The following is a 57,460-nucleotide window of genomic DNA, read 5'->3' on the forward strand; positions in this document are numbered from 1 at the left end:
ACCGTGACGTCAGTCGTCGTCACCGGCGTCGGCGGCGGTGTCGTCGGCGGCGTGATCGTCCGGCCGGTCCGCGGTGACCTTGCCGCTCTTCAGGCCGACGGTCCACTCCTGCTCGGCCTGGGTGGAGCTCTGCGTCTCCACGTCCCAGGCCTTGGCCGTGCCGTCCTCGTCCAGCTCCACCGACGTCACCGTGCCCTTGCCGGCCGCGGCCTTCGCGGCCTCGGCCGCCGTCACGGACGAGCCCTTCAGCGCGGCCCGCACCCGGCCGGTGTCGTCCTCGCGCTCGCCGTGGGAGCCGAGGACCGTGCCGTCGGCGGGGTCGATCCGCACGCTGTGCCAGGTGTTGTCGGCGGCGAGCACGTCGACCTCCCACGCGGCCGGCCCCTGGTCGTCACCGTCCTGGTCGTCCAGCTCCGCGGAGACGGCGGTGCCCGGGGACTGACGCAGCGCGGAGGCGATGGCGTCGGCGGCGGTCACCTTCGCGGAGGCGGCGCGCGCGGAGTCGTCGTCCGTCCCGGTGGCGTCGTCGTCCCGAGCGTCATCGTCCCGCGCGTCGTCGCCCGACACCCTCACGTCCGCCGCCGCCTGCCGCGCCGTGCCGTCGCTGTCGCCGTCGCCGCTCACCGCGAGGGCCGTGGCGGTGCCGCCTCCGACCAGGGCGGCGGCCGTGACGGCGGCGATCACGATGTTGCGCTTCATGAGGCTTCCTCCAGTTTCTTACGGCTTCACGCCGATTGCGTGCGCTTTCGACGTTCACAACCATCGCCGACCGACGCTGAGAGGAACCTGAACCCCCTGAAGAGATCTTCAGCTTCGCTTTGCGAACCTTTACGCATGCGCCCACCCGACGCCCCGCACCTCGATCGAGACGCCTCGCGCGCCCCCTTCCGGCTCCTGATCGTGGAGGACGAGAAACGGCTGGCCCTGTCGCTCGCCAGGGGACTGACCGCCGAGGGGTACGCCGTGGACGTCGTCCACGACGGCCGGGAAGGCCTGCACCGGGCCACCGAAAGGGCGTACGACCTGCTGATCCTCGACATCATGCTGCCGGGCCTCAACGGGTACCGCGTCTGCGCCGCCCTGCGCGCCGCCGGCCACGAGGTGCCGATCCTGATGCTCACCGCCAAGGACGGCGAGTACGACGAGGCGGAGGGCCTGGACACGGGCGCCGACGACTACCTGACCAAACCGTTCTCGTACGTCGTCCTGGTCGCCCGGATCAAGGCGTTGCTGCGGCGACGCGGACAGGGCGCCGGCGGCTCGCCCGTGCACGTCCACGGCGACCTCACGGTGGACGCCGCCGCCCACCGCGTCTTCCTCGGCGAGGACGAGATCACCCTGACGGCGAAGGAGTTCTCCGTCCTGGAGCAACTGGTGCTGCGGGCCGGGGAGGTGGTGTCCAAGACGCAGATGCTGGAGCACGTCTGGGACTTCGCGTACGACGGCGACCCGAACATCGTCGAGGTCTACGTCAGCACCCTGCGGCGCAAGCTGCGCCCCGAGCTCATCCGCACCGTCCGCGGCGCCGGGTACCGGCTGGAGGCGGGCCGGCGATGAGCCGCCTGTTCGGCTCCGTCCGGTCCCGGGCGACCCTCGCCGCCACGCTCGTGGTGGCCGTGGCGCTGGTCGCCGCCGGGGCCGCCGTCCTGCTGTCGCTGCGCTCCAACCTGATGGGCCAGGCCGGCACCCAGGCGGAGCACACCGCGCGGTCGGTGGCCACCGACCTGTCCGTGGGGAAGGCCCCGGGGCAACTGGACCTGGACGAGGGCGAGGAGCCGGTCCAGGTCGTCGACGAGGACGGGACGCTGCTGGCGGTCACCCAGGACCTGGAACGGATCAGCGGCACCGCCACCGACGCCGTGCGGCGGCAGACCACGAAGCCCGCCGCGACCGGCGACCGGAGCGACGAGGACGAGGACGACCACTCCGACGCCGCCGATCTCCTCGAACCGGGCGACATCGACGACAAGACCACCTTCACCAGCGGTTCGGTGACCGTGGACCACGAGAGCGCCGACTACCGCTTCGCCGCCGTCCAGGTGGAGACCGAGAAGGCGGGCACGCTCACCGTCTACGCCGGCGCGCCCCTGTCCGCCGAACAGGGCGCCGTGCGCACCGCGCTGACCGTGATGCTGGTCGGCTTCCCGCTGCTGCTCGCCGTCGCCGCGGCGGTGACCTGGCTGGTCACCCGGCGCGCCCTGCGCCCGGTGGAGGGCATCCGCGGCGAGATGGCCGCGATCACCGCCTCCGAGGACCTCGCGCGCCGCGTACCGGTGCCGGACACGCACGACGAGGTGGCCCGCCTGGCCCGCACCACCAACGAGACGCTCGCCGCCCTGGAGAGCTCCGTGGAGCGCCAGCGCCGGTTCGTCGCCGACGCCTCGCACGAGCTGCGCAGCCCGATCGCGTCCCTGCGCACCCAGCTCGAAGTGGGCGCCGCGCACCCCGAGCTGCTGGACGTGGCGGGAGCGGTCGAGGACACCGTACGGCTGCAACGCCTCGCCGCCGACCTGTTGCTGCTGGCCCGGCTGGACGCCGGGGAGCGGCCCACGGCCGACGCGCGGCTCGACCTCGCCGCGCTGGCACGGGAGGAGGCCGACGGGCGCACGGGCGTGACGGTCGAGGCGCCTGAGGGCGTGACGGTGGTGGGGTCCCGGGGGCAGGTGGGGCGGCTGCTCACCAACCTGCTGGACAACGCGGGGCGGCACGCCCGTTCGGCCGTCCGGGTGACCGTGCGGCGCGCGGGGGACTGGGCGGTGGTCGAGGTCGCCGACGACGGCGACGGGGTGCCCGAGGGCGACCGGGAGCGGATCTTCGAGCGGTTCGTACGGCTGGACGCGGCCCGCAGCCGCGACGACGGCGGTGCGGGGCTCGGCCTCGCCATCGCCCGGGACGTCGCCGTCCGGCACGGCGGCACCCTCACCGTCGGTGACGCACCGGCAGGCGGAGCCCAGTTCGAACTCCGCCTGCCGGCGATCGCCTAGGACACGTCCTGCGTCAGGGGCGTCCCCGCTGCCCGCGGAGGTGTTCCGCGATGGGCTTCAGGCCCTTGTCGAGTTCCGTCAGGGCCTCGGGGGACAGCAGATCGATGAAGTGCCTGCGCACGGACGCCACATGATGGGGCGCGACCTTCTTCATGGTCTCCATGCCCGTCTCGGTGAGCACCGCGTACAGACCCCGGCGGTCCGACTCGCAGTTCTCGCGCCGCACCAGATCCGCGTTCTCCATGCGGGTGATCTGGTGGGAGAGGCGGCTCTTGGACTGCAGGGTGGCGGAGGCGAGGTCACTCATCCGCATCCGTACGCCCTCCGACTCGGAGAGATTGACGAGGATCTCGTAGTCGTTCATTGTCAGGCCGAACGGCTGCAGGTCCTTTTCGAGCTGGTACGTCAACAGTCTGTTGACCTCCAGGTGGGTGCGCCAGGCGCACTGCTCCGCATCCGTCAGCCAGCGTGTGGCCGTCTCGGTCTCCATGAATGAAGTCTACCTAAAAGGTTGAAAGGCGAACTAGTGAGGGTGGCGGTGACGTCGGCGCGCACACGTTCGACGTCACCCTCCGCAGACTACCGCTCACAGCCCGAAGCGACGCTGGAGGTCCCCCAGCTGTCCGGGAAGGCGCGGTGCGCCCGCCTGCTGTCCGTGGCCCATCGGCCCCCCGCCCCCACCGGGTACTCCGTCCTGCTGCGGAACCGCCCCCGTGGCCTGCTCGGCCATGAGCGCCTCGGACGACTGGAGGAGGACCGTACCGGCCCCGACGAACTCGAACTGATGCTCCTCCCCGGAGGCCCCGCCGAGGCCCGTCATCGCACGTAGACCGCCCATCAGGCCGGTCATGTAACCGTGGTCGTAGTGGTGGCACGGAGAGGGGCAGTCCGCCCAGCCGACGAGCGCCTGCGGGTCCACCCGGATCGGGGGTTCCATGAACACCACGGGACCGTTGGAGGCCGCCACGAACTTTCCGGTTCCGATGAGTGTCAGAAAACCCGGCACGATCGACTGTTTGAGCGCGAGACTTGGCTGAAAAGCGAGCAAGTTGCCTGAGCGAATGGTCAGATTGCCGTTGTCCAGGTCGTAGGAGTTCACGTCGAAGGCCCGGTCGGCGAGGAGCATCTTGCCCGAGCCCTCCGCCACCACCCAGTCGCTGGCGTGCAGAGGCGAATGGAAGGACGTACGGACGAGGCGGTCGAGCCGGCCATGCCCGATGCCGTTGAAGTCCATCGAGCCGTAGTAGGCGATCATCTTCCCCTTCTGCAGGAACCACTGGCTCCCCTTGAGCTCCACGCAGAAGGTGTAGTTGTTCACGTTGTCGTCGGACGGCAGCGTCATCGGGTCGTAGACCGTCGGGCCGCCACCCGGGGCCCCGTACATGCTCACAGTTTCTCCTCCGAGGCCTGGACGTACACCGCGCCGTTGCCGCTCAGCTCCAGTTGGAACGCCTCGCCGGAGCCGCGTCCCACCATGTCCCGCCAGCCCAGCGCGGTGGACAGCTTGTTGCGTACGTCGCCGTGGTGGGCGACGTACGCCTGCGGGTCGACATGGACCGGACGCTGCGGGGTGATGGGGACCTCGATGACACCGCCGTGCGCCATCACCGCCACCGCGCCGTGTCCGCGCAGCGTGGTGGTGAACAGTCCCTGGCCGGTGACCTGGCCGCGGACCATGCCCATGACGCCGCCCTGGGAGCCCATGAACATCGTGCCCTGCTCCAGCGTGCCCTCGAAGGCGAGCAGCCGGTCCGCCTCCACGTAGAGGGTGTCGCCGGTCATGTTGATCACCTGGACGTGGTGGCCGCCGTGCCCGAACAGCACGGTGCCGCTGCCCTCGACGGACATCAGCGGAGTCGCCTCGTTCGCCACCCGGCGGCCGATCATCGACATCACCCCGCCCTGGCCGCCCTGGATGTTCGGGGTGAAGGACACCTCGCCCCGGTAGGCGAGCATCGCCCCGCGCTGACTGAACAGCCGCTGCCCGGGCAGCACGGTCGCCTCGACCATCTTGGAGTTGATCTCACGCAGGGCCATGTCACACATCCCCCGCGATCGTGTTCCGCTCACTCGGCTGGACGTACACCAGGCCGTCCCCCTCGAAGCGGATCTGGAAGGCCTCGCCGCCGCCCTCGCCCATGAACGTACGGAACGTCACCCCGGACTGGAACGACTGCCGCAGGTTCCCCTGGTGCGCGACGTACGCCCCCGGGTCGACGGTCAGCGGATACTGCCCGCTCACCCGGAGCACGACCGCCGGCCCGTCCGACATGATCGCCGCCTGGCCGTGTCCCTCGATCGTCGTCGTGAACAGCCCGTTGCCCTGGGTGGCCCCGCGCATCCCCGTGAACGACGTGCCGGTCCTCAGGCCCGAGTCGGTCGCGAGCAGATTGCTCGACTCCACGTACAGCTTGTCGCCCTGGAGGGCGACGAGGTTGATCTCCGAGGCCCGGTCGGCGAACCAGCACGTCCCGTGCCCCTTCACCTCCATCAGTGTCATCTGCTCGCCGGTGATCCGCCGGGTCACCATCCCCCGCAGGCCCTCACCGCCGCCGCTGAGTTTCTTGAAGTCCATCTGCCCGTCGTACGCGACCATCGAGCCGTTCTTCGCCTTCACGGCGTCCCCGGTCATGTCGACGGCGAGCACCTTGCTGCCTTGAAGTCGGAACATCGCCACGCAGCGAAGGTAGCGGCAGCACGCCTCCGCCGACAGGGCTTGCGGGAGGAGTGACACCCTGATCGCACCCTGACGTACGTCTCCGGTCGCCCCGACGGGCCCTCCCACCCCCGGCACGTGGCCCCCGCGGACGTTTGCCACAATGGGCGGACGTTTGTGCCCGTATTCACAAGCCGTCCGACATCACTCCCACCGAAGGTGACCTGTGGACATCAAGACCGCCACCGCCCTCCGCCGTCTCCGCCTGGTCTCCGCCCCCGAGGCGATCTCCTTCCTGCTCCTGCTCGTCTGCTCGGTGCTGAAGCGGACCACGGACTTCAACGCGGTCCCCGTGATGGGGATGATCCACGGCGTCCTGTTCATCCTGTACGTGATCTTCTGGGCGGACGCCTGGAACCGCGCCAAGTGGCCCCTGAAGACCGGCCTCCTCTACTTCGTCCTCTCCGTGCTGCCCACCGGCGGCTTCTTCGCCGAGCGCAAGCTGCGCCGCGAGGCCGAGGACGCGGTCATCGCCTCCCGCGCCCGCCAGGCGAAGGAAGGGGTCGTCGGCGCATGATCGTCGCCTTCTCCGTGACGCCGCTGGGGGTCGGTGAGGACGTGGGGGAGTACGTCGCCGACGCCGTCCGGGTCGTCCGCGAATCCGGCCTGCCGAACCGGACCGACGCCATGTTCACCTCCGTCGAGGGGGAGTGGGACGAGGTCATGGACGTCGTCAAGCGGGCCGTCGCGGCGGTCGAGCGGCGTGCGCCGCGCGTCTCCCTGGTCCTCAAGGCCGACATCCGGCCCGGGGTGACGGACGGGCTGACCTCCAAGGTCGAGACGGTCGAGCAGCATCTCGCGGAGCGGCCGGCGCAGGGGTAGGCGGCTTACCCTCGCTCACCCCGGGACGGACAGTCCCGCCGGACGCCCGGCCGACGCCCGTGGACCGAAGGGCGAGACGGGGCTGACCACCATGTGACCGGCCGGTAAGGTCGGGGTCGTGCCGAAGCCGCTCAGCCTTCCCTTCGACCCCATCGCCCGTGCCGACGAGCTCTGGAAGCAGCGCTGGGGAAACGTGCCGTCCATGGCCGCGATCACCTCGATCATGCGGGCACAGCAGATCCTGCTCGCCGAGGTCGACGCGGTCGTCAAGCCGTACGGACTGACGTTCGCGCGGTACGAGGCGCTGGTGCTGCTCACCTTCTCCAAGGCCGGCGAGCTGCCGATGTCGAAGATCGGTGAGCGGCTCATGGTGCACCCCACGTCGGTGACGAACACCGTCGACCGGCTGGTGCGGTCCGGCCTGGTGGCCAGGCGTCCCAACCCCAACGACGGGCGCGGCACGCTCGCCACCATCACCGACAAGGGCCGCGAGGTGGTGGACGCGGCCACCCGCGACCTGATGGCGATGGACTTCGGGCTCGGGGTGTACGACGCGGAGGAGTGCGGCGAGATCTTCGCGCTGCTCCGGCCGCTGCGGGTGTCCGCGAGCGACTTCGACGAGGACTGACCCGGCGACCGACCCGGGGCAAGATCTACCGGAGTGCGTGGTTACGCTCGTACGCATGAAAAAGAGCGTGCTGACCCGCTACCGCGTCATGGCCTACGTCACCGGTGTGCTGCTGGTCCTGCTGACCCTCGGCGTGATCGCCAAGTACCTGCTCGACATGGACGGCGCCGACGGTTTCACCCGCGTCGTGGGCATCGCGCACGGCTGGCTGTACGTCGTCTACCTGGTCTTCGCCTTCGACCTGGGCTCGAAGGCGAAGTGGCCGGTGGCCAAGCAGCTGTGGGTGCTGCTGGCCGGGACCATCCCCACGGCCGCCTTCTTCGTGGAGCGCAAGGTCACCCGCGAGCTGGAGGCGAAGATCGCCGACGACGCCCCGGTGACCGCCAAGGCGTAACCCGCGCCGCCGTACGACACGCGTACGGCGGTCTGCGATCGACATATACTAGGACGTCCTAGTAAATTCGATGGTATGGACGCTGACGCCATCGAAGAGGGCCGTCGACGCTGGCAGGCCCGGTACGACGCCGCGCGCAGGCGTGAGGCCGACTTCTCCACGCTGTCCGGGGATCCCGTGGATCCTGTGTACGGGCCACGGCCGGGGGACGCGTACGACGGCTTCGAACGGATCGGCTGGCCGGGGGAGTACCCCTTCACCCGCGGCCTGTACCCGACCGGCTACCGCGGGCGCACCTGGACCATCCGGCAGTTCGCCGGGTTCGGCAACGCCGAGCAGACCAACGAGCGCTACAAGATGATCCTGGCCAACGGCGGCGGCGGGCTGTCCGTGGCCTTCGACATGCCGACCCTCATGGGGCGGGACTCCGACGACCCGCGCTCGCTGGGCGAGGTCGGGCACTGCGGCGTGGCCGTCGACTCGGCGGCCGACATGGAGGTCCTGTTCCGGGACATCCCGCTGGGTGACGTCACGACCTCCATGACCATCAGCGGTCCGGCCGTCCCGGTGTTCTGCATGTACCTCGTCGCCGCCGAACGGCAGGGCGTCGACCCGGGCGTCCTCAACGGCACCCTGCAGACCGACATCTTCAAGGAGTACATCGCCCAGAAGGAGTGGCTCTTCACGCCCGAGCCGCACCTGCGCCTGATCGGCGACCTGATGGAGTACTGCGCGGCGGGCATCCCCGCCTACAAGCCGCTGTCCGTCTCCGGCTACCACATCCGCGAGGCCGGATCGACGGCCGCGCAGGAGCTGGCGTATACGCTCGCCGACGGCTTCGGGTACGTGGAGCTGGGGCTGAGCCGCGGACTCGACGTCGATGTCTTCGCACCCGGGCTGTCCTTCTTCTTCGACGCCCACCTCGACTTCTTCGAGGAGATCGCCAAGTTCCGTGCGGCGCGCCGCATCTGGGCGCGGTGGATGCGGGACGTGTACGGGGCGCGGACCGACAAGGCGCAGTGGCTGCGCTTCCACACCCAGACCGCCGGTGTCTCGCTGACCGCGCAGCAGCCGTACAACAACGTGGTGCGGACGGCCGTGGAGGCGCTGGCCGCCGTGCTGGGCGGCACCAACTCGCTGCACACCAACGCCCTCGACGAGACCCTCGCGCTGCCCTCCCAGCAGGCCGCGGAGATCGCGCTGCGCACCCAGCAGGTACTGATGGAGGAGACCGGGGTCGCCAACGTGGCCGATCCGCTGGGCGGTTCGTGGTTCGTCGAGCAGCTGACCGACCGGATCGAGGCGGACGCCGAGAAGATCTTCGAGCAGATCAAGGAGCGGGGGCTGCGCGCCCACCCGGACGGACAGCACCCGATCGGGCCGGTCACCTCCGGGATCCTGCGCGGGATCGAGGACGGCTGGTTCACGGGGGAGATCGCCGAGTCCGCCTTCCGCTACCAGCGGGCCCTGGAGAAGGGCGACAAGAAGGTCGTCGGTGTCAACACGCACACCGGGTCGGTCACCGGCGACCTGGAGATCCTGCGGGTCAGCCACGAGGTGGAGCGGGAGCAGGTGCGTGCGCTGGCCGCCCGCAGGGCCGCGCGGGACGAGGCCGGTGTGCGGGCCGCACTGGACGCGATGGTCGCCGCCGCGCGGGACGGATCCAACATGATCGAGCCGATGCTGGACGCGGTACGGGCGGAGGCGACCCTCGGCGAGGTCTGTGGGGTGCTGCGGGACGAGTGGGGCGTCTACACGGAGCCGGCCGGGTTCTGAGGCGCGTACGAGCCCCGTGCGGATCCCGAACTCTCTACCCCTCCGCCGCCGTCAGCCCCAGCACCAGTACCCGGGTGAAGTCGCGTGCCCACTCCTCGTCCGCCGGTTCGGCGCTGACCAGGGTGCGGTGGACGACCGCGCCGGCGACCATGTCGAAGATCAGGTCGATCTTGCGGGCGGTTTCCTCCGGGGCTGCCTCCGGGGCGAGTTCGCCGCGCCGCTGGGCGCGGGAGCGGCCCGTCAGGACCAGGCGCTTCTGGCGGTCCACGATCGAGGCGCGGACGCGTTCGCGCAGGGCGTCGTCGCGGGTCGCCTCCGCGACCACCGCCATCAGGCCGTTCCGCGCCTCCGGTCGGTCCAGGATCGCGGCGAACTGCAGGACCACGCCCTCGATGTCGGCGGCGAGGCTGCCCCGGTCGGGGAGTTCCAGTTCGTCGAAGAGTTCCGCGACCGCGTCGACGACCAGCTCGTTCTTGCCGGCCCAGCGGCGGTAGAGCGTGGTCTTGGCGACGCCGGCCCGCCGCGCCACGTCGCCCAGGGTCAGCTTGGACCAGCCGAGTTCCGCCAGGGCCTCCCGGGTGGCCGCGAGGATCGCGGTGTCCGCGGTCGCGCTGCGGGGGCGTCCGGCGGCGCGCGGGGCGGCAGGGCGGCTCTGCATCCCTCGACCATAGCCGTGGGTTCGGGCGGGGTCGTGAGGGAGATCACCGGGGCCGGGTGTTCCGGAAGCGCCTCGTGCCATTACGCTACGACTCGTAGCGAAACCACGGGTGCGGGGTGGGGATCCCGCGCCGGACAGCACGTGGCACGACCGGCTTTCAGAACGCTTTTCGCGCAGGCGGGAGAACGGGGGAGGATAGACGCATGCAGCCACGGAACATGTCCATGAGCGGAGTCGTCGACCTCGCCGCGGTGAAGGCGGCCCAGGAGGCCAAGGCGAAGGCGGAGCAGGCGCGCGCCGAAGCGGCCCGACAGGGCGGCGGGACGGGCGGGCTCTCCCCGGCCGATCTCGTCATCGACGTCGATGAAGCAGGGTTCGAGCGGGATGTCCTGCAACGGTCGGCCGAGGTGCCCGTCGTCATCGACTTCTGGGCCGAGTGGTGTCAGCCCTGCAAGCAGCTGAGCCCCGTCCTGGAGCGACTCGCCGTTGAGTACAACGGGCGTTTTCTGCTTGCCAAGATCGATGTCGACGCCAACCAGATGCTGATGCAGCAGTTCGGGGTCCAGGGGATCCCGGCGGTCTTCGCCGTCGTCGCCGGGCAGGCCCTGCCGCTCTTCCAGGGGGCCGCCGCCGAGGCGCAGATCCGGCAGACCCTGGACCAGTTGGTGGAGGTCGCCGAGCAGCGCTTCGGTCTGACCGGTCTGGTCGTCGACCCGGACGCCGAGCCGGCCGGCGCCGAGCAGCCGGCCGCCGAGGCGCCGGCCGGCCCGTACGACTCGCTCCTCGAAGCCGCCGTACGGGCCCTGGACGCCGGGGACTTCGGCGGTGCCGTCCAGGCCTACCGGAACGTCCTGAGTGACGACCCGGCCAACAGCGAGGCGAAACTGGGTCTCGCCCAGGCCGAGTTGCTCCAGCGGGTGCAGGGCCTGGACCCGCAGCAGGTGCGCAAGGAGGCGGCCGACAGGCAGGACGACGCGCAGGCGCAGATCGCCGCCGCCGACCTGGATCTGGTGGGCGGTCACGTCGAGGACGCCTTCGGGCGGCTCATCGACACCGTGCGCCGCACGGCGGGCGACGACCGGGACACCGTACGCCGTCGGCTGCTTGAGCTGTTCGAGGTGGTGGGCGGCGACGATCCGCGGGTCGCGGCGGCGCGCAGGGCGCTCGCGCGGGCGCTGTTCTGACCGGGGCGGCGACCCGGTTCTGACCAGTCGCTAAACGTCGCAGCTTGTGATGCCCAGGTGAAAAGTTGGCCGATGAACGGCTGGGGTGGCCGCGCTTTACCAAATCTTGGTAAACGCGGCCGCTGTTACTGGCAGTAAGACAACGGCGCGGATCTGTCGGTTTCTGTCCACCGATCAATGACTTTGTCCTGGCCTCTGGTGACACCCAGCGTCGCCGACCGAGACCAGCGGGTCGTTGTTCGGTTATACGGCCGTTACTAGCGAGTAACGACCCCCCTTGCCTCAGCGGCGAGAATGCACCACGATCGGCGACGCTCGGTCCATTCCCGTACCCCGGCAGCCGGTTGGGTCGACGGGATTCCCTGGATCCCCACCGAGCGGAGTCGGCGGCAGTGACGTCGGCTCCAGGACAGGGGGGTCTTCGCCTACGGGCGAAGCCTGTCCAGCAGGGTTGTGCGTGATGCGTGTTCAGGCGCGACCAGTGGTTGTCGCTCGGGGGTGATCGCCGGTGATTCGGGCGCGGTAAGAGCCTCCGAGTGCGGGCGCTCCCCTTCCCGAGGACGTAGCACTTCTCCCATCCCTGCCCGGCTGAGCCGTCGAGTCGAAGGGGCAGCCAGGGCCAGGAGATGTACGTCCGAGAAGGAGGAAATATGGAGTCCCAGGTGCGTGGCGGGACGAGATGGAAGCGGTTCGCTGTGGTGATGGTGCCCAGCGTCGCCGCCACGGCGTGTATAGGTCTCGCCCTCGCGAACAACGCCCTCGCGGCGTCGTTCAGCGTGTCGGGGCAGTCGTTCAAGGTCACGGCCGACAAGCTGGTCGGCACGGGCTTCTCGCAGTACGGGGCCGTTGACTCGGGGTACACCCTCGACGGCAAGAAGACGGCTCACCCCGTCGCGGTCTCGGCCTTCAAGCAGGCCTCGATCACGAACATGTGCCAGTCCGTGGTCACGCCCGACATCCCGCTGCTCGGATCGGTCAGCCTGATCCTGAAGGCGGGCGGCGGCAGCACGCCGGTACAGGCCGACAACCTGTACATCGACGTCGAGGACCTCTCGGCGGATGCCACGTTCGAGAACATCGACATCGGTGTGGCGGGCAAGGACCTCGACAAGGGTCCCGGCATCAAGAGCGGCGACAGCGCCAACCCGTTCGGTTTCGCGCAGCAGGCCACCAAGGCCACGCTGACCGACGTGAAGCAGACGGCGTGGGCGACCACCGCCGGTACGTTCAAGCTCAGCGGCCTGAAGATGTCGCTGTCCAAGGGCGTCAAGGAGTGCTACTAGGCACTCGCGATGGGCGGGGGAGCCACCGGCACCCCCGCCCGTCCACTCTCGTCCCGCAGTAACCACTCACCACAGCAACGCCGTTCCAGGGAGCTGTTTTCCATGAGCGCCGAAACTCCTGCCGCGCCCGGCCGCGATGAGCACTACCTCTCGGTCTTCCGGCGGAACTTCCGCGCCTGGCGGGGTACTCGGCCGTTCTGGGCCGGTCTGTTCGTCACGCTCGCCGGCTTCCCCATCCTTTACTTCCCGTACGCGAACCTCCAGTTGGGTCACGTCACGCTGGCCATGGCCACCACCGCGGGTGCCGGCTCCCTGATCATCGGCGTGCTGCTGTTCGTCCTGGGTCTCAGCCTCTGGTTCCAGAAGCACGTCCGCACGTTCGCGGGCGTCGCGGCGATCCTGCTGGGCCTGGTGTCCCTCCCGGTGTCCAACTTCGGCGGCTTCGTCGTCGGCTTCCTCCTCGCCCTCGTCGGCGGAGCGATGGCCGTGTCGTGGGTACCGGGCCAGCCGCCCGTGTCGCAGCCGCCGGGGGTGCCCGCGAGCGCGGGCGGTACCCCCGAGGGCGCGGTCCCGGGTGTCGCCTTCACCAAGGACACCGCGGCGACGGACCCCGACACCACCATCCTCAGGCCGGTGGACGGGACGAACGGGCCGAACGATCTGTCAGGAACGATCCCGGGCAACGGGGCGAACGGGAGGCACAGTGCCGGCTGACGAGGTGACCCACGGGATTGACGTGGAGGCGTCCCGTGCGAGAACCGGGCCGCGCCACGCGGCACCCAAGAAGCCGCTGTTCACCAGGTTCCACGTGCCGGCCGGCAAGGCGATAGCCCTGGCGGCGATGCCGACCGCGGTCCTCATGGGGATGGGATTCACGCCGACCCTCGCGCTCGCCGACGACCAGCCGGCGTCCAAGAGCCTGACGGCCGACGAGTACAAGGACTGCCTCACGGCGCTGGAGGACGGCGCGTCGCCGTCGGCCAGTCCGTCGCCGTCCGCCTCGGCGAGCGGGGACGACGCCAAGGACCCGTCCGCCGACGACTCCTCCGACTCCTCGGACAAGGGTGACTCGGCCGAGCCGGACCCGGACCCCTCCGCGTCCTCGGGCGGCTCCTCTTCGTCGGATTCAGGTTCCGACGACAAGACGGACCCGGCACCGTCCTCCTCGGCCTCGGCGAGCGAGGAGAGCGACCCGGCGTCCGACGCCGCCAGCCCCTCGCCCTCCGAGAGCGGCGGCGGCCTGCTGGACGACATCGGCGACGCGATCGGCGGGATCCTCACCGGCGGTACCAAGGCGTCGGACAGCGCGAGCCCGACACCGTCGGCCACCCCCTCCGCCTCCGCGAGCCCGGACAGCTCGAGCGACGGCTCCGACAGCGCGGCGAGCACCGGCAAGGACACCTCCGGTTCCCTCACGGACGCCACCAAGAAGCTCACCGACACGGTGGGCGACACCGTGAAGGACACGACCGACGGCGCCTCCAAGACGGTCGAGGACACCACCAAGGCGGTCGAGAAGGCAGCCGGGGACGCCGCCGACGGGGCCACCGCCTCGCCCGGCCCGTCCGCGAGCTCCGGGACGGACGCGGAGGACTGCCCGGTCGCCACGGACGAGGAGGGCGGCGTCGACAACAAGGTCCCGCTGCCCGACAAGCCCTGGCGGCTGGAAGCCAGTTCGCTGCTCCTGAAGGGCGCGGACTACCAGGGCGTCGTCGACGTCAGGACCGCCAACGGCAAGACCAAGAAGGTCCTGAAGTACGTCATCTCCGAAGGTACCGACATCGGCGACCTGCACCAGATCGTGACGGAGAACGGCAAGACGTACCACGTGCAGGCGGGCAAGGGCACGACGTCCACGATCCGTGACGGCAAGACGATCATGTACACCGAGAGCATCTCCGGGAACCTGTTCGGTCTGATCCCGATCACCTTCGATCCGGAGAACCCGCCGCCGCTGAACATCCCGCTGATCTACTTCACCAACGCGAAGGTGACGCAGGCCGCCCAGTTCGGCGGCACCCTGCACGTACCGGGGATGCGCCAGTTCAGCGAGTAAGCCTCCTGTATGCCCGTACAAGCCCGTTCGGGAGCCGCGCACAGAGCAGAGGGCGCCCCCTTCCCAGGGGGCGCCCTCTGTGGCGTACAGGCCGCGGGAAGCGTGTTGCCTGCCGGTGGCCGTGACTCAGGGACTTCGGGTGGGGCGCAGCGTGCCGACCCAGTCGAGGGTGAGGGCCGCCACCTCCTCCTGGCGGTCCTGGAGGTAGAAGTGCCCGCCGGGCAGCACCCGTACGTCGCAGCCACCGGTGGTGTGCTCCGACCAGGACGCGGGGGCCGGTGTCACGGGCGGTGTTCGGCGACGAGTTCCTCCGAGACCTCCCACAGCTCCGCCGCGAGGGCGCTGTCGTGCGACTGCCGGGAGCTGGCGCGCCGTCGGCGCCCCGAGAAGTAGGTCCCGGTGACCTCGGCGACGTCGGGGGACGTCGCCAGCCAGGCCAGGTCGCCGCCGGAGCGGGCCACGGTGCGGGTGCCCGGCAGGATCCGGACGAGCAGCGGGGCCGTCGTGTGGTAGATCCGCTGCATCCAGGCCGGCCAGTCCCGGTCGAGCCCGGTCTCCGGCATCAGGCCCGGGTCGAAGGCGTTGACGGTGATCCCGCGGGCGGCGAGGCGGGGGGCCAGCTCGTACGTCAGGTAGAGGTTGGCGAGCTTCGAGGTGGCGTAGCGGACGCGGCCCGCCTTGGGCGAGCCGCCCAGTTCGGTCTGCGCCGGGTCGGCCAGCGCCCTGGGGTGCTGCCAGCGCGGCGCGGGGAAGCCCATCGACTTGAGCGGCCCCTGGTGCACCTCGCTGGAGACCAGCACGATCCGGCCCGGAGCGGCGATGTGGTCGGCGAGCAGTCGGATGAGGAGGAAGTGGCCCAAGTGGTTGGTGGCGAAGGTGAGTTCGTGCCCGTCGGCCGACTTCCGTACCCCGTTGACGACCTGGACGCCCGCGTTGCACACCAGTCCGTGCAGCGGCGGCCGGCCGGTGTCCGCCAGCAGCGTCCCGGCCGCCGTACGGACCGACTCCAGCGAGGCGAGGTCGAGTTCGAGCACCTCCAGACCGGCGCCGGGAGTGCGGGCCCGGATGCGGTCGGCCGCGGCTTCGCCGCGCTCGGCGCTGCGGCAGGCGAGGATCACATGGTGGCCGGCGGCGGCGAGCTCCCCGGCGGTGATCTCCCCAAGCCCCGCGGACGCGCCAGTGACGATGATGGACGTGGTCACAGTTGAATTCCTCTTGTCGCGACGGGAGTTGGCGCGTTGGATGATCCGTGGATCACTGTGTCGCGCAGGCGCCCGCCGCCCGGAGTCGCCCTATGCGGTCATCGTCTGTGGTCATCGTCGAGCCGGGCAGCCCCGGCGCCACATGAGAAAAGGTCGAGGACCGGAATCGGAACGTCCTCGCTCCGCCGGTCCTCGATCCCCTGAGGGCAACTGGGGAAACGCCCACTCAGACGCGCGAGCCGCCGCCGAGGTGGTGGACGCGCAGCATGTTGGTGGTGCCGGCGACGCCGGGGGGCGAGCCCGCGGTGATGATGCAGATGTCGCCCGGGTTGAAGCGGTTGAGCTTGGCGATCTCCTGGTCGACCAGGTCGACCATCTCGTCGGTGCTGTTCACGAACGGCACGACGTGCGGCTCCACGCCCCAGCTGAGCGCCAGCTGGTTGCGGGTGGACTCGTCGGTGGTGAACGCGATGATCGGCTGGACCGCGCGGTAGCGCGAGAGGCGGCGGGCGGTGTCGCCGGACTGGGTGAAGGCCACCAGACCGCGGCCGCCGAGGAAGTCGGCGATCTCGCAGGCGGCGCGGGCCACCGAACCGCCCTGCGTGCGCGGCTTCTTGCCCGGGACCAGCGGCTGCAGGCCCTTGGACATCAGCTCCTGCTCGGCCGCGGCGACGATCTTCGACATCGTCTTCACGGTCTCTATCGGGTACGCGCCCACGCTCGACTCGGCGGACAGCATGACCGCGTCGGCGCCGTCCAGGATCGCGTTGGCCACGTCGGAGGCCTCGGCGCGGGTCGGACGGGAGTTGGTGATCATCGACTCCATCATCTGGGTCGCCACGATCACCGGCTTGGCGTTGCGCCGACACAGCTCGATCAGGCGCTTCTGCACCATGGGGACCTTCTCGAGCGGGTACTCGACGGCCAGGTCGCCACGGGCGACCATCACGCCGTCGAACGCCATCACGACGTCCTCCATGTTCTCCACCGCCTGCGGCTTCTCCACCTTGGCGATGACGGGGACCCGGCGGCCCTCCTCGTCCATGACCTTGTGCACGTCCGCGACGTCCGAGGCGTCCCGGACGAAGGACAGCGCCACCAGGTCGCAGCCCATGCGCAGCGCGAAACGCAGGTCCTCGATGTCCTTCTCGGACAGCGCCGGGACGTTCACGGCCGCGCCGGGCAGGTTGATGCCCTTGTGGTCGGAGACGACACCGCCCTCGATCACCATCGTCCTGACCTTGGGGCCCTCGACCTCGGTGACCTTCAGCTCGACGTTGCCGTCGTTGATCAGGATCTGGTCGCCCCGGGTCACGTCACCGGGCAGGCCCTTGTAGGTCGTTCCGCAGATCTGCTTGTCACCGGGGACGTCCTCGGTCGTGATGACGAACTCGTCACCGCGCTCCAGCTCCACCGGACCCTCGGCGAAGGTCTCCAGACGGATCTTCGGGCCCTGCAGGTCGGCGAGCACACCGATGGCCCGGCCGGTCTCCTTGGCGGCGGCACGGACGCGGTCGTACCGCCCCTGGTGCTCGGCGTGGCTGCCGTGGCTGAAGTTGAAGCGGGCCACATTCATGCCGGCGTCGATCAGCGACACGAGTTGTTCATGGGAGTCGACCGCGGGGCCGAGAGTACAGACGATTTTCGAACGGCGCATGGGGCGATCCTATCGGTTTGTTTCGCTACGGAATATTCCGTCTGGTGGAAGATACAAATGGGCGGCTCTGCGCTCAGGCGTGTTACTGCCGTGTATTGCTCAGCGGGCCACGCGGCCGAGCCGCATTTTGTTACTGCCCGACCAGTGCGTAGGTCTGTGTGGCGATCTCCAGTTCTTCGTCGGTGGGGACCACCGCGACGGCGACCCGCGCGTTCCCGGGCGAGATCAGTCGAGGCTCGTCACCGCGTACGGCGTTGAGCGCGCCGTCCACGGCCAGGCCCAGCCCTTCCAGGCCCGCCACCGCAGCTTCCCGCACCGCGCTCGCGTTCTCCCCGACTCCCGCTGTGAAGGCGACCGCATCCACCCGTCCGAGTACGGCGTAATAGGCGCCTATGTACTTCTTCAGCCGGTGAATGTAGATGTCGAAGGCCAGTCGGGCCTGTTCGTCACCCTCGTCGATCCGGCGGCGGATCTCCCGCATGTCGTTGTCCCCGCACAGACCGATCAATCCGCTCTTCTTGTTGAGAAGAGTGTCGATCTCGTCCGTGGACATTTTGCCAACGCGCATCAAATGGAAGATGACGGCCGGATCCATGTCTCCCGAGCGCGTACCCATCACCAGTCCTTCCAAAGGCGTCAGTCCCATGGAGGTGTCCACGCACACCCCGCCCCGGACCGCCGAGGCGGACGCCCCGTTGCCCAGGTGCAGCACGATCACGTTGACGTCCTCGGGCGTCCTGCCCAGCAGTTTCGCCGTCGCCCGGGACACATAGGCGTGGCTGGTCCCGTGGAAGCCGTAGCGCCGGATCCGGTGCTCGTCGGCGGTCTTCACGTCGATCGCGTAGCGGGCGGCCGACTCCGGCATCGTGGTGTGGAAGGCGGTGTCGAAGACGGCGACCTGCGGAAGGTCGGGCCGAAGTGCCCGGGCGGTGCGGATGCCGGTGAGGTTGGCCGGGTTGTGCAGCGGGGCCACCGGGATCAGCCGCTCGATCTCGGCGAGAACGGCCTCGTCGACCACCGTCGGCTCGGTGAAGGACTTCCCGCCGTGCACCACCCGGTGCCCGATCGCGGCCAGCTCCGGCGAGTCGAGTCCGAGCCCGTCCTTCGCGAGCTCTTCCGCGACCGCCTTCAGGGCCGCGTCGTGGTCGGCGATCGGGGCGGCCCACTCCCGGGACTCCCCACCGCGGGCGAGCGGCGTGTGCTTGAGCCGGGAGGACTGCTCGCCGATGCGCTCGACGAGCCCCACGGCCAGCCGGCTGCTGTCCCGCATGTCGAGCAGCTGGTACTTCACCGACGAGGAACCGGAGTTCAGGACGAGGACGCGGGACGGGCTCACTGGGCGGTTGCCTTCTCGTTGGGGTGCTGGGCCTGGATCGCCGTGATGGCGACGGTGTTGACGATGTCCGAGACGAGCGCGCCCCGGGACAGGTCGTTGACCGGCTTGCGCAGACCCTGCAACACCGGCCCGACGGCGATCGCGCCGGCCGACCGCTGCACGGCCTTGTAGGTGTTGTTGCCGGTGTTGAGGTCCGGGAAGATCAACACGCTGGCCTGACCGGCGACTTCGGAGCCCGGCAGCTTGGTCGCCGCGACCGACGGCTCCACGGCCGCGTCGTACTGGATCGGCCCCTCGATCCGCAGGTCGGGCCGGAGCGAACGCACCAGCTCGGTCGCCTCGCGCACCTTGTCGACGTCGGCGCCCGAACCGGACGTACCCGTCGAGTACGACAGCATCGCGATCCGCGGCGCCACACCGAACTGCGCGGCGGTGGACGCCGACTGGACGGCGATGTCGGCCAGCTGCTCGGCGTTCGGGTCCGGGTTCACCGCGCAGTCGCCGTAGACCAGGACCTTGTCGGCCAGGCACATGAAGAAGACGGACGAGACGATGTCGGCGTCCGGCTTCGTCTTGATGATCTCGAAGGCCGGCCGGATGGTGGCCGCCGTGGAGTGCACCGACCCCGACACCATGCCGTCGGCGAGGCCCTCCTGGACCATCAGAGTGCCGAAGTAGTTCACGTCCGAGACGACGTCGTACGCCAGCTCCACCGTGACGCCCCGGTGGGCGCGCAGGGCCGCGTACTTCTCGGCGAACGAGTCCCGCAGCTCGCTGGTGGCCGGGTCGATCAGCTGGGCTTCGCCCAAGTCGACGCCGAGGTCGGCGGCCTTCTTGCGGATCTGGTCGACCGGGCCGAGCAGGGTCAGGTCGCACACCCCGCGGCGCAGCAGCACCTCGGCCGCGTGCAGGACGCGCGGCTCGGTGCCCTCGGGCAGCACCACACGGCGCCGGTCGGAGCGGGCCTGCTCCAGGAGCTTGTGCTCGAACATCATCGGGGTGAGCCGGTCACTGCTCGGCGCGGAGACCCGCTGCTTGAGGTCGGCGGTGTCGACGTACCGCTCGAAGAGGCCGAGCGCGGTCTCCGCCTTGCGCGGGGTGGCCGCGTTCAGCTTTCCCTCCAGGGAGAAGAGCTCGGCGGCGGTGGGGAAGCTGGTGCCGGCCACCGACAGGACCGGGGTGCCGGGGGCGAGGCGGGCCGCGAGGGTGAGGATGTCCGGGCCCGGCACCTCACCGAGGGTGAGCAGCACGCCGGCTATCGGCGGGGTTCCGGCGCTGTGCGCGGCCAGCGAACCGACGACCAGGTCGGCGCGGTCGCCGGGGGTGACGACCAGGCAGCCCGGCGTGAGGGCGCCGAGGAAGTTCGGCAGCATCGCCCCGCCGAACACGAAGTCCAGCGCGTCCCGGGCGAGTCCGGAGTCGTCGCCGAGGACGACCCTGGCGCCGAGGGCGTGGGCGATCTGGGCGACCGTCGGCGCGGACAGGGCGGGTTCGTCGGGCAGGACGTGGCAGGGCACGGGGAGCCGGGAGTGGAGCTGCTCGGCGATCTTGTCGCGGTCGTCCCGGGCGACCCGGTTGCTGACCATGGCGAGGATGTCGCAGCCGAGGCCGTCGTAGGCGCGGTAGGCGTTGTGGGTCTCGGCGAGCACGGACTCCGCGGTCTGCCCCCGGCCGCCGACCACCGGGATCACCGACGCGCCGAACTCGTTCGCCAGCCGGGCGTTGAGCGACAGCTCGTCAGGGAACTGGGTGTCGGCGTAGTCGGTGCCGAGGACCAGGACGACGTCGTAGTCGCGGGCGACCCGGTGGAAGCGGTCCACCAGGGTCGACACCAGTTCGGCGGCGCCGCGCTCGGCCTGGAGGGCGGACGCCTCGTGGTAGTCCATGCCGTAGACGGTGGCCGGGTCCTGGGACAGCCGGTACCGGGCGCGCAACAGCTCGAAAAGACGGTCGGGGCCGTCGTGGACGAGGGGACGGAACACGCCCACCCGGTCGACCTGCCGGGTCAGGAGTTCCATGACCCCCAGCTCGACGACCTGGCGGCCGTCGCCACGGTCGATGCCGGTCACGTACACGCTGCGGGTCACGCGCGGTCTCCGTTCCGTCGTCGTCTTCGTTCCGTCTGCTCTGGGGCGATCGTGGGCCCGGGGGGGAATCGTGGCCCGGAGGAATCGTGGGCTCATAAAAAGAGCCCACCGCGGTGAGCAGAACCCTCTTGACAATACCTCCCGCGATATATAGGGCGCCCGTCAGTGGTGACCGGCGACGCCGTCCTGCGGGCATGAAACAATCGGGACTGGCTCACCGGTATCGAAGCGAGCAGGAGACACAGCACGATGCGCATCGGAGTGCTCACCGCAGGCGGCGACTGCCCTGGCCTGAACGCCGTGATCCGGTCGGTCGTGCACCGAGCCGTCGACCACTACGGCGACGAGGTCATCGGCTTCGAGGACGGCTACGCCGGCCTGCTCGACGGCCACTACCGCACCCTCGACCTCGACGCCGTCAGCGGCATCCTGGCCCGTGGCGGCACCATCCTCGGCTCCTCCCGGCTTCAGCGCGACCGGCTGCGCGAGGCCTGCGAGAACGCGTACGACATCGCGCGCGACTTCGGCATCGACGCGCTGATCCCGATCGGCGGCGAGGGCACGCTGACGGCCGCGCGGATGCTGGCCGACGCGGGCCTGCCGGTGGTCGGCGTCCCGAAGACCATCGACAACGACATCTCCTCCACCGACCGCACCTTCGGCTTCGACACCGCGGTCGGTGTCGCCAGCGAGGCGATGGACCGCCTCAAGACCACCGCCGAGTCCCACCAGCGCGTGATGGTCGTCGAGGTCATGGGCCGGCACGCGGGCTGGATCGCCCTGGAGTCCGGCATGGCGGCCGGCGCCCACGGCATCTGCCTGCCCGAGCGGCCCTTCGACCCGGCGGACCTGGTCAAGATGGTCGAGGAGCGCTTCTCCCGCGGCAAGAAGTTCGCCGTCGTCTGCGTCGCGGAGGGCGCCCACCCCGCCGAAGGCACCATGGACTACGGCAAGGGCGCGATCGACCAGTTCGGCCACGAGCGCTTCCAGGGCATCGGTACGGCCCTGGCCTACGAGCTGGAACGCCGCCTCGGCAAGGAGGCCAAGCCGGTCATCCTCGGCCACGTCCAGCGCGGCGGCTCACCGACCGCGTACGACCGTGTCCTCGCCACCCGCTTCGGCTGGCACGCGGTGGAGGCCGCGCACCGGGGCGAGTTCGGCAGGATGACCGCCCTGCGCGGCACCGACATCGAGATGGTGCCGCTCGCGGAGGCGGTGACCGAGCTGAAGACGGTCCCGAAGGACCGGATGGACGAGGCGGAGTCGGTCTTCTAGGAGGTCGGGAGCCCCGCCAAGATTGTCAGCACCCTCCTGGTTTCTAGGTGTCGTCCTGGACCGTGGTCCAGAAGTGGTCGACCACCCGGTCCAGGAAGTCCTGCCCGGCCTCACCGGCGGTGCCGCCCCAGCCGAGGGGGGAGACCAGCTGTCCCTGGTACTGCCGGTGCAGCTTCCTGAGGCTGTCCTCCAGGAGCCGTCGGCCCAGCGGCACGATCTTCGCGACCGGGCGGACGTACGACTGCCACCGTTTCGTCATGGCGTCGCGCAGCAGCTCGGCGAGTTTCGGCTCGTGGCCCGTGACGGTCACCAGGTCGGGCAGTGAGAGGTCCAGCAGGGCGGCCAGCGCGGACGACTGCCGGCCGGTGCCGCGCCACTCGTCGTGCTCCTCCATGCTGAGATACGCGAGGAGTTCGAGCCCGACGGCTCGCGCCACGTCCTCGGGCGCGAACCCGCGGGCGATCCGGTGCTCGCGCAGGGTGCGTGGTCTGCCGATGAGGTCACCGGGGGAGCACCACAACACGCCCGCGAGTCCGATGAGTTCGGGGTTGCTGGGAGTGGCGATCCGGCGCTCCCAGGCGATCACCAGGTCGGGGGTCACATGGGGGAGCCCGTAGGAGACCCGCATGCCGTAGGCGACATGTTCGGGTCCCATTCCGAGAGCGGTCCTGAGTCTGCGGGCGACGGGAGCGTCGAACGGGGGAGGCGGCGGTGGGCTGGACGGATTCGGCTGTGGGGGTCGGCGCACGGCCCACAAGCTAGGGGCGCCACCGAGCGGTGACTACGGTCAGTTCGGCCAGGATCACAGATTGTAGGAACATACGGTTTCGGCCGTGGGTTCGAGGTGGCCGAAGATCGTCTGTCGCCGGACCGGGTGCTGGTGGGGAGGGTCGCGGAGGGCGCCCGGGCGGGTGCGGGGGCGGGGCGTCGCTCTCGTGCACGAGGCGAATGGCAAGGTAGAGGGGCATATTCGCTAGCCTCCGGAGGCGCCGAACGTCCGGCATTCCGAGACGGTCGGCGCCGACGGGACTCAGCGGGTCTCGCCCGGGCGGGCGGACGTCGAAGGTGCGTACGTCATGGTCAACACGGCGATCAGTCGTGAGAGGGACGAGAACCGGCGGCGCAATCCGAACGTTTCCCTCTCGCGCCGCCACCCCGACAGCGCCCGCTGATCGTGCGCGCCGGGCTCACCCCTCACCCCTCACCCCTTGACCGCCCCGCCGAGCGCGAACCCCGCGCCCAACCGCCTGGCGATCAGCACGTACAGCAGGATCACCGGGGTCGAGTAGACGACGGAGAACGCGGCCAGCTGCCCGTAGGCCACCATGCCCCGATTCCCGAAGAACTCGTTGATGCTGACCGAGGCCGGCATCTGGTCCGGGGTGAGCAGCAGCATGAACGGGACGAAGAAGTTCCCCCACATCATCACGAAGGAGAACACCGTCACGACGGAGACTCCCGGCCCCATGAGGGGGAGCACGATCCGGACCAGTGACTGGAGCGAGGACGCGCCGTCCGTCCAGGCCGCCTCCTCCAGTTCCCTCGGTACGCCGTCCATGAAGTTCTTCATCAGCCAGATGGCGAACGGCAGTTGGGAGGCGGCGAAGAAGAAGATCGTGCCCTGCATGGTGTCGATCAGGTCCACCCGCACGAACAGCGCGTACACCGGCACCATGATCGCGGTGATCGGCAGGCTGGTCGCGAAGAGGATGGTGAGCAGGAACGGACGGTTCAGGCGGGACCTGAACCGGGACAGGGGGTACGCCGCGAGTGCCGCGCACACCACCGTCAGTCCGGTCGCGCCGCCGCACAGGATCAGGCTGTTCAGCAGGGGGGTGAAGGTGATGTCCGACGTCAGGATCGCGTCGAAGTTGCCCAGGGTGAGGCCGTCGGGCGCCTTCACCCTGAGGTCGGCGCGCGGGTCGAGGGACGACAGGACCACCCAGGCCAGCGGCAGCGCGAAGGCGGCGGCGAGCACGAACAGTCCGGCGTCGGCGGCCAGCCGGCGGCTGCGGCGGCGGGAGGAGAGCGTCAGCGCCATGTGTCGTCAGACCTCCGTCCGCAGCAGGCGCAGGTAGATGAGCGAGAACAGCGAGCCGACCAGGAGCAGCAGCAGCGCGACCGCGGTTCCGTAGCCGATCATGCTGTTCTGGAAGGCCTGTTCGTACATGAAGAGGGGCAGCGTCTGACTCTTGTCGCCCGGGCCGCCCCTGGTCATCACCCAGATGAGCCCGAAGACGGACAGCGTCTGCAAAGTGTTGAGCATCAGGTTCGTGGCGATGGAGCGACGGATCATCGGGAGCGTGATGTGCCACATACGGCGCCATCCACCGGCCCCGTCGACCTCCGCCGCCTCGGTGATCTCCTTCGGGATCTCGTTGAGGGCGGCGGAGTACACGAGCATCGAGAAGGCCGTCCCCCGCCACACGTTCGCGAAGGACACCGCGAGGATGGGAAGCGTGAACAGCCAGTTCTGGGACGGGAGATGGAGCCAGTCCAGAATCGCGTTCAGGGTGCCCTCGCGGCGGAAGAAGGCGTAGAGGAGGAAACCGGCGACCACCTCCGGCAGCACCCACGCCGTGATCACGATCCCGCCGGTGAGCGTACGGACCGGTTTCGAGGCACGCCGCATGAGGGCGGCCAGGGCCAGGCCCAGGGTGTTCTGCCCGATCAGCGACGAGATGACCGTGAACACCAGCGTCAGCCATACGGCGTTGAGGAACTCCTCGTCCTGGAACGCCGTACGGAAGTTCTCCAGACCGACGAACGACGACTCGGCCTGGCCGGTGAGCTGGAGGTCGGTGAAGGCGATCCAGACGCAGTAGACGATCGGGCCCGCGAGGAAGAGCAGCAGCAGGACCAGCGCGGGGGAGACGGGGAGGGCACGGACGAGCGAGCGGCGCAGGGGGACACGCGGAGCGTCGGGCGGTGCGGGGGGCGGGTCCGAGGGGGGCTTCGCCGCCCCCGGACCCGTCGCCCGCGGTGCGGCGGTGGTCACTTGTCGACCACCTGGTTGTCCGTGGCCTCCTTGAGTGCGTCGTCGTAGGCCCGCGCCGCCTGGGGCACGGGCTGGTCACCCGTCGTCACGCCCTCCATCGCCTCCTGGATGGCGGTGGAGACCTTCGGGTACGCCGGATAGGCGGGCCGGTAGTGGGTGCTGGCGACCAGGTCGGTGAAGAACGTGATGCCGGGCTGGGCCGTGGTGTACGCGGGATCGGCGGCGACGTCCTTGCGGACGGCGATTCCCGAGTTGGCGATGTACCACTTCTGGGCGTTGGCCTTGGTCTGCAGGGTCTTGATGAAGTCGAAGGCGAGGTCGGGGTTGGCGGACTTGTCCGGGATGGACCAGGTCCAGCCGCCGGACATGCTCACCTTGCCGGGGGCCTGGCCGTGCTGGGTGGGCATGGCGGCGAGACCGAGTTCCTTCGACCACTCGGGCCACTCGTGTCCGCTGCCCTTCAGCCAGTCCTGCGGGAGCCAGGAACCGTCGAGGGCGATACCGAGCTTGCCCTTGGGCAGCCACTCGCCGCGGACCCTCGTCATGACGTTGGGGTCGAGGGCGTCCTCGATGTCCGGGCCGAGTTTCTCCTTGTAGACGGTCTCGACGAAGGAGAGGGAGTCCTTGAAGCCGTCGCCCGCGGTGACCCACTTCTTCGACGTCCGGTCGTAGAGGGGATCCTGGCCGCCCGCGTCGCCGGTGCCGTAGAGCAGCATCTCGAAGGTCTGCATGGTGGCGGCCTCACCGACCGGCTTGCCCGTGTAGACGTTCAGGGGGATGACGTCCGGGACCTTCTTCTTGATCGTGCGCGCGGCGGCGAGGACGTCGTCCCAGGTCTTCGGCTGCCAGCCCGCGGGCAGGCCGGCCTTGCGGAAGATGTCCTTGCTGAACCACAGGCCCCGCGTGTCCGTGCCGTCCGGGACGCCGTACGTCTTACCGTCCTCGGCCTTGGCGGCGGCCTTCGCGGTGTCCATGAACTGTCCCCAGTCCGGCCACTTGGCGAGGTAGGGGTCGAGCGGCTTCAAGTACCCGCTGGTGATGTCCGAGTTGATGAGGAAGGTGTCCTCGTAGACCAGATCCGGGGCGGTCTTGGGGGAGCGGAGCATCTGCTGGAGCTTGGTGTAGTACTCCGAGTCCGGGGCCTTGATGGGGACGAGCTCGACCTTCTTGCCGGGGTTCTCCTTCTCGAACTGCTTCTTGACGCCGGCGAGGTAGTCGTCCATCACATGGATCGAGTTGTCCGTGGACTGCTTGAAGGAGACCTTCAGGGTGTCCGGGTCACTGCCGGAACCGCCGCCGCAGGCGGTCACGGTGGCCGAGGTGACGAGAAGGGCGATCAGTAAGGAAGTGGAGCGGACGGCGGTGGGGCGCACGGGCATGACCTCCTGCGGGCACGTCGCTGTGGCCGGGATGGCTGCCGTGTGAACGTAAGAGGAGTGGTCTAGTCAGGTCAATGCGTGTGCGGCGGTTATCGGGTGGGAGCCCCTTCAGGCGCTCGGCTCGCCTTCTTCGGGTGCGTCGCTGGCGGGCTCCGGCATGGCGATGACGTACGTCCCCTTGGCGGGCAGAGTGGCGACGAGCCCACGTTTCCGGAGTTCGACGATGGCGCGGCGCACGGTGCCGATGCTCACGCGGTACAGCTCCGTCATGGCTCGCTCGCCCGGCAGGGCGGCCCCCTGCGGCAACTTGCCGGACGCGATGTCGGCCGCGACGGCATCGGCGAGTTTCACGTACTCGTAGCGCGGGAGCTCACTCATGCCTCCACCGTGCCGCAGCCCAACGCTTGACGCAGGGGTGGAACGCGTCCCGCAGCGGTGTGAAGCAGTAGGACGCAGAGGGGTGCAGGGGGACGCAGTTGGCGGTATGGTCGGAATGACAGACCCCGGCGAGGTGGCTAGACCTCCCGGGGCACGGCCAACGCTTACAACAGGAGCGTCGACATGCACGACCTTATCCGCCGCACCCTCGAATGGCCGCGCCACCTGATCGGCGCGCAGGAGGTGGCCGTCTGATGGAACCGACATCCACCTCTCCCCGTCTGCTGCCCTGGCCGTCCCCCGGCGGCAACCCGTGCTACCTGGTCACGGACAGCCACGGCGGGTATGTGTCCCGTCTCGCCGACGAGCTGGAGGCCACACAACTGGCCATGGGCGTCGACGTGCTCGACCTCGCCCGTACCGTGCTGGACGACCCCGCGTCGCCGTACACCGAGGTGCGCTACGCCGGCATCCGGCTCGCCGAGTGTCTGACCGACGCCCTGCGTGTCGCCGAGTCCCGGGGGCTGCGCCTGCCCGCACCGGACACGGAGAGCATCGAGGACGCGCTGCCTAACGCCCCCGCCCCACAACCCCCCGCACCCACCGGTACACCAACTCCGGCCGCCCCACCTGCCCGTACACAGGCGCCCGTTCCGCCCGTCCCGACTCCACCAGGTGTTCCAGGTACCGCCGGGCCGTGATGCGGGAGATGCCCACCGCCTCGGCGATGCCCGCCGCGGTCAGGCCCTCCTCCGCTTCGCGCAGCGCGCCGGTGACCCGCTCCAGGGTCGGCCCGCTCAGTCCCTTCGGCAACGCGGCCGGCCCCGGGGCCCGCAGCGTCGCCAGGGCTCTGTCGACCTCGTCCTGGCCGCTCGCCTCGCCCGCCGACGCGTGGAACTCGGCGTAGCGCACCAGGCGGTCCCGCAGGGTCGCGAAGGTGAAGGGCTTCAGTACGTACTGGACGACGCCGAGGGAGACGCCCTCCCGCACCACGGTCAGGTCCCGTGCGGACGTCACCGCTATGACGTCCGCGTGGTGGCCCGCGGCCCGCAGGGAGCGGGCCAGTTGGAGGCCGTGCACGTCCGGCAGGTGGAGGTCCAGGAGGAGCAGGTCGACCGGTGTGCGCTCCAGCGCGCGGCGGGCCTCCGCGCCGGTGTGGGCCTTGCCGACGGCGGTGAAACCCGGGACCCGGTTGACGTACATGACGTGGGCGTCGGCGGCGACGGGGTCGTCCTCCACCACCAGGACCCGGATGTACTGCTGCTCGGTCGTCATGCGTCGCCTCCAGAAACCGGCTTGCCGCCGGACACCGCGTCCCCGTGAACCGCGCTTCCCCCGGTGACCGCGCTGCCCAGCGGAGTCCGGCCCCCAGTGGCCGGACCGCCCCCGTGGACTGCGGGCACGACCCCACTGCCCGACACCAGGGCCTCCTCCGACACCCGCCCGGACCCGTCCCCGCCCCCCAGCGGCAGCCGTACCTCGAACTGGGCCCCGCCCCCGTCGGCCTCCGCCACCGTCAGGGACCCCTCGTGCCGGTTCACCGCCTGCCGTACGAGAGCGAGGCCGAGGCCCCGTCCGCCCGGTCCGGCCGGCTTCGTCGAGAAGCCCCGCTGGAAGACCGCCTCCGTGTGCGCGGGGTCGACGCCGTCCCCGGTGTCCGAGACCCGGAGCACCAGTTCACGGTCCTCGGTGTACGCCGTCACCGTCACCCGCGCCGGCACCCCGCCCTGCGCCGCGTCGACCGCGTTGTCGATCAGATTGCCGAGGATGGTGACCAGGTCACGGGAGGGGAGGGAGTCCGGCAGCAGGCCGTCGTCCAGGCGGCTGTCGTCCGACACCACCAGCTCCACGCCCCGCTCGTTGGCCTGGGCGGTCTTGCCCAGCAGCAGGGCCGCCAGCACCGGCTCGCCCACCGCCGCCACCACCTGGTCGGTGAGGGCCTGGGCCAGCTCCAGTTCGGCGGTCGCGAAGTCCACCGCCTCCTCCGCGCGGCCCAGCTCGATCAGGGAGACGACGGTGTGCAGCCGGTTCGCCGCCTCGTGCGCCTGCGAGCGCAGGGCCTGCGTGAAGCCGCGTTCGGAGTCCAACTCGCCCATCAGGGACTGGAGTTCGGTCACATCGCGCAGGGTGACCACAGTTCCCCGGCGTTCGCCGCCCGACACCGGGGACGTGTTGACCACCAGCACCCGGGCCGCCGTCAGGTGCACCTCGTCCACCCGTGGTTCCGACGCCAGCAGCGCCCCGGTGAGCGGGGCGGGCAGGCCGATCTCCGCGACCGACCGGCCCACCACGTCCCCCTCGGACGCCACCCCGAGCAACTCCCGCCCGCCGTCGTTGATGAGCGCCACCCTGAACTGCCCGTCCAGCATCAGCAGCCCCTCGCGTACGGCGTGCAGCGCGGCCTGGTGGTAGTCGTGCATGGCGCTCAGCTCGGCCGCGTTCATGTTGTGGGTGTGGCGGCGCAGCCGGGCGTTGACGACGTACGTGCCGATCGCGCCGAGGGCGAGCGCACCGGCCGCGACCCCGAGCATGGCGGTCAGTTGGCCCTGCACCCGCTTGCTGATCTCCTCGACCTTTATGCCGGCGCTGACCAGGCCGATGACGCGGTGGTCGCCGTCCTCGACGGGGGTGACCGCGCGGACCGAGGGGCCGAGGGTGCCCGTGTAGGTCTCGGTGAAGGGGTGTCCCTTCAGGGCGGGGCCGATGTTGCCGCGGAAGTGCTGGCCGATCTCGGTCTCCACGGGGTGGGTCCAGCGGATGCCCCGCGGATTCATGATCGTGACGAAGTCGACCTCGGTGTCCGTCATCACCCGCAGCGCGTACGGCTGGAGTCGGGCCGTCGGATCGGGGGTGCCGATCGCCTCCCGCACGGACGGGGAGTCGGCGACGGACCGCGCCACCGCCAGGGCCTGCCGACGGGCGGCGTCCTCCGCCTGGCCGCGGTCACTGACGTACGTGAACAGCGCGTACCCGGCGACGACGACCGCGATCAGGACGGCCTGCATGGCGAAGAGCTGGCCCGCCAGGCTGCGGGGTGTCGGGACACGGACGTGCATGTCGTCAGTCTGCCTCTTGGCTGATTGTGAACTATATGAACGGAAGGGTGACCGCCCTCACACGACGGGAGATAGTCGCCGCATCCCCCCATGCACAACCGCCATATAGAACCCCATCCCCATCCCCATCCCCCGGACGTGAGCCGCACGCCGGTGATGCCGACGACGTCGTCAAGGAGGGCCGCCGTGAGCAGCGCAGCAAATACGGCAGCTACCACACCCAAAGCCAAGCGGGACCGCACCCACTACCTCTACATCGCGGTGATCATCGCGGTCGTCGCGGGCATCACCGTGGGTCTGGCCGCACCTGATTTCGCCGTGGAGCTGAAGCCTCTCGGTACGGGCTTCGTGAACCTGATCAAGATGATGATCTCGCCGATCATCTTCTGCACGATCGTGCTGGGCATCGGCTCGGTGCGCAAGGCCGCCAAGGTCGGTGCCGTCGGCGGTATCGCGCTCGGCTACTTCATGGTGATGTCGCTGGTCGCCCTCGCCATCGGCCTGGTCGTCGGCAACATCCTGGAGCCCGGCACGGGCCTGCACATCACCGAAGCGATCAAGAGCGCCGGTCAGGGTCAGGTGGACGCCGAAGCGCTGCCGCCGGTCGACTTCGCGCTCTCCATCATCCCCACCACCATGATCTCCGCCTTCACCTCGGGCACGGTCCTGCAGACCCTGCTCGTCGCCCTGCTCACGGGCTTCGCCCTGCAGGCCATGGGCTCCACGGGCGCGCCGATCCTGCGCGGGGTGGAGCACGTCCAGCGGCTCGTCTTCCGCATCCTCGCCATGGTGATGTGGGCCGCGCCGATCGGTGCCTTCGGCGCCATCGCCGCCGTCACCGGCTCCGCCGGCGTCGACGCGCTCAAGAGCCTCGCCGTCCTGATGCTCGGCTTCTACGTCACCTGCTTCCTCTTCGTCTTCATCGTGCTCGGCGTGATGCTGCGCCTGGTCGCGGGCCTGAACATCCTCTCGCTGTTCAAGTACCTGGGCCGTGAGTTCCTGCTGATCCTGTCCACCTCCTCCTCCGAGTCCGCGTTGCCGCGGCTCATCGCGAAGATGGAGCACCTGGGCGTCAGCAAGCCGGTGGTCGGCATCACCGTCCCGACCGGCTACTCCTTCAACCTCGACGGCACCATGATCTACATGACCATGGCCTCGCTGTACATCGCCGATGCCATGGGTACGCCGATGTCGGTCGGCGAGCAGATCCCGCTGCTGCTCTTCCTGCTGGTCGCCTCGAAGGGTGCGGCCGGTGTCTCCGGTGCCGGTCTGGCCACGCTGGCCGGCGGCCTCCAGTCGCACAAGCCCGCCCTGGTGGACGGCGTCGGCCTGATCGTCGGCATCGACCGCTTCATGAGTGAGGCCCGCGCCCTGACCAACTTCGCGGGCAACGCCGTCGCCACGGTCCTGATCGGTACCTGGACCAAGGAGATCGACCGCGAGCGCGTCGACCAGGTCCTCGCCGGACACCTGCCCTTCGACGAGAAGACACTCCTGGACGACGACTCCGACGGCGGCGACGACGCCCACGCGGAGCTTCCCGAGCAGGGCGGCGACAAGGAACTCGCCAAGGCCTGACGGCCACACGGACAGGGCCGGGCCCGGCCTGAACCCGGGCTCGGCCCTTGGTCTCCGGGCGGCTGAGTACTCCCCCGTAGCTCAGCCGCCCGGTTCGGCGTTCTCGCCCTTCGTCTGGTTCTCCCTCGCTGCGCTTCGCCACCGGCTCGGTGGCATGGAGGCGGGCATGCCTGCCGCGGTCAGTACCAAGGACCGCGGCAGACGTGCCCGCCTTTTGTGCTGTGCGGCCGGGGCCGCCGGGGCCGCCCGTGACGGGTGGGGCATATGTGGCGGAAGGAGGGAAATGATCCTAGTTTGTTCTTGACGACCTGACGTCGTAGACAGGGCGGCGATGGAATCTCCCCGTGTGCTCGTGATCGAGGACGACCCGGATGTGAGTGCGCTGCTGAAGCGGCACCTCACCGGGCTTGGCTGTCACGTGACCGTCGCCGACTCGGGTGAGGCCGGCCTCGATCGGGCCTTCGCCGACCCTCCGGACATGGTGATCATCGACGTGCTCCTGCCCGGTATCGACGGGCGCGAGGTCATCCGGAGGCTGCGGGCGGACGAGCGCACGAAGAAGTGCCACCTCGTCGTCTCCTCCGTGCTCGACCCCGAGGACCTGGTCGAGCTCGCGACGGACGCGTTGCTCGCCAAACCGTTCCGGCAGTCGTCCGTGGCGCGGCTCCTGGACTCCTATCGGTATCGGAGTTCCGCATCACAGGAGGAGTAATGGCCCGTGTCCTGATAGCCGACGACGATGCCGACATCCGGGACCTGGTGGACTTCAAGCTGACGCAGAGCGGTCACGAGGTCACGGCGGTGGAGGACGGCATGGCGGCGCTGCGGGCCGTGCGCGAACAGCTGCCGGACCTGGCCCTGCTCGACATCCGGATGCCGGGGATGTCCGGCCTCGACGTCTGCCGGGAGCTGCGCGCCGCGGCCGAGACCGCGAACATCCCGGTCATCATGATCACCGCACGGTCCCAGGAGGGAGACGTGGAGGTCGGCTTCGAGGCGGGGGCCGACGACTACATCATCAAACCCTTCAGCCCGCGCGAGCTGTCGAGCCGGGTCACCGCGTTGCTCGCCCGGGTCGAACGGTGATCAGCGAGGGCCTCGTCACCGTTGCGGTGCTGTCCCTGCTGGCGGTCGTCATCGTGCTGAGCACGCTGATCGTCCTCATCCGCGGTACCCGCAGACACCGGCAGCGCAGACGGGAGCGGACGGCGGAGCCGGTACGGGGCCTCCTCTTCGAACTGCTGTGCGCGGAGGGCGACGAACAAAGCCGGCTTCTGGAGCGGCTGGCCGCGATCGACAGGCGGGCCTGGTCCGCCCTGGAGCCGCACGTGGCGGAACTGCTGGAGAAGGTCTCCGGGGGAGCCCGTACCGCACTGATCCGGCTGTACGGGCTGCGCGGCGCCACCGCGGCCGCCGTCACCGACCTGACCCGCCACAGCGCGGTCCGCCGGGGGCGGGCCGCGCAGGTGCTCGGGCGGCTCGCCCACACCCCCGCGGTCCCGCCGCTGTGCCGTCTGCTGGCCGACCGCGACCCCGAGGTACGGATGGCGGCCGCACGCGCGCTGGGCCGCTGCCAGGACCCCGCCGCCGTGCCGTACCTGCTGGCCTGCCTGACCGGACCGCGCACGGTACCGCCCGGTGTGGTCACCCACGCGCTGACTGCCCTGGGGCCGGAGGGACTGCGGTTCGTCGCGGTCGGACTCGACCACCCGGAGCACCTCGCCCGGGCCGTGGCCGCCGAGGTGCTGGGGGCGACCGGGGCGGTCTCCCGCACCGCCGAGGTGGTGCACGCACTGCGCGCCGACCCGCACACCGAGGTGCGGATCAGGGCCGCCCGCGCCCTGGGCAGACTGGGCATGCCCGACGGCCTGGAGCCGCTGCTGGCCGCCGTCCTGCCCGGCCGGCCGGTCGCTCTGCGCATCGTGGCGGTCAGCGCCCTCGGCAGCCTGGGAGCCGTCGCGGCGACACCGCGGCTGGCGGCCCTGCTCGACGACACGGATCCGCATGTGGCGGCCACCGCCGCCCGCGCGCTGCTGCGGCTCGGCCCGCGGGGACAGGCGGCGCTGCGCTCGGCCGCGGCCGCCGCCGACGGACGGCCGGACGGCAGGGCTGCCGCACACGCCCGGGCCGCGCTCGCCGAAGCCGCCGTCGGCGGCACCCGCCTCGACGTCCGCGCGGAGGTCGCGCTGTGAGCGCGGTGGACCACGCCGCACGGGGCTGGCCGCTGGACATGCTGCACTCGCTGCTCGCGCTGAGCGACCACGTGATCATCATCTACTTCCTGGCCATCAACACCGTCTACCTGGTGCTGATCACCATCGCCCTGGCGGAGATCGTCAGAGGGCTGCGCCGGGCCCCGTTCGCGGGCCACGACGAGACAGCCGCCAGTCCGTTCACCCCGCCCGTGTCCGTGATCATGCCCGCGTACAACGAGTCGGCGGGCATCATCGAAGCGGTACGGGCCATGCTGCTGCTGCGCTATCCGGTCTTCGAGGTCGTCGTGGTCGACGACGGCTCCACCGACGACACGGTGGCCGCCCTGCGGGCCGACTTCGACCTCGCCGAGGTGGAGTACGTGGTCCCCGACGACGTACCGGTACGCGGCCGGGTCACCTCCGTCCTCCTGCCCCGGGGCGGCCCGGTACGGCTGGTGGTGGCCCGCAAGGACAACGGCGGCAAGGCCGACGCCCTCAACGCCGGGATCAACCTGGCCTGTTACCCCCTGGTGTGCATGGTGGACGCGGACTCGATCCTCGACTCCCAGGCCCTGCTCACGGTGGCCAAGCCGTTCGGCGACGATCCGGCGCGGGTGGTCGCCAGCGGCGGTGTGGTGGGCGTCGCCAACGGCTGCACCGTGGTGGCCGGGCGGGTGGTCGAACCGCATCTGTCCCAGAACCTGCTCGGGCGCGTCCAGGCCGTCGAATATCTGCGGGGCTTCTTCCTCGGCCGTACCGGATGGTCCAAGGTCGGCGGTCTGCTGATCATCGCCGGCGCGTTCGGCCTCTTCCGCCGGGACGCGGTGGTGGCGGCCGGCGGCATGGACCCGGACTGCATCGGCGAGGACGCCGAACTGGTCGTCCGGCTCCACCGGCACATGCGCGACCAGGGCCGTGCCTACCGCATCGTCTTCGTCACCGAGCCGATCTCCTGGAGCGAGGCGCCCTCGAAACTGAAGGTCCTGGCACGGCAGCGACGACGGTGGCACCGCGGCCTGACGGAGATCCTCCTCAAGCACCGCCGCATGATCGGCAATCCCCGCTACGGCCGCGTCGGCCTGCTGGCTCTGCCGTTCTACGTGCTCTTCGAACTGCTGGCCCCGGTGGTGGAGCTCGCGGGTCTCGTGCTGGTCCCCCTGGGCGTGCTGCTGGGCGCGGTGAACGTGGAATTCCTGTGGCACTTCCTGCTCGCCGCCTATGCCTACGCGCTGGTGGTCAGCCTGCTGTCGGTCGCGGTCGAGGAGTACGCCTACCACCGCTTCACACGGTGGCGGGACATCTGGGGCGCCCTCGTCGGGGTGGCCGCCGAGAACATCGGATACCGCCAGCTCACCGCATGGTGGCGGCTGCGCGGCATGTGGGACGCCCTGCACGGGGCTCCCCGGGTCTGGGGCGCGATGACCCGCACCGGGTTCGACCCGCCCGACCGGGCGAAAGAGGGCGGAGGTGACCGTGCATGAACGGCATCCGGATACCGGCGCACGGCTCCGTCGCGCGTCGGCTCGCCTACGCGTTCGGACTGCTGACCCTGCTGATCGCCCTGACCGGCACGGCCATGCTCATCGGCACGCTGCGGCTGTCCGCCGCGCAGGACCGGATCACCCACCGGGTACATCCCGCCGTGGACGACAACCTGCGCCTGCGCAACGAGAGCGTCACCGCCCAGCGTTCGATCCGTGGCTATCTGATCACCGGTGATCAGATAGAGCTCGCCGCCTTCCACACGGCCAAGAACCGCATTCCCTCGGTCATTTCGGACCTGCGCGGACACGGCGTCGCGGACGAGAACAACGTCGCGACGCAGCAACGAGAGATCCAGGCGTACCTGCGCGTAGCCGACCAGCAGGCGCTCGCCACTCCGCGAAGCGACCAGGCCGCCACCCTCACCCGGAAGGCGACCCTGCGGTTCCGGGCGTTCGAACGGACCAACGACAGCCTCACCCGGCAGTTGAACGACCAGGACCAAGACCTGGAGCGGCACGCCAACACGGTGTTCCGGGCCGGTGTCGCCGGGCTCGGCGCCGTGCTGGTGTTGGCCGTGGGCGGGGCCGTGTACATGTCCCTGCGCACCACCCGCGCCCTGATCGGACCACTGGGAGACGTCGAGCGGACGCTCCACCGGCTCACCGACGCGGAGCACTCGGCACGTGCCCGGGAGGAGGGGCCGTCGGAGATCAGGGCGGTGGCGCGCTCGGTGAACACGCTCGCCGACGAGGGCGACCGGCTGCGGGCGATCGGGGAGGAACGCGACGCCCTGGCGGAGATGGCCCGGAAAACCGGCCTCCTGATCCGGGAGCACCTCGAGGTCGACCACGTTCTCGACACGGCGTGCACGGGGATCGGCGAGGGCCTGCAGGCCGACTACGTCTTCATCATGCTCCTCGAGGAGGGCAACCCCCTCGTTCCCGTGGCACGCGCCTGGAACGCGCGGCGGGGTCTGCTGCCCGCGGAGGAGCAGACGATACCGCCGGTACCCGCGGAGGTGGTGCGCGAGCATTACCAGCAGGGAACGACCTGGTCCTACAACCGGCTGGACGCCCACCTGGACGAGGAGTCCCCCTTGCCCGGCGCCCCGGGCTCCTACGGCGACACCGGCCTGCCGGAGGAGGCACGGGCCGCCGCCCGTGCCCTGGGCCTGGTCTCCGCGGTGGTCGCGCCGATGGGTGTAGGGGAGGAACCACTGGGCGCGGTCTTCGTCGCCCGGACCCGTCCGGAGAAAGTCTGGCGCCCCGTGGAGGTCGAGATGGTCGACTCGATGGCCAGCGGCGTGGGCCGTGCCGTGTACACGTCCTCGCTGTACGAGCAGGAGACCCGCCTGGTGGACAAACTGCGCGCCCTGGACCAGGCCAAGAGCGACTTCCTGTCCACCGTCTCGCACGAGCTGCGCACGCCGCTGACCAGCATCGTGGGCTACATCGAGCTGCTGAAGGACGAGGAGACCGGCCCGCTCACCCCGCCGCAGATGCGCATGCTGGACGTCGTCGACCGCAACGCGAACCGGCTGCGGGCGCTGATCGAGGACCTGCTCACCCTCTCGCGCATCGAGTCGGGGGCGTTCACCTCGAAGAGGGCACCGGTCGACGTGCGGCGGCTGGTGGCCTCGGCGGCCGACGCCATGAGACCGGCCGCCGACGCCGCCTCGGTCGCGTTGGAGATCCGCTGCGCCGAACAGCCCCTGGTGCTGGAGGCGGACGGCGACCAGTTGGACCGCGTGCTGATGAACCTGCTGTCCAACGCGGTGAAGTTCACCCCGACCGGCGGGACCGTCACCGTCCGCGCTGACGCCCAGGACGGCGCGGCGGTCCTCAGCGTCAGCGACACCGGGATCGGAATTCCCGAAGCGGAGCAGCGCAAGCTCTTCGAGCGCTTCTTCCGCGCGTCCAACGCCACCGACGCGGCCATTCCGGGCACCGGCCTGGGACTGACCATCGTCCGTACGATCGTGGCGAACCACGGCGGCGAGATGGAGGTGCACTCCGAGGAGGGCCGGGGCACCACCTTCACCGCCCGGCTGCCCCTCGCCGCCGCGGACCGCCTGCCCGAGTCGTCCTAGACGGCGTCCCGGGATCCGCCGTTCGCGGGGCGGGGCCGGCTCGGCTCAGACGGTGTCCTCGAAGGTGACATCCAACGCCCGGTAGTTGTCGACGGCGGTCTGCACCTGGGCCGGGGTCAGCACCTGGTCCTGGGCGAAGTAGACGTAGTCGACCCTTTCCTCGTAGGCCCGCGACTTGCGGCCGTTCACTCCCAGCAGGTCGATCAGCCAGTGGTTGAAGTGGATGGCCATCGACGACTCGGGCACATAGGGGTCGCTGTGCGCGGCGAACAGTCTGCCGTCGATGTAGTACGTGACGCTCGTGCTGTCCACCGTGATGACGAGGTTGTGCCAGCCGGCGAAGCTCGCGCGCTCCTGGGTGGAGACGTTCACCTCCTGCGGCGGGTTCTCCGAGTAGGTCTCCCAGGAGGTGGCGAGCAGGGCGCTGGAGGGGATGCCCCAGCCGCCGTTCGGCAGGTACTCGAAGTCGAGTTCGCTGTAGTCCGGGTCCAGCGGGTAGTTCAGCGGTGAGATGGTGAAGAACGTCTGCACCATGTGGTCGCCGTCCGGCCCCAACACCGGGAAGTCGCTGAAGCGGACCCGGGCGGCGTAGGTGCCGTACAGGAACTTGCGCTCGTTGTGGATCTCGGCCTGCTCGGTGCCGGCGGCGGTGCCGTTGGTGCCGGAGCGCAGGGTCATGATCGAGTTGCCGGACTCGGTGGCGAAGGTGATGTTCTGCGGCTTCCAGGTGGCACCCGCCACGCCCGGACCGCCTTGCCCGGACCGCAGGGTCCAGCCGTGCTGGGTGAGGGACGGATCGGTGTAATTGACGTAGTTGAAGTCGTCGAAGAGTTGCGGACCGGTGACTCGCCGGGCGACCGCCGGAGTGCGGCCTGAGGGGTCGGAGAGGGTGTCGGCGCGATGCGGGGTCTCGGCGCCCGCTGCCTGGGGCACGGCGGCGAGAGCGGTACAGATCAGTCCGGTGGCGGCGAGCGCCACGGCGGCCTTCGTGCGCAGGGACACAGCGGATGTTCTCATTCGTCGCACGCCTTTCGTGGGGGAGAAGGGAACGACGCGGGCCGGTGCGACGCGTGGCCGATGTGCACACACGGAAACTGACCCGGCGTCAAAAAGACTGGCACAGGACGTCACCGTCGACAGTGGTCCTCCTTGTCGGACCACCCGGAGCGGCGACGAGCGGTCACCCAAACCCGAACGAACGAACGGACGAACGACCGACCGACCGGGCGACCGGGCGAGTGCGGCGGCCGCAGAGGAACCCCTGTCGCCGCGGCGGGACGCCGTTGCCTTGACGTCGGCGTCAAGGCTTAGGTTCGTACGCATGCGCATCGGCGAGCTGGCCGCGCGGGCCGGGACCACGACCCGGACGCTGCGGTACTACGAGTCACGGGGTCTGCTGCCCGCGAGGCGGAGCGGCAACGGTTACCGCACCTACGACGAGGACGACCTGAAGCTGCTGCGGCAGATCAGGACGCTGCAGGACTTCGGGTTCGACCTGGAGGAGACGCGGCCGTTCGTGGAGTGTCTGCGGGCCGGTCACCCGGAGGGCGACAGGTGTCCCGCCTCGCTCGCGGTCTACCGGCGCAAGCTGGACGAGCTCGACGCGCTGATCGGTGAGCTGCGGGCGGTGCGGGAGCAGGTCGGGACGCAGCTGGCGAGGGCCGAGCGGGCGCGTGACGAGCTGGCGGCCGGCGCGGAGGTTCCGGGTGGTCCGGAGCCAGGGTGCGAACTGGGAGGGAACCTCAGATGATCAAGGCGGCTGGTGTGGCCGAGGTGACGGACGCGGACTTCGAGACGGAGGTGGTCGGCGCCGAGCTGCCGGTGCTGGTGGAGTTCACCGCCGACTGGTGTCCGCCGTGCCGGCAGATGGGGCCGGTGCTCAGCGCCCTCGCCGTAGAGGAGGGCGAGCGGCTCAAGGTGGTCCAGCTGGACGTGGACACCAACCCGGAGACCACGAACGCGTACCGGGTGCTGTCGATGCCGACGTTCATGGTGTTCCGCGGCGGTGAGCCGGTGAAGTCGATGGTGGGGGCCCGGCCGAAGCGGCGGCTGCTGGAGGAGCTGGCCGACGTCCTCTGAGCCCCGACGAGCTGCCCGGACCGGCCTCGGACGAGCCCCGGGACCGAGCTCCCCCCGCACAACAAATCCCCCGAGCAATTGCGCTCGGGGGATTTCTCTGCGTATATTCAATGGTTCGCGACTTCACGGGAATTGGTCGCGAATGAGGTTTAGTGAGCAGAGTATATCCGGGCGGGAGTGGAATTGTCAAACACCGACTTTCCAGATCGTGAATTGACGCGCGAACAGGAATTCATCGACGGGCTGTACGCGCGCGTGGACGCCCTGCGCGGCGACACCGAGGTCTCGGTCACGGACGCGCTCGCCCAGGGCAACACGCCCCAGCAGGCCCGGCTGGAGCGGGACATCCTGGTCGCCGAGCGCTCGGGACTGCTGTCCGCGCTGAACGCGGTGGACGGTTCGCTCTGCTTCGGCCGGATCGACCTCACCTCCGGCGTCACCCACCACATCGGCCGGATCGGTCTGCGCACCGACGACGCCGAGCACACCCCGATCCTGATCGACTGGCGGGCCGACGTCGCCCGCCCCTTCTACCTGGCGACCGGCCACACCCCGATGGGCATCGGCCGGCGCAGGCACATCACCACCGAGGGCCGCACGGTCACCCACCTGCACGACGAGATCCTCGACCTCGGCGACGCCACCCGCACCGGCCACGAGGACCCGACCGGCGACGCCGTGCTGCTCGCCGCGCTCAACTCCGCCCGCACCGGCCGGATGAGTGACATCGTGCAGACCATCCAGGCCGAGCAGGACGAGATCATCCGGGCCCCGCACCGGGGGGTGCGGGTGGTCGAGGGCGGCCCCGGCACCGGCAAGACGGCGGTCGCCCTGCACCGGGCCGCCTATCTGCTGTACGAACACCGGGAGCTGCTCGCCAAGCGGGCCGTCCTGATCGTCGGCCCCAACCCCGCCTTCCTCGGCTACATCGGCGAGGTGCTGCCCTCGCTGGGCGAGACCGGCGTCCTGCTGGCCACGGTCGGTGAGCTGTACCCCGGGGTGAAGGCGACGGCGACCGACACTCCGGAGGCGGCCGCGGTGAAGGGCCGCGCCGACATGGCCGACGTCCTCGCCGCCGTCGTACGCGACCGGCAGGCGCTGCCCGACCCGGTGATCGCGATCGAACACGACCGCGAGATCCTGATGCTCGACGACGACCTGGTGAACATGGCCCGCGAGCGCACCCGGGCCGCGGGGCTCCAGCACAACGCGGCGCGCGAGTACTTCGAGGGTCACATCCTCAACACGCTCACCGACATGGTCGCCGAGCGCATCGGCACGGACCCCTACGACGGATCCAACCTGCTCGACCCGAGCGACATCACCCAGATCCGCGACGAACTCGCCGAGAACCCCGAAGTCTGGTCGGCGATCGACCAGTTGTGGCCCCGGGTGACCCCGCGGCGCCTGGTCGCGGACTTCCTCGCCGCGCCCGAGAGGTACCTCGGCGACCAGGACGCGGCCGCCGTCCGCCGCCCGGTGACCCGGGCGTGGACCGTCTCGGACGTACCGCTGCTCGACGAGGCCGCCGAACTGCTGGGCGAGGACGACCGGTTGGCGCGGGCCCGCGCGGAGCGGGAGCGGGAGACGCAGATCGCGTACGCCCAGGGGGTGCTGGATGTCTCCTACGCGTCCCGGACCTACGAGTTCGAGGACAAGGAAGAGGAGGACTCCGAGGTCCTGTCCGCGCACGACATCATCGACGCCGAACGCTTCGCCGAACGGCACGAGGAGGACGACCACCGCAGCGCCGCCGAGCGCGCGGCGGCCGACCGCACCTGGGCGTTCGGCCACATCATCGTCGACGAGGCGCAGGAACTGTCGCCGATGGCCTGGCGGTTGCTCATGCGGCGCAGCCCGACCCGCTCGATGACCCTGGTCGGCGACCCGGCGCAGACCGCGGAGGCGGCGGGCGTCGGCTCCTGGGCGGGCATCCTCGCGCCGTACGTCGAGGACCGCTGGGAGCACATCCGGCTGAGGGTCAACTACCGAACCCCGGCCGAGATCATGGACGTGGCGGCGGCCGTGGTGCGCGCGGAGCATCCCGGCTTCGAACCGCCGAGTTCGGTGCGGTCGACAGGGGTACGACCCTGGGTGCGCGCCACCGACGACCTCCCCGGCGCCGTGGCGAAGGCGGTGGCGGAGCTGACCCCCGACGAGGGCCGGCTGGCCGTCATCGCGCCGCGCGCGCTGCACCGCGGGCTGGCGGCCCGCCTGGACGGGGTGACGGCGGGCGAGGAACCCGACCTGACGCGGACGGTCGTCCTCCTCGACCCGCGCCAGTCCAAGGGCCTGGAGTTCGACTCCGTGCTGGTGGTCGAACCCGGACAGTACGGCACCAGCGACCTGTACGTGGCCCTGACCAGGGCGACCCAACGCCTCGGCGTACTGCACACCGAGCCCCTCCCGGCACCGCTGGCAGAGGCGTTCGCGACTGCTCCCTGAAGGAGCCTCGCCCTCAATGCCGGAGGGGACTGTCTTTTTCAGCCCCTCCGGCGTTTGAGGAGCGGGGGCCCGGGGGCAGCGCCCCCGAAGGACGGGACGGGTAGGGGCGGCGGGGGCGAGAACCCCTACGCCGGCCGCAGCCAGACCGTCGCCAGCGGCGGCAGCGTCACACACACGCTGGCCGGCCGACCGTGCCACGCCATAGCCTCCGGCTTCACCGCGTCCGCGTTGGTGACATCACCACCCCCGTACCGCCCGGCGTCCGTGTTGAGAGCCTCGTACCAGGCGGGCACATCGTCCGGAACCCCCAGACGGTAGTCGTGGCGGACGACCGGAGCGAAGTTGGACACCGCCAGCAGCGGGACACCGTCCGCGTCGTACCGCAGGAAGGCGAAGACGTTGTCCTCGGCGGCGTCCCCCACCACCCACTGGAACCCGGCGGGGTCGGTGTCGCGCTGCCACATCGCCGGGGTGTGCCGGTAGACGGTGTTGAGGTCCCGCACCAGATCACGGACGCCCCGGTGGTCGGCCTCCGCCCCGTACGCCGGGTCCAGCAGCCACCAGTCCGGCCCGTGCGCCTCGGACCACTCCGCGCCCTGCGCGAACTCCTGCCCCATGAACAGGAGTTGCTTGCCGGGATGGGCCCACATGAAGCCCAGGTAGGCACGGAGATTCGCCCGCTGCTGCCACCAGTCACCCGGCATCTTCGACACCAGCGACCCCTTGCCGTGCACGACCTCGTCGTGCGAGATCGGCAGCACGTAGTTCTCGCTGTACGCGTACACCATCGAGAACGTCATCTCACCGTGGTGGTACTTGCGGTGCACCGGCTCATGGCTCACGTAGTCGAGCGAGTCGTGCATCCAGCCCATGTTCCACTTCAGCCCGAAACCGAGGCCCCCGAAGCCGCCCGGGCCCAGGTGGTGGGTGGCGCGGGTGACGCCGTCCCAGGCCGTGGACTCCTCCGCCACCGTCACCACGCCCGGCACCCGCCGGTACACGGTCGCGTTCATCTCCTGGAGGAAGGCCACCGCGTCCAGGTTCTCCCGGCCGCCGTGCTCGTTCGGAACCCACTGGCCGGGCTCGCGCGAGTAGTCGAGGTAGAGCATCGAGGCGACCGCGTCCACCCGCAGCCCGTCGATGTGGAACTCCTCGCACCAGTACACCGCGTTGGCGACCAGGAAGTTGCGCACCTCGCGGCGGCCGTAGTCGAACTCCAGCGTGCCCCAGTCGGGATGCGCGGACCGCAGCGGATCCTCGTGCTCGTACAGCGGACGCCCGTCGAACTCCGCGAGCGCCCACTCGTCGCGCGGGAAGTGCGCCGGCACCCAGTCCATGATCACGCCGATTCCGGCCCGGTGCAGGGCGTCGACGAGGTGTTTGAAGTCGTCCGGGGTGCCGAGCCGGGCGGTGGGGGCGTAGAAGCCGGTGACCTGATAGCCCCAGGACCCGCCGAAGGGATGCTCGGCGACCGGCATCAGTTCCACATGGGTGAAGCCCATGTCCTTGACGTACGCCGGCAGCTGCTCGGCGAGCTGACGGTACGTCAGTCCCGGTCGCCAGGACGGGAGATGGATCTCGTAGACCGAGAAGGGCGCCTCGTGCGCGGGGGCGCCGGTGCGGCGCGCCAGCCACTCCTCGTCACCCCACTGGTAGCTCGACGAGGTCACGATGGACGACGTGCTGGGCGGGACCTCCGTGCGGCGGGCCATCGGATCGGCGCGCAGCGTCTTCGAACCGTCGGGCCGGGTGATCTCGAACTTGTACAGCTCGCCCTCGCCGATGCCGGGCACGAACAGCTCCCAGACACCGGTGCCGCCGAGCGAGCGCATCGGGAACGCCGAACTGTCCCAGAAGTTGAAGGTGCCGGCCACCCGCACGCCCCGCGCGTTCGGCGCCCACACCGTGAACCGGGTCCCGGCCACACCGTCATGCGTCATCGGGTGCGCCCCGAGCGCCCGCCACAGCTCCTCGTGCCGCCCCTCGCCGATCAGATGCAGGTCCAGATCACCGAGCGCGGGCAGGAAGCGGTACGCGTCCTCGGTGTCCTGTGCCGCCCCCTCGTACTCCACGAGCAGGCGGTACGCCGGAACGTCCCGCAGTGGCAGCAGACCCGAGAAGAACCCGTCCCCGTCGTCCTGCAACTCCGCCCGCAGATCACCGGCGACGACCGTCACGGACCGCGCGTACGGCCGGAACGCCCGGAAGGCGACCCCACCGGGCACCGGATGGGCGCCGAGCACGTCGTGCGGGGCGTGATGGGTACCGGCGAGCAGCCGCTCGCGGTCACCGGCGGATGCCTCCGGCGACACGGCGGGCTCGGGCGCGGGGACCGCCTTCGCGGTGACCTTCTTGGCGGCGAGATTCTTGACGGTGACCTTCTTCGTGGTGGCTTTCTTCGCCACAGCGGAGGTCTTCTTCGGGGTGGTCTTCTTCGCGGCGGCGGCCTTCTTCGCGGCGGGCGCGGTCTCCTTGGCCGTGGCCTTCTTGGCCGTGGCCTTCTTCGTGACCGTCTTCTTCGCGACGCTCTCCGCGGCCACCGCCTTCGCGGCGGCCTTCTCGGCGGCCTTCTTCACACTCTTCTTGACGTTCTTCTTCGCGGGCTTCTTCTCAGCCGTGTTCTCCGTCGTGTTCTCGGTCATGTTCTCGGCCGCGTTCTCGCTCTTCTTCCGGGCTTTCGCAGCCGTCTTCTTCGGATCCGGACCGCTGGACGGGGGGCGGGGCGTCACGGGGAAAGCCTCCTCGGCGAAACTCTGTCGGTCAGATCAGGTCGGATGCGACGTACCGCTCTATCGCGGCCATCGGTACGGGCAGCCAGTCGGGGCGGTGCCGGGCCTCGTAGACGACCTCGTAGATCGCCTTGTCCGTCTCGCAGGCCCGCAGCAGCACCGGGTCCATCCGCGGATCCACGCCGCTGACCTCGGCATATCCCGAGCAGTAGGCGGCCCGGCAGGTCTGGGCCCAGCCCGGGGACGGGGGGTCGGCGGAGAGCGCCGCGTAGTCGAAGGAGCGCAGCATCCCCGCGATGTCCCGGGCCGTCGGCTGCGGCATCCGGCGCTCGGCGAGCGGCTTGGACGGCTCACCTTCGAAGTCGATCAAGGACCACTGTCCGGCGGGCGAGCGCAGACACTGCCCCAGGTGCAGATCGCCGTGGACGCGCTGCGCGGTCCAGGTACGGCCCTCGTCGGCCAGGTCGGCGAGGGCGGTGAAGGCGGAGCGCAGTCCGGGCTCGTACGGCCGGAGCGCGGGCACCGCCTGCGTGGCCGCCTCCAGACGTTCGATCATGCCGTCGACCAGCATGTTCAGCTGGGTGTGTCCGAGGGTCGCGGTGGGCAGCGCGCGGGCCAGCGCGGTGTGCACCTCGGCCGTGGCGCGTCCCAGCGCCCGTGCCTCCGCGCTGAAGTCCTCGCTCTTGGCCAGCTCCCGCAGCGCCAGCTCCCAGCCGTCACTCGCGCCCTGCACGAACGGCTGGAGCACACCCAGGACGTACGACTCCCCGGCCAGCTCCGCCCGTATCCACCCCGTCGGCGCGGGCACCCTGGGGCAGTCCTCCCGGGCCAGCGCCAGCGGCAGCTCCAGGTCGGGATTGACGCCGGGCACGACCCGGCGCAAGAGCTTGAGGATGAACGTATCTCCATAGACGATCGACGAGTTGGACTGCTCGGCGGTCATCAGGCGCGGCACCAGTCCGTCCCTGATCTCCTGCCGCGGGTCCCGTTCGAAGCGCAGCCCGCCGATGCGGGCCTGGGTGCGCAGCGCCTCCAGGAGCAGTTCGGCGGGCCGGGGGTCGTGCAGGGCCTCGTACACCGTGTGTCCGGCGAGCGGGCCCTCGTCGACGTGGCCGATCAGCGCGGGCGCCAGCCTGGGGGGCAGCGCCTCGCGCACGCCTATCAGGAGCTGGTAGCAGTCGCCGGGGTGGGGCGCGGAGCCCAGGGCGAGCGGCTGGTGGGCGCGCACCAGCAGGTGGTAGAGGCCTTGGCTGGCGGTGGGTGGCAGCAGTTCGGTGGCAGCCACCAGGGAGAACCCGGCGACCGGACGCCCCTTGCCCGCGAACCAGCGCTGCCTGGGCAGCCACTCCCGCAGCAGCGGATCCAGTGACGCGAGAAGGTCGGGGCTGCCGGAACTGGATGTGACGGTACGAGTGACGGATTCCGACATGGCGTCGCGTCCTTTCCCCGTGGTCGGGGTGTTACTACTGCGTGCCCAGGGCGGGACGGGGGAAACCGCCCCGCCCGGGGTTCGACCGGGCGCACATGCCCTAGGCGGCGTCCTTGCGGAGCCGGAACCAGTAAAAGCCGTGACCGCCCAGAGTCAACAAGTAGGGCAGCTCTCCGATGGCCGGGAAACGGACCCCGCCGAACAGTTCGACCGGGTGCCGCCCTCCGAAGGCGCTGAGATCCAGCTCCGTCGGCTGCGCGAACCGGGAGAAGTTGTTCACGCACAGGACGAGATCGTCCTCGTACTCCCGCAGGAAAGCGATCACCGCCGGATTGGACGACGGGAGTTCCGTGTACGACCCCAGTCCGAAGGCGGGGTTCTGCTTGCGGATCTCGATCATGCGGCGGGTCCAGTGCAGCAGCGAGGACGGCGAGGCCATCGACGCCTCGACGTTCGTCACCTGATAGCCGTGGACCGGGTCCATGATCGTGGGGAGGTACAGCCGCCCCGGATCACAGGACGAGAATCCGGCGTTGCGGTCCGGGGTCCACTGCATCGGGGTGCGTACGGCGTCCCGGTCGCCGAGCCAGATGTTGTCGCCCATGCCGATCTCGTCGCCGTAGTAGAGGATCGGCGAGCCCGGCAGCGACAGCAGCAGGGCCGTGAAGAGTTCGATCTGGTTGCGGTCGTTGTCGAGGAGGGGGGCCAGGCGCCGGCGGATGCCGATGTTGGCGCGCATGCGGGGGTCCTTGGCGTATTCCGCCCACATGTAGTCGCGTTCTTCGTCGGTGACCATTTCGAGGGTGAGCTCGTCGTGGTTGCGCAGGAAGATGCCCCACTGGCAGTTCGAGGGGATGGCCGGGGTCTTCGCGAGGATTTCCGAGACGGGGTAGCGGGATTCGCGGCGGACCGCCATGAAGATGCGGGGCATGACCGGGAAGTGGAACGCCATGTGGCATTCGTCGCCGCCGGAGGCGTAGTCGCCGAAGTAGTCGACGACGTCCTCCGGCCACTGGTTCGCCTCCGCCAGCAGCACCGTGTCCGGGTAGGAGGCGTCGATCTCCTTGCGGACCCTTTTGAGGAACTCATGGGTCGCCGGGAGGTTCTCGCAGTTGGTGCCCTCCTCCTGGTAGAGGTACGGCACCGCGTCGAGCCTGAATCCGTCGATGCCCAGGTCCAGCCAGAACTTCAGCGCGGAGGTGATCTCCTCCTGGACCGCCGGGTTCTCGTAGTTGAGGTCCGGCTGGTGGGAGAAGAAGCGGTGCCAGTAGTACTGCTTGCGCACCGGGTCGAAGGTCCAGTTGGAGGCCTCGGTGTCGACGAAGATGATCCGGGCGTCCTGGAACTGCTTGTCGTCGTCGGCCCAGACGTAGTAGTCGCCGTAGGGGCCGTCGGGGTTGTTGCGGGACTCCTGGAACCACGGGTGCTGGTCGCTGGTGTGGTTCATGACGAAGTCGATGATGACGCGCATGCCACGGTGGTGGGCGGAGTCCACGAACTCCACGAAGTCGGCGAGGTCACCGAACTCCGGCAGCACGGCGGTGTAGTCCGAGACGTCGTACCCGCCGTCACGGAGGGGTGACTTGAAGAAGGGCGGCAGCCACAGGCAGTCGACGCCCAGCCACTGCAGGTAGTCGAGTTTCGCGGTCAGGCCCTTGAGGTCGCCGACGCCGTCGCCGTTGCTGTCCTGGAAGGAGCGGACGAGGACCTCGTAGAAGACGGCGCGCTTGAACCACTCGGGGTCCCGGTCCTTGACGGGAGTGTCCTCGAAGGTGTCCTGGACGGGCTCGTTGACGATCATGTTGTGGGTGACCCTCCGATCTGCGGGGTGGACGGTCGCAGGACGGTGCTGTGCTCCTCCGGTGGCGCGACGTCGGTGGTTCCCGCCTCGCGGCCCTCGGACCCTCGGCCGACCGTAAGCACGTGTGCCCCGCCAGGCCCGAGGCGCACATAATTGGCCCTGCCCCAGTGATAGGTCTCGCCGGTGAGCTCGTCGCGCACCGGCACCGACTCGTGCCATTCCAGGCCGAGTTGCGGCATGTCCAACGAGACCGTGGCCTCCTGGGTGTGGTCCGGGTCGAGGTTGGCGACCACCACGACCGTGTTCGATCCCTGCCGCTTCGAGTACGCGATCACCGCTTCCTTGTCCGCCTGGTGGAAGTGGATATCACGCAGCTGGCGCAGGGCCGGGTTCGCGCGCCGGATGGTGTTGAGCCGGGTGATCAGGGGGGAGAGGCTGCGTCCCTCGTGTTCGGCTGTGTCCCAGTCGCGGGGTTTGAGCTGGTACTTCTCGGAGTCGAGGTATTCCTCGCTGCCCTCTTTGAGGGGGGTGTTCTCGCACAGTTCGTAGCCGCTGTAGATGCCCCAGGTCGGGGAGAGGGTGGCGGCGAGGACGGCGCGGACCTCGAAGGCGGGACGGCCGCCGTGCTGGAGGTACTCGTGCAGGATGTCGGGGGTGTTGGTGAAGAAGTTGGGCCGCATGTACGAGGCGGCCTCGCCGGACAGTTCGGTCAGGTACTCGGTGAGTTCGTCCTTGGTGGTACGCCAGGTGAAGTAGGTGTAGGACTGCTGGAAGCCGATCTGGGCCAGCGTGTGCATCATCGCCGGCCGGGTGAACGCCTCGGCCAGGAAGATCACGTCGGGGTCGGTGCGGTTGATGTCGGCGATCACGCGTTCCCAGAACACGACGGGTTTGGTGTGCGGGTTGTCGACCCGGAAGATCCGCACCCCGTGGGCCATCCAGTGCCGCAGCACCCGCAGGGTCTCGGCGACGAGGCCCTCGAAGTCCGCGTCGAAGGCGATGGGGTAGATGTCCTGGTACTTCTTCGGCGGGTTCTCCGCGTACGCGATCGTCCCGTCCGGCCGGTGGTGGAACCACTCCGGATGTTTCTGCACCCAGGGGTGGTCGGGGGAGCACTGCAGGGCGAAGTCCAGGGCCACCTCCATGCCCAGATCCCGGGCCTGCTCCACGAACCAGTCGAAGTCCTCGAGGGTGCCCAGGTCCGGGTGGACGGCGTCGTGGCCGCCCTCGGGGGAGCCGATCGCCCAGGGCACGCCGACGTCGTCGGGTGTGGGCGAGAGGGTGTTGTTGCGGCCCTTGCGGAAGGTGTGCCCGATGGGGTGGATGGGCGGCAGGTAGACGACGTCGAAGCCCATCCGGGCGATCGCGGGCAGTCTGCGGGCGGCGGTGCGGAAGGTGCCGTGGGGTGTGTCGGGGGTGCCTTCCGAGCGGGGGAAGAACTCGTACCAGGCGCCGTACAGGGCCCGTTCCCGCTCGACGAGCAGGGGCAGCGGGTCCGAGGCGGTGACCAGTTCCCGCAACGGATACCGGGCCAGGACCGCGTCCACCTCCGGCGTCAACGCCGCGGCCAACCGGGCGGCGGCGGACCGGTTCTCGTCCCTGAGGGTGTCGACGGCGGCGCGCAGAACCTGCCGTTTGCCCTTCTTGGGGACACCGGCGGCCGCCCGCTCGTACAGCCGCGCGCCCTCCTCCAGGACCAGTTCGACGTCCATCCCCGCCGGGATCTTGATCTGCGCGTGCCGCCGCCAGGTGGTGACGGGATCGCTCCAGGCCTCCACCGTGTACGACCACTGGCCGGGTTCGCCGGCGGTGACGGTGGCGCCCCAGCGGTCGGTGCCCGGGGCCAGTTCCCGCATCGGAGTCCACGGCCCGTGCCGGCCCTCGGGGTCGGTCAGGACGACATTGGCGGCGACCGCGTCGTGCCCCTCGCGGAACACGGTGGCCGAGATCTCGAACGTCTCGCCGGTGACCGCCTTGGCGGGCCTGCGGCCGCGCTGGACCACCGGGCGGACGTCGAGGACGGGTATGCGCCCGACGGCCGTGCCGCCGCCCGCGGAGGGTGGCTCCGGGACGGGCGGGCCGTCGACCGGGCGCACCGGGTGCGTTCCGTTGCTGGGTGTCGGGGGTGCTGGCGAGTGGTGCGTGGCGGGCATGACCGCTCCTGTCCGCGTCAACGTGGGTGGGCGGATGGCTGTGGGGAGGTGGGTCCTGCGTGGCATCCCCGGGGTGCCTGTGCTGTACCTGCGGGGTGTACCGGTGGAGCCTTCCCACCCTATTCGGGTGAGCAATCCGGCACGTTGCTAACTACTCACACGTAAGTCCACACACAAGACCGGCCCCGTTCTGGCCGAACGGGGCCGGTACCGCACGTGGCCCAGGTCAGCGCGGCACGCGCAGCAGTTTGTCCGGTGAACCGGCACCCCGGCCGGACACCTTGCCGGATGTGGCCGCCCCGGCCAGTGCCTTGCCGACCTGGGCGGGAGTGGCCCGGCGATGGTCCGCGAGATAGAGCGCGGCCGCGCCCGCCGCGTGCGGCGACGCCATCGACGTACCGGAGTAGGTCACCCGGCCGGTGTCGCTCGCGGAGGACGCCGAGGTGATGGACACCCCCGGGGCGAACAGGTCGAGGGCCGAACCGTAGTTGGAAAAGACCGCTTTGGTATCATTTGTATCACTGGCGCCGACCGTGATCGCCTCCTTGACGGCCGCGGGGGAGTAAAGGGCGGCGGGCAGCCCGTCGTTGCCCGCAGCGACCGTGTACGTCACGCCGGACCGGATGGAGTCGCGCACGGCGGCGTCCAGCTGGGCGTTGCGGCGACAGCCGAGACTGAGGTTGGCGACCGCCGGTTTTTTGGCGTGTTTCGTCACCCAGTCGATACCGGCGATGACCCGGGCGGTGGTGCCCGCGCCGGCGTCGTCGAGCACCCGCACGGAGACCACCTGGGCCTTCTTGGCGACGCCGTACCCGGCGCCCGCCACGATGCCGGCGACATGGGTGCCGTGCCCGTTGCCGTCGCCCGCGTTCCGGTCGCCGCCGACGAAGTCCCAGCCGTGACGCGCCCGCCCGCCGAAGTCCCGGTGCCCGATCCGGATCCCGGTGTCGATCACGTACACGGTCACCCCGGCGCCCCCCGAGCCCGGCGAGGTGTAGGTCCCGTCCAGCGGCAGTGACGGCTGGTCGATCCGGTCCAGGCCCCAGGAGGGCGGGTTCTTCTGCGCCTGGTCCAGGCCCACCCGGCTGTCCTGGACGACGGAGGCGACGTGCGGGTCCGCCGCGAGGAGCCTCGCCTGTCTCTCGTTCGCGCGCACGGCGTAGCCGTTGAGCACCGCCGCGTACGTGTGGCTGATTCTCGCCCCGTACTTCTCGGCGAGGTCCTTTCCGGCCGCGGAGGGCGCCTTCGTCCCCGCCTTGAGTGTCACCAGGTAACTTCCGCCGACGGAGCCGGGCTCACCGGCGCCGAGTATCCGCCCCTGCGGTGCGGCGTACGCGGGCAGGGTGACGGCCGAAAGCGCCGCGGCACAGGCCGCCGCGGTCAGACCCCCCGCCACGCGCAGACGCCGTGTTCGCGTCCGTGCCATGGCTGTGTACCCCCTCCTGAAGTCGGCGTACGGCAGCATGTCGCGCGGTGTCGCGGGCCGGGTACGCCACGTAAGCAGCCTCTCGTGCGGCGCGAAGCACCACAAGGACGCCTACAGGGGCGGAACCAGCCATAGCGGGCTCATTGAGCAGTCCGTCCGGTGATCGAGGACGGGTCGTTCAGGCCGATATGGGAATCTGCGGGAGGCAGCCCAGCGAGGCCCGCACAAACGCCGGTACTGTCGTAGGGGACGACACGACACCCCGGCTTTCCGCCAGCGCAGCGAAGAGGTGGCAAGTGAAGGCGATCCGTCGATTCACCGTCCGTCCCGTTCTCCCCGACCCTCTCCGGCCGCTGAGCGACCTGGCGCGCAATCTGCGCTGGTCCTGGCACCCGGAGACCCGTGATCTGTTCCAGTCCGTCGATCCGGAACGGTGGGCCGCGTCCAGCGGTGATCCGGTGCGGCTGCTCGGCAGCGTGCGGCCCGGCCGGCTCGCCGAACTCGCCGAGGACCGTCGCTTCCTGCGCCGGCTCACCGTGGCCGCGGACGATCTGCACGACTATGTGACCGGCGACCGCTGGTACCAGACACAGCCGACCGACCTGCCACAGGCCGTCGCCTACTTCTCGCCCGAGTTCGGCATCACCGCCGCCCTGCCCCAGTACTCCGGCGGCCTCGGCATCCTGGCCGGCGACCATCTCAAGGCGGCCAGCGACCTCGGCGTCCCGCTGATCGGTGTCGGGCTGCTCTACCGGCACGGGTACTTCCGGCAGACCCTCTCCCGGGACGGCTGGCAACAGGAGCACTATCCGGTGCTCGATCCTTACGAGCTGCCCGTCGCCCCGCTGCGGGAGGCCGACGGCACCCCGGCCGACGTCTCCCTGGCCCTGCCCGGCGGCAGGCGGCTGCGGGCCCGGGTCTGGCTGGCCCAGGTGGGCCGGGTCCCGCTGCTGCTGCTCGACTCCGACGTGGAGGAGAATGACCTCGGCGAGCGAGGCGTGACCGACCGGCTCTACGGCGGCGGCAGCGAGCACCGGCTGCTCCAGGAGATGCTGCTCGGGATAGGGGGCGTACGGGCGGTACGGACGTACTGCCGGCTGACCGGGCACCCCGAACCCGAGGTCTTCCACACCAACGAGGGCCACGCGGGCTTCCTCGGTCTGGAGCGGATCGCCGAACTCTGCGAACAGGGACTGGACTTCGACTCTGGCCTTGAGACGGTCCGGGCCGGGACCGTCTTCACCACCCACACCCCCGTCCCGGCCGGCATCGACCGCTTCGACCGGGAGCTGCTCGGCCGCCACCTCGGGCCCGACGCGGAACTGCCGGGGATCGACGTCGCACGGGTGCTGCACCTCGGCATGGAGACCTACCCCGGCGGTGACCCGAACGTCTTCAACATGGCCGTGATGGGCCTCAGGCTCGCCGGGCGGGCCAACGGCGTCTCCCTGCTGCACGGCAACGTCAGCCGGGAGATGTTCTCGGGCCTGTGGCCGGGATTCGACCCCGAGGAAGTGCCGATCACCTCCGTGACGAACGGGGTGCACGCCCCGACCTGGGTCGCCCCGGAGGTGCTCCGGCTCGGCGCCCGGCAGATCGGCGCCGAGCGCACCGAGGACGCCCTGACCGTCGGCGGCTCGGACCGCTGGGACGTGGTCACGGACATCCCCGACCAGGAGATCTGGGACCTGCGCCGGAACCTGCGCGAGCAACTGGTGACGGAGGTGCGCGACCGGCTGCGCGCCTCATGGCGGCAACGCGGCGCCGGTACGGCCGAGTTGGGCTGGATCGACGGGGTGCTCGACCCCGATGTGCTGACGATCGGGTTCGCGCGGCGGGTCCCGTCGTACAAGCGGCTGACGCTGATGCTGCGGGACCGGGACCGGCTGACGGACCTGCTGCTGCATCCCGAGCGGCCGATCCAGATCGTCGTCGCCGGGAAGGCGCACCCCGCGGACGACGGGGGTAAACGGCTGGTGCAGGAACTGGTGCGGTTCTCCGACGACCCACGGGTGCGCCACCGGATCGTCTTCCTCCCCGACTACGGCATGGCGATGGCCCAGAAGCTCTACCCCGGCTGTGACATCTGGCTCAACAACCCGCTCAGGCCGCTGGAGGCGTGCGGGACGTCCGGGATGAAGGCCGCGCTCAACGGGTGCCTCAACCTGTCCGTCCTGGACGGCTGGTGGGACGAGTGGTTCCAGCCCGACTTCGGCTGGGCGATCCCCACCGCCGACGGACTGGACTCCGAGGACCGGCGCGACGACATCGAGGCCGCCGCGCTCTACGACCTCCTGGAACAGCGGGTGACCCCCCGCTTCTACGAACGCGGCCAGCGCGGCCTGCCCGACCGCTGGATCGAGATGGTCCGCCAGACCCTGACCCTGCTAGGCCCCAAGGTGCTGGCCGGCCGCATGGTCCGCGAGTACGTCGAGCGGCTCTACGCCCCGGCCGCGCACGCCCACCGCACCATGGCCCCCGACTCCGCGCGCGAACTGGCCCGGTGGAAGTCCCGGGTGCGCGCGGCCTGGCACGGGGTCAGGGTCGACCACGTCGAGGCGAGCGCCGCGACGGGTACCGCGGAACTCGGTACGACGCTGGCGCTGCGGGTGCGCGTCGCGCTCGGCGACCTCGGCCCCGACGACGTCGAGGTGCAGGCGGTCTCCGGCCGGGTGGACGAGGAGGACCGCATCACCGACGCCGAGACCGTCCCGCTGAAGTCGGTGGGCGGCCCCGACCCGGAGGGACGCCGGCTGTACGAGGGCCCGCTGTCCCTGGACCGCACGGGACCCTTCGGCTACACGGTCCGCGTCCTGCCCGCGCACCCCCTGCTGGCCTCCGGCGCGGAACTGGGGCTGGTGGCGGTGCCGTCGGAGGAGGTGGTGGAGGCGGCCGGCGTGCTGCTGAGGTGACGGTGCCGCCGGGCGCCGGCGGCTACTCGGGCTCCTCGCACAGCCTCCGCAGCACGGCCCCGCACCGGCGTGCGTACGCCTGCTGCAGACCGCGGGTCGCCGGGCCGCCCGCCCGGGAGTACCACTTGGCGCCGCGGCTGAAGGCGGACACGGTCAGCCAGACCGTGCCGTCACCGGTGCGGTCCACGACGAAGGACTCCTCGCCGCACTCCGGGTGACCGGTCAGGGTGCCGTAGGCCCACCCGGCGCGGCGGGGCTCCTCCAGCGTCCAGACCACCCGGCAGGGCGCCTTGATCACGCCGGCGAGGGTGACCGTGACGTCGACGTCGGGAGCGGCACGGTCCGCGCTCACGTCGACGCCCACGCCCAGCGCGCGGTGCATCTCCCAGGTGAGGACCGCCTCGGAGGCTCTGCGGAAGACCTCTTTGCCCTCGCCTATGCGGCTACGCACGTGCAGGGGGTGGAAGCCGGGCGGGCAGAAGCCGTTCTCGCGGGTCGCGCCGACATCCTCGTACGTGAACATGGGGACAAGGGTAGGGCGGTGCTCCGGACGCGCGGCTTCCGGGTGCCGTTCCGCGCCGACTCGCCCCGGTGTGCTGACGCGGAACGCGGGACGGCGGCACCCGGGACGTTGTCCGCCCCGGATGCCGCCCTGTCGCCGTGCCGTCAACTACCTGACAGTCAGCTGACGTTGACCGCCGACCAGGCCGCCGCGACGGCCTTGTACTCGGTGCTGGTGGAGCCGTAGAGCGCGCTGGCCGCCGAGAGGGTGCCGGTGCGGGCCGACTTGTAGTTGGTCGTCGACGTGAAGTACGTCGTCAGCGCCTTGTACCAGATCTGCAGCGCCTTGGCGCGGCCGATGCCGGTGACCGTGGAGCCGTTGGACGTCGGCGAGTTGTACGAGACGCCGTTGATGGTCTTCGCGCCGCTGCCCTCGGACAGCAGGTAGAAGAAGTGGTTCGCGACGCCCGAGGAGTAGTGGACGTCCTTGTTGCCGACGGTGGACGACCAGTTGTCCGCCGAGCCGCCGTCCTTGCTGGGCTTGTCCATGTAGCGCAGCGGGGTGCCGTCCCCGTTGATGTCGATCTCCTCGCCGATGAGGTAGTCACCGGGGTCGTTGGAGTTGTTGGCGAAGAACTCCACGCCGGTACCGAAGATGTCCGAGGTGGCCTCGTTCAGACCGCCGGACTCGCCGCTGTAGTTGAGGCCCGCGGTGTTGGAGGTGACGCCGTGGCTCATCTCGTGGCCGGCCACGTCCAGCGAGGTCAGCGGGTTGACGTTGCCCTCGCCGTCGCCGTACGTCATGCAGAAGCAGCTGTCGTCCCAGAACGCGTTCACGTACGCGTTGCCGTAGTGGACGCGGGAGTAGGCGGCCACGCCGTTGTTCTTGATGCCGCTGCGGCCGAACGTCGACTTGTAGAAGTCCCAGGTCTCCTGCGCGCCGTACGCGGCGTCGACGGCCGCGGTCTGGTCCGTGGCCGAGCTGGAGGCCGTGCCGGTGCCCCAGGTGTCGTCCGCGTCGGTGAACAGGGTCCCGGCCGACGTGCTGGTGCCGTGCGACTTGTTGTACGTCTTGTGGCCGCCGCGGGTGCCGTCCGTCAGGTTGTACGTCGTGCCCGACTTGGTGGTGCCGAGGGTGACGGTGCCGGAGTACAGGCTCTTGCCGGTGCCGGTCTCGATGCCCTGGTACTCGTAGAGCTTCTTGCCGGTGGCCGCGTCGGTGATGACGTGCAGCTCGTTGGGGGTGCCGTCGTCCTGGAGACCGCCGACGACCGTCTCGTAGGCGAGGACCGGGGTGCCGGAGCCGGCCCAGACCACCTTGCGCGGGGCCTGGTCGGCGGCCGTCTTCTCGGAGCCGGCCGCCTTCGCGGCGGTCAGGGCCTGCTTCTCCGCCTTGGCGGGGGCGAGCTTCGGCGTCACGGACGCGACCTTGACGGAACCCTTGAGCGCCTTGGTCACGCCCTCGGTCTTCCCGGTGGCCGACTGGTGGACGACCAGGTCACCGCCGAGGACCGGCAGACCCGCGTAGGTGCGCTCGTAGCGGGTGTGCACCGCGCCGTCGACGTCCTTCACGACGTCCTTGACGACCAGCTTCTCCTTGGCGCCGAGGCCTATCTCCTGGGCGGTGCCGGCCGCGTCGGCCTGCTGCTCCTGGATCAGCGAGGTGCGGGCCGCCGAGGACAGCTGCAGGGGGGCGGCGGCGAGGGTGGATCTGCCGGTGTCCACCGTGGTCTCGGCGGCGGCTGAGGAACCGGTGGTCAGACCGGTGGTGAGCAGGGCTCCGGCGGCGACGGTGGTCGCGATGGCCAGAGTGGTTCGCTTGTGACGCGCGTAGAGGGGGGTCACGCATGCTCCTTCGTGGGGAGTCCGTCCGTTGGTTGGGGTCAACGGGCGGAGTTAGTTGTGGAGTTGCTGTGCTGAAGCGGCGTGAGGGAAGACTGGCACTGAGGCGCGTACATGTCATGACCCCCAAGTGATGTTGGCTCAAAACTGTCCTTCGGGTGAATATTGCCGTCATGTAAACGGAGTTGACTCTCGGTCAAGCACCAACCGGCGGTGCGTATAGACGTGGCAAAAAAGAGGACGCCGCCCCGGGGAGTCGAACCACCGGAGCGGCGCCCTGTCGTGGGAGCCGGTGAGGCCCAGGGGGCCCCTGAGGCCTACGGGAAGGTGAGCTTCCAGCTGTTGATGTAGCCGGTGTCCTGGGCCGCGTTGTCCTGGACCCGCAACTGCCATACACCGTTGGCGACTTCGGAGGACGCGTTCACCGTGTACGTGGTGTTGATGTTGTCCGCGCTGCCGCCGGTGCCGTACGCCTTCAGCGTGTACGCCGTCCCGTCCGGGGCGACCAATTGCACCTGGAGGTCACCGATGTAGGTGTGGACGATGTCGACCGCCACCGAGAGGTTGGACGGCGCGTTGCCGGTCCGGCCCGAGACGGTGATCGGCGATGTGACCGCGGCACCGTTGTCCGGAATCGATACGTCGGCCGCGTTCTCGAAGGAGGTGCCGCCGCCCCCGCCGCCGCCGTCGGACCGGGAGCCGACCGCGATGGCCGCCCAGGCGTCCTGCACGGCCTTGTACTCGGCGCTCGTCGTGCCGTACAGCTCACCGGTCGCCGCGAGCGTGTAGGTGCGCGCCGACGCGTAGTTGGTGGTCGAGGTGAACTTCGTGGTCAGCGCGCGGAACCAGATCTTCTCCGCCTTGTCCCGGCCGATGCCGGTGACCGGAAGCCCGTCGGAGGTGGGCGAGTTGTAGGTGACACCGTTG

General features: G+C 70.1%; 49 protein-coding genes (1 of these 49 cut by a window edge). 22 read left to right on the top strand and 27 right to left on the bottom strand.

All coding sequences use genetic code 11. The features are described from left to right. Nucleotides 1-9 precede the first annotated feature (9 nt). Nucleotides 10-699, bottom strand: coding sequence for a PepSY domain-containing protein (locus tag ACFYRY_RS18250; protein WP_389146004.1), 690 nt, complete (start codon nucleotides 697-699; stop codon nucleotides 10-12). A gap of 135 nt (nucleotides 700-834) precedes the next feature. Here ACFYRY_RS18250 and ACFYRY_RS18255 point away from each other — a divergent pair, with 135 nt between their 5' ends. Then, entirely contained in the window at nucleotides 835-1,557 is a 723-nt protein-coding gene (locus ACFYRY_RS18255; protein WP_389146007.1) for a response regulator transcription factor, read from the top strand. After that, nucleotides 1,554-2,984 (top strand): sensor histidine kinase, encoded by a 1,431-nt coding sequence (locus tag ACFYRY_RS18260; protein ID WP_389146010.1) that lies wholly within the window; start codon nucleotides 1,554-1,556, stop codon nucleotides 2,982-2,984. The genes ACFYRY_RS18255 and ACFYRY_RS18260 overlap by 4 nt, the downstream gene beginning before the upstream one ends. Before the next feature lie 13 nt (nucleotides 2,985-2,997). Here the strand turns inward: ACFYRY_RS18260 and ACFYRY_RS18265 are convergent, their stop codons facing one another. The 4 genes from ACFYRY_RS18265 to ACFYRY_RS18280 form a co-directional block, all read right to left on the bottom strand. Further along, nucleotides 2,998-3,474, bottom strand: coding sequence for a MarR family winged helix-turn-helix transcriptional regulator (locus ACFYRY_RS18265; protein ID WP_389146013.1), 477 nt, complete (start codon nucleotides 3,472-3,474; stop codon nucleotides 2,998-3,000). A 96-nt stretch (nucleotides 3,475-3,570) separates the two neighbouring features. Next, the gene (locus ACFYRY_RS18270) at nucleotides 3,571-4,368 is read right to left on the bottom strand and encodes an AIM24 family protein (protein ID WP_389146330.1); all 798 of its coding nucleotides are present in this window, start codon (nucleotides 4,366-4,368) and stop codon (nucleotides 3,571-3,573) included. A gap of 2 nt (nucleotides 4,369-4,370) precedes the next feature. Next, a complete protein-coding gene (locus ACFYRY_RS18275; RefSeq protein ID WP_356763872.1) occupies nucleotides 4,371-5,021 on the bottom strand; it encodes an AIM24 family protein in 651 nt (216 codons plus the stop codon). 1 nt (nucleotide 5,022) lies between these two features. Then, nucleotides 5,023-5,655 carry an AIM24 family protein gene (locus tag ACFYRY_RS18280; protein ID WP_389146333.1) on the bottom strand — a complete coding sequence of 211 codons (633 nt, stop codon included), beginning with the start codon at nucleotides 5,653-5,655 and terminating at the stop codon, nucleotides 5,023-5,025. 211 nt (nucleotides 5,656-5,866) lie between these two features. Between ACFYRY_RS18280 and ACFYRY_RS18285 the strand changes: the two genes are divergently transcribed. The 5 genes from ACFYRY_RS18285 (at nucleotide 5,867) to ACFYRY_RS18305 (ending at nucleotide 9,320) form a co-directional block, all read left to right on the top strand. Beyond that, on the top strand, nucleotides 5,867-6,217 hold the full coding sequence (locus ACFYRY_RS18285; protein WP_389146016.1) for a DUF3817 domain-containing protein: 351 nt from the start codon (nucleotides 5,867-5,869) through the stop codon (nucleotides 6,215-6,217). Further along, nucleotides 6,214-6,522 (top strand): MTH1187 family thiamine-binding protein, encoded by a 309-nt coding sequence (locus ACFYRY_RS18290; RefSeq protein WP_389146019.1) that lies wholly within the window; start codon nucleotides 6,214-6,216, stop codon nucleotides 6,520-6,522. Before ACFYRY_RS18285 ends, ACFYRY_RS18290 begins: the two co-directional genes overlap by 4 nt. Before the next feature lie 118 nt (nucleotides 6,523-6,640). Further along, a complete protein-coding gene (locus tag ACFYRY_RS18295; RefSeq protein ID WP_356763878.1) occupies nucleotides 6,641-7,150 on the top strand; it encodes a MarR family transcriptional regulator in 510 nt (169 codons plus the stop codon). Between the two features lie 55 nt (nucleotides 7,151-7,205). After that, the gene (locus ACFYRY_RS18300; RefSeq protein ID WP_389146022.1) at nucleotides 7,206-7,544 is read left to right on the top strand and encodes a DUF3817 domain-containing protein; all 339 of its coding nucleotides are present in this window, start codon (nucleotides 7,206-7,208) and stop codon (nucleotides 7,542-7,544) included. 75 nt (nucleotides 7,545-7,619) lie between these two features. Beyond that, entirely contained in the window at nucleotides 7,620-9,320 is a 1,701-nt protein-coding gene (locus ACFYRY_RS18305) for a methylmalonyl-CoA mutase (protein ID WP_389146025.1), read from the top strand. A 34-nt stretch (nucleotides 9,321-9,354) separates the two neighbouring features. On the opposite strand, the gene ACFYRY_RS18310 is transcribed toward ACFYRY_RS18305, so the two are convergent. Further along, nucleotides 9,355-9,978: a TetR/AcrR family transcriptional regulator gene (locus ACFYRY_RS18310; RefSeq protein ID WP_389146027.1), complete on the bottom strand. Its 624-nt coding sequence runs from the start codon at nucleotides 9,976-9,978 to the stop codon at nucleotides 9,355-9,357. A 203-nt stretch (nucleotides 9,979-10,181) separates the two neighbouring features. On the opposite strand from ACFYRY_RS18310, the gene ACFYRY_RS18315 reads away from it, so the two are divergent. From ACFYRY_RS18315 to ACFYRY_RS18330, 4 genes are all read left to right on the top strand, one after another. Then, on the top strand, nucleotides 10,182-11,162 hold the full coding sequence (locus ACFYRY_RS18315) for a tetratricopeptide repeat protein (RefSeq protein WP_389146030.1): 981 nt from the start codon (nucleotides 10,182-10,184) through the stop codon (nucleotides 11,160-11,162). 650 nt (nucleotides 11,163-11,812) lie between these two features. Beyond that, complete coding sequence (locus ACFYRY_RS18320) at nucleotides 11,813-12,445, top strand: DUF6230 family protein (protein ID WP_389146033.1); 633 nt, start codon at nucleotides 11,813-11,815, stop codon at nucleotides 12,443-12,445. 102 nt (nucleotides 12,446-12,547) lie between these two features. Next, nucleotides 12,548-13,159, top strand: coding sequence for a DUF6114 domain-containing protein (locus ACFYRY_RS18325; RefSeq protein ID WP_389146036.1), 612 nt, complete (start codon nucleotides 12,548-12,550; stop codon nucleotides 13,157-13,159). Further along, nucleotides 13,149-14,501, top strand: coding sequence for a hypothetical protein (locus ACFYRY_RS18330; RefSeq protein ID WP_389146039.1), 1,353 nt, complete (start codon nucleotides 13,149-13,151; stop codon nucleotides 14,499-14,501). The genes ACFYRY_RS18325 and ACFYRY_RS18330 overlap by 11 nt, the downstream gene beginning before the upstream one ends. 126 nt (nucleotides 14,502-14,627) lie before the next feature. Here ACFYRY_RS18330 and ACFYRY_RS18335 read toward each other — a convergent pair whose 3' ends face one another. The 5 genes from ACFYRY_RS18335 to pta form a co-directional block, all read right to left on the bottom strand. Then, nucleotides 14,628-14,786, bottom strand: a complete 159-nt coding sequence (locus ACFYRY_RS18335) for a hypothetical protein (RefSeq protein WP_389146042.1) — start codon at nucleotides 14,784-14,786, stop codon at nucleotides 14,628-14,630. After that, the gene (locus tag ACFYRY_RS18340) at nucleotides 14,783-15,703 is read right to left on the bottom strand and encodes an SDR family NAD(P)-dependent oxidoreductase (protein ID WP_389146045.1); all 921 of its coding nucleotides are present in this window, start codon (nucleotides 15,701-15,703) and stop codon (nucleotides 14,783-14,785) included. The genes ACFYRY_RS18335 and ACFYRY_RS18340 overlap by 4 nt, the downstream gene beginning before the upstream one ends. Before the next feature lie 226 nt (nucleotides 15,704-15,929). Further along, nucleotides 15,930-17,360, bottom strand: coding sequence for a pyruvate kinase (gene pyk, locus ACFYRY_RS18345; RefSeq protein WP_389146048.1), 1,431 nt, complete (start codon nucleotides 17,358-17,360; stop codon nucleotides 15,930-15,932). 130 nt (nucleotides 17,361-17,490) lie between these two features. Next, nucleotides 17,491-18,696 carry an acetate kinase gene (locus ACFYRY_RS18350; protein ID WP_389146051.1) on the bottom strand — a complete coding sequence of 402 codons (1,206 nt, stop codon included), beginning with the start codon at nucleotides 18,694-18,696 and terminating at the stop codon, nucleotides 17,491-17,493. Then, nucleotides 18,693-20,783 carry a phosphate acetyltransferase gene (gene pta / locus ACFYRY_RS18355; RefSeq protein ID WP_389146054.1) on the bottom strand — a complete coding sequence of 697 codons (2,091 nt, stop codon included), beginning with the start codon at nucleotides 20,781-20,783 and terminating at the stop codon, nucleotides 18,693-18,695. Before pta ends, ACFYRY_RS18350 begins: the two co-directional genes overlap by 4 nt. Nucleotides 20,784-21,032: 249 nt before the next feature. Between pta and ACFYRY_RS18360 the strand changes: the two genes are divergently transcribed. Further along, nucleotides 21,033-22,058 (top strand): ATP-dependent 6-phosphofructokinase, encoded by a 1,026-nt coding sequence (locus ACFYRY_RS18360; protein ID WP_389146057.1) that lies wholly within the window; start codon nucleotides 21,033-21,035, stop codon nucleotides 22,056-22,058. Nucleotides 22,059-22,101: 43 nt separating this feature from the next. Here the strand turns inward: ACFYRY_RS18360 and ACFYRY_RS18365 are convergent, their stop codons facing one another. The 7 genes from ACFYRY_RS18365 to ACFYRY_RS18395 all read right to left on the bottom strand — a co-directional run bounded on the left by ACFYRY_RS18365 (nucleotide 22,102) and on the right by ACFYRY_RS18395 (nucleotide 29,869). Then, the gene (locus ACFYRY_RS18365) at nucleotides 22,102-22,806 is read right to left on the bottom strand and encodes a helix-turn-helix domain-containing protein (protein ID WP_389146060.1); all 705 of its coding nucleotides are present in this window, start codon (nucleotides 22,804-22,806) and stop codon (nucleotides 22,102-22,104) included. Between the two features lie 453 nt (nucleotides 22,807-23,259). Further along, nucleotides 23,260-24,099 carry a carbohydrate ABC transporter permease gene (locus tag ACFYRY_RS18370; RefSeq protein WP_356763908.1) on the bottom strand — a complete coding sequence of 280 codons (840 nt, stop codon included), beginning with the start codon at nucleotides 24,097-24,099 and terminating at the stop codon, nucleotides 23,260-23,262. 6 nt (nucleotides 24,100-24,105) lie between these two features. Further along, complete coding sequence (locus ACFYRY_RS18375; protein WP_389146062.1) at nucleotides 24,106-25,056, bottom strand: carbohydrate ABC transporter permease; 951 nt, start codon at nucleotides 25,054-25,056, stop codon at nucleotides 24,106-24,108. Beyond that, on the bottom strand, nucleotides 25,053-26,435 hold the full coding sequence (locus tag ACFYRY_RS18380) for an extracellular solute-binding protein (RefSeq protein ID WP_389146065.1): 1,383 nt from the start codon (nucleotides 26,433-26,435) through the stop codon (nucleotides 25,053-25,055). The genes ACFYRY_RS18375 and ACFYRY_RS18380 overlap by 4 nt, the downstream gene beginning before the upstream one ends. A 108-nt stretch (nucleotides 26,436-26,543) precedes the next feature. Continuing rightward, nucleotides 26,544-26,813, bottom strand: coding sequence for a winged helix-turn-helix domain-containing protein (locus ACFYRY_RS18385; protein ID WP_389146068.1), 270 nt, complete (start codon nucleotides 26,811-26,813; stop codon nucleotides 26,544-26,546). Between the two features lie 570 nt (nucleotides 26,814-27,383). Beyond that, entirely contained in the window at nucleotides 27,384-28,088 is a 705-nt protein-coding gene (locus ACFYRY_RS18390; RefSeq protein ID WP_389146070.1) for a response regulator, read from the bottom strand. Then, on the bottom strand, nucleotides 28,085-29,869 hold the full coding sequence (locus tag ACFYRY_RS18395; protein ID WP_389146072.1) for an ATP-binding protein: 1,785 nt from the start codon (nucleotides 29,867-29,869) through the stop codon (nucleotides 28,085-28,087). Before ACFYRY_RS18395 ends, ACFYRY_RS18390 begins: the two co-directional genes overlap by 4 nt. Before the next feature lie 186 nt (nucleotides 29,870-30,055). On the opposite strand from ACFYRY_RS18395, the gene ACFYRY_RS18400 reads away from it, so the two are divergent. From ACFYRY_RS18400 to ACFYRY_RS18425, 6 genes are all read left to right on the top strand, one after another. Beyond that, entirely contained in the window at nucleotides 30,056-31,447 is a 1,392-nt protein-coding gene (locus ACFYRY_RS18400; protein ID WP_389146075.1) for a cation:dicarboxylate symporter family transporter, read from the top strand. A gap of 331 nt (nucleotides 31,448-31,778) precedes the next feature. Continuing rightward, nucleotides 31,779-32,159 (top strand): response regulator, encoded by a 381-nt coding sequence (locus ACFYRY_RS18405; protein ID WP_389146077.1) that lies wholly within the window; start codon nucleotides 31,779-31,781, stop codon nucleotides 32,157-32,159. After that, nucleotides 32,159-32,533, top strand: a complete 375-nt coding sequence (locus ACFYRY_RS18410) for a response regulator transcription factor (RefSeq protein WP_389146080.1) — start codon at nucleotides 32,159-32,161, stop codon at nucleotides 32,531-32,533. Before ACFYRY_RS18405 ends, ACFYRY_RS18410 begins: the two co-directional genes overlap by 1 nt. Beyond that, nucleotides 32,530-33,639 carry a HEAT repeat domain-containing protein gene (locus ACFYRY_RS18415; RefSeq protein ID WP_389146082.1) on the top strand — a complete coding sequence of 370 codons (1,110 nt, stop codon included), beginning with the start codon at nucleotides 32,530-32,532 and terminating at the stop codon, nucleotides 33,637-33,639. The genes ACFYRY_RS18410 and ACFYRY_RS18415 overlap by 4 nt, the downstream gene beginning before the upstream one ends. Then, nucleotides 33,636-35,123, top strand: a complete 1,488-nt coding sequence (locus ACFYRY_RS18420) for a glycosyltransferase (protein WP_389146085.1) — start codon at nucleotides 33,636-33,638, stop codon at nucleotides 35,121-35,123. The genes ACFYRY_RS18415 and ACFYRY_RS18420 overlap by 4 nt, the downstream gene beginning before the upstream one ends. After that, nucleotides 35,120-37,216 (top strand): ATP-binding protein, encoded by a 2,097-nt coding sequence (locus tag ACFYRY_RS18425; protein WP_389146088.1) that lies wholly within the window; start codon nucleotides 35,120-35,122, stop codon nucleotides 37,214-37,216. Before ACFYRY_RS18420 ends, ACFYRY_RS18425 begins: the two co-directional genes overlap by 4 nt. Nucleotides 37,217-37,261: 45 nt before the next feature. Here ACFYRY_RS18425 and ACFYRY_RS18430 read toward each other — a convergent pair whose 3' ends face one another. Further along, complete coding sequence (locus ACFYRY_RS18430) at nucleotides 37,262-38,233, bottom strand: glycoside hydrolase family 16 protein (protein ID WP_389146091.1); 972 nt, start codon at nucleotides 38,231-38,233, stop codon at nucleotides 37,262-37,264. Between the two features lie 304 nt (nucleotides 38,234-38,537). Between ACFYRY_RS18430 and ACFYRY_RS18435 the strand changes: the two genes are divergently transcribed. The 3 genes from ACFYRY_RS18435 (at nucleotide 38,538) to ACFYRY_RS18445 (ending at nucleotide 41,740) form a co-directional block, all read left to right on the top strand. Beyond that, nucleotides 38,538-38,966: a MerR family transcriptional regulator gene (locus ACFYRY_RS18435; RefSeq protein WP_389146094.1), complete on the top strand. Its 429-nt coding sequence runs from the start codon at nucleotides 38,538-38,540 to the stop codon at nucleotides 38,964-38,966. Nucleotides 38,967-38,980: 14 nt separating this feature from the next. After that, nucleotides 38,981-39,295 (top strand): thioredoxin family protein, encoded by a 315-nt coding sequence (locus ACFYRY_RS18440; protein WP_389146335.1) that lies wholly within the window; start codon nucleotides 38,981-38,983, stop codon nucleotides 39,293-39,295. A 213-nt stretch (nucleotides 39,296-39,508) separates the two neighbouring features. Continuing rightward, entirely contained in the window at nucleotides 39,509-41,740 is a 2,232-nt protein-coding gene (locus tag ACFYRY_RS18445; RefSeq protein WP_389146096.1) for a HelD family protein, read from the top strand. Between the two features lie 125 nt (nucleotides 41,741-41,865). Here ACFYRY_RS18445 and glgB read toward each other — a convergent pair whose 3' ends face one another. The 5 genes from glgB to ACFYRY_RS18470 all read right to left on the bottom strand — a co-directional run bounded on the left by glgB (nucleotide 41,866) and on the right by ACFYRY_RS18470 (nucleotide 51,278). Beyond that, a complete protein-coding gene (gene glgB / locus ACFYRY_RS18450) occupies nucleotides 41,866-44,469 on the bottom strand; it encodes a 1,4-alpha-glucan branching enzyme (protein ID WP_389146099.1) in 2,604 nt (867 codons plus the stop codon). Between the two features lie 31 nt (nucleotides 44,470-44,500). Then, a complete protein-coding gene (locus ACFYRY_RS18455; protein ID WP_389146101.1) occupies nucleotides 44,501-45,898 on the bottom strand; it encodes a maltokinase in 1,398 nt (465 codons plus the stop codon). Nucleotides 45,899-45,998: 100 nt separating this feature from the next. Continuing rightward, the gene (treS, locus tag ACFYRY_RS18460; protein ID WP_389146103.1) at nucleotides 45,999-47,699 is read right to left on the bottom strand and encodes a maltose alpha-D-glucosyltransferase; all 1,701 of its coding nucleotides are present in this window, start codon (nucleotides 47,697-47,699) and stop codon (nucleotides 45,999-46,001) included. Further along, nucleotides 47,696-49,852 (bottom strand): alpha-1,4-glucan--maltose-1-phosphate maltosyltransferase, encoded by a 2,157-nt coding sequence (locus tag ACFYRY_RS18465; RefSeq protein WP_389146106.1) that lies wholly within the window; start codon nucleotides 49,850-49,852, stop codon nucleotides 47,696-47,698. The genes treS and ACFYRY_RS18465 overlap by 4 nt, the downstream gene beginning before the upstream one ends. 226 nt (nucleotides 49,853-50,078) lie before the next feature. Then, nucleotides 50,079-51,278, bottom strand: coding sequence for a S8 family peptidase (locus tag ACFYRY_RS18470; RefSeq protein ID WP_389146109.1), 1,200 nt, complete (start codon nucleotides 51,276-51,278; stop codon nucleotides 50,079-50,081). 296 nt (nucleotides 51,279-51,574) lie between these two features. Here ACFYRY_RS18470 and ACFYRY_RS18475 point away from each other — a divergent pair, with 296 nt between their 5' ends. Continuing rightward, nucleotides 51,575-54,190 carry a glycosyltransferase family 1 protein gene (locus ACFYRY_RS18475; RefSeq protein ID WP_389146112.1) on the top strand — a complete coding sequence of 872 codons (2,616 nt, stop codon included), beginning with the start codon at nucleotides 51,575-51,577 and terminating at the stop codon, nucleotides 54,188-54,190. Between the two features lie 22 nt (nucleotides 54,191-54,212). On the opposite strand, the gene ACFYRY_RS18480 is transcribed toward ACFYRY_RS18475, so the two are convergent. The 3 genes from ACFYRY_RS18480 to ACFYRY_RS18490 all read right to left on the bottom strand — a co-directional run. Then, on the bottom strand, nucleotides 54,213-54,713 hold the full coding sequence (locus ACFYRY_RS18480; protein ID WP_389146115.1) for a DUF1990 domain-containing protein: 501 nt from the start codon (nucleotides 54,711-54,713) through the stop codon (nucleotides 54,213-54,215). A gap of 158 nt (nucleotides 54,714-54,871) precedes the next feature. Beyond that, nucleotides 54,872-56,536, bottom strand: coding sequence for a M4 family metallopeptidase (locus ACFYRY_RS18485; RefSeq protein WP_389146117.1), 1,665 nt, complete (start codon nucleotides 56,534-56,536; stop codon nucleotides 54,872-54,874). A gap of 314 nt (nucleotides 56,537-56,850) precedes the next feature. Then, on the bottom strand, nucleotides 56,851-57,460 hold the 3' portion of the coding sequence (locus tag ACFYRY_RS18490) for a M4 family metallopeptidase (protein ID WP_389146120.1). The gene runs 1,451 nt beyond the window's last position; only the last 610 of its 2,061 coding nucleotides appear in the window; its start codon lies off the right edge, out of view; it ends in the stop codon at nucleotides 56,851-56,853.

The organism is Streptomyces sp. NPDC005263 (assembly GCF_042872365.1).
Lineage (GTDB): Bacteria > Actinomycetota > Actinomycetes > Streptomycetales > Streptomycetaceae > Streptomyces.

Coding starts and splice junctions, on each gene's coding strand:
- ACFYRY_RS18250 (WP_389146004.1), bottom strand. CDS start 699: ATGAAGCGCAACATCGTGATCGCCGCCGTCACGGCCGCCGCCCTGGTC.
- ACFYRY_RS18255 (WP_389146007.1), top strand. CDS start 835: ATGCGCCCACCCGACGCCCCGCACCTCGATCGAGACGCCTCGCGCGCC.
- ACFYRY_RS18260 (WP_389146010.1), top strand. CDS start 1,554: ATGAGCCGCCTGTTCGGCTCCGTCCGGTCCCGGGCGACCCTCGCCGCC.
- ACFYRY_RS18265 (WP_389146013.1), bottom strand. CDS start 3,474: ATGGAGACCGAGACGGCCACACGCTGGCTGACGGATGCGGAGCAGTGC.
- ACFYRY_RS18270 (WP_389146330.1), bottom strand. CDS start 4,368: ATGTACGGGGCCCCGGGTGGCGGCCCGACGGTCTACGACCCGATGACG.
- ACFYRY_RS18275 (WP_356763872.1), bottom strand. CDS start 5,021: ATGGCCCTGCGTGAGATCAACTCCAAGATGGTCGAGGCGACCGTGCTG.
- ACFYRY_RS18280 (WP_389146333.1), bottom strand. CDS start 5,655: ATGTTCCGACTTCAAGGCAGCAAGGTGCTCGCCGTCGACATGACCGGG.
- ACFYRY_RS18290 (WP_389146019.1), top strand. CDS start 6,214: ATGATCGTCGCCTTCTCCGTGACGCCGCTGGGGGTCGGTGAGGACGTG.
- ACFYRY_RS18300 (WP_389146022.1), top strand. CDS start 7,206: ATGAAAAAGAGCGTGCTGACCCGCTACCGCGTCATGGCCTACGTCACC.
- ACFYRY_RS18305 (WP_389146025.1), top strand. CDS start 7,620: ATGGACGCTGACGCCATCGAAGAGGGCCGTCGACGCTGGCAGGCCCGG.
- ACFYRY_RS18310 (WP_389146027.1), bottom strand. CDS start 9,978: ATGCAGAGCCGCCCTGCCGCCCCGCGCGCCGCCGGACGCCCCCGCAGC.
- ACFYRY_RS18315 (WP_389146030.1), top strand. CDS start 10,182: ATGCAGCCACGGAACATGTCCATGAGCGGAGTCGTCGACCTCGCCGCG.
- ACFYRY_RS18320 (WP_389146033.1), top strand. CDS start 11,813: ATGGAGTCCCAGGTGCGTGGCGGGACGAGATGGAAGCGGTTCGCTGTG.
- ACFYRY_RS18325 (WP_389146036.1), top strand. CDS start 12,548: ATGAGCGCCGAAACTCCTGCCGCGCCCGGCCGCGATGAGCACTACCTC.
- pyk (WP_389146048.1), bottom strand. CDS start 17,360: ATGCGCCGTTCGAAAATCGTCTGTACTCTCGGCCCCGCGGTCGACTCC.
- ACFYRY_RS18360 (WP_389146057.1), top strand. CDS start 21,033: ATGCGCATCGGAGTGCTCACCGCAGGCGGCGACTGCCCTGGCCTGAAC.
- ACFYRY_RS18370 (WP_356763908.1), bottom strand. CDS start 24,099: ATGGCGCTGACGCTCTCCTCCCGCCGCCGCAGCCGCCGGCTGGCCGCC.
- ACFYRY_RS18380 (WP_389146065.1), bottom strand. CDS start 26,435: ATGCCCGTGCGCCCCACCGCCGTCCGCTCCACTTCCTTACTGATCGCC.
- ACFYRY_RS18385 (WP_389146068.1), bottom strand. CDS start 26,813: ATGAGTGAGCTCCCGCGCTACGAGTACGTGAAACTCGCCGATGCCGTC.
- ACFYRY_RS18390 (WP_389146070.1), bottom strand. CDS start 28,088: ATGACGACCGAGCAGCAGTACATCCGGGTCCTGGTGGTGGAGGACGAC.
- ACFYRY_RS18395 (WP_389146072.1), bottom strand. CDS start 29,869: ATGCACGTCCGTGTCCCGACACCCCGCAGCCTGGCGGGCCAGCTCTTC.
- ACFYRY_RS18405 (WP_389146077.1), top strand. CDS start 31,779: ATGGAATCTCCCCGTGTGCTCGTGATCGAGGACGACCCGGATGTGAGT.
- ACFYRY_RS18410 (WP_389146080.1), top strand. CDS start 32,159: ATGGCCCGTGTCCTGATAGCCGACGACGATGCCGACATCCGGGACCTG.
- ACFYRY_RS18425 (WP_389146088.1), top strand. CDS start 35,120: ATGAACGGCATCCGGATACCGGCGCACGGCTCCGTCGCGCGTCGGCTC.
- ACFYRY_RS18430 (WP_389146091.1), bottom strand. CDS start 38,233: ATGAGAACATCCGCTGTGTCCCTGCGCACGAAGGCCGCCGTGGCGCTC.
- ACFYRY_RS18435 (WP_389146094.1), top strand. CDS start 38,538: ATGCGCATCGGCGAGCTGGCCGCGCGGGCCGGGACCACGACCCGGACG.
- ACFYRY_RS18455 (WP_389146101.1), bottom strand. CDS start 45,898: ATGTCGGAATCCGTCACTCGTACCGTCACATCCAGTTCCGGCAGCCCC.
- treS (WP_389146103.1), bottom strand. CDS start 47,699: ATGATCGTCAACGAGCCCGTCCAGGACACCTTCGAGGACACTCCCGTC.
- ACFYRY_RS18465 (WP_389146106.1), bottom strand. CDS start 49,852: ATGCCCGCCACGCACCACTCGCCAGCACCCCCGACACCCAGCAACGGA.
- ACFYRY_RS18470 (WP_389146109.1), bottom strand. CDS start 51,278: ATGGCACGGACGCGAACACGGCGTCTGCGCGTGGCGGGGGGTCTGACC.
- ACFYRY_RS18480 (WP_389146115.1), bottom strand. CDS start 54,713: ATGTTCACGTACGAGGATGTCGGCGCGACCCGCGAGAACGGCTTCTGC.